Origin of the sequence: Isoptericola sp. NPDC057559, from assembly GCF_042801555.1 — a bacterium.
Taxonomy (GTDB): domain Bacteria; phylum Actinomycetota; class Actinomycetes; order Actinomycetales; family Cellulomonadaceae; genus Isoptericola.
The window spans coordinates 1-57,671 of the sequence record NZ_JBHVFQ010000011.1; the positions used below are offsets into that span (position 1 = coordinate 1).

Genomic DNA, 57,671 nt, shown 5'->3' on the forward strand with positions numbered 1-57,671 from the left:
TCCGCCGCCAGCCCGTCCGGCCCGGACACCTGGTCCGCGGGCCACCCGACACGCGAGGCGATCTCCGTCTCGATCACGTTGCGGTACCGCTGCGGGTGGTCCGCCGCCAGACCCACGTACTCGTCGAGCATGAAGCCCCGCGCCCGCGCGAACGACAGCCCCTCCTCGCGGTGGCGGCGCGCCAGCTCGTCGTACACCTTCAACGGGCTCGACCCGGTCGCCAGCCCCAGCACCGTGGCCGGGTCGCGGCGCAACAGGGTCTCGATCGCGTCGGCCGCCAGCACGGCCAGCTCCTCGGCGGGGGCGACGACCACCTCCATCAGGCCACCTCCCCGACCGGGCGGGCGGTCACGGGCACGACGTCCCCCGTGGCGACGGAGCGGTAGGCGGCGTCGGTCACCGCGAGGGACTCCCGCGCCTCGGCGATCCCGTAGTCGGGTCGCCCTCCCGCGAGGATCGCGTCGACCACGTGCCGCAGGTAGGCCGCCGCGGCGACCTGGCCGGCGTCCGGGGCGATCGTGGTGCGCCCGTGGGCGCCGAAGTGCGCGACCGCGGGGGCGTCGTCGTCCGCGACCGCGTGGCCGTGGGAGCCGAGCAGCCGGACGGACGACGTGGTCGGGGTGCCGCCGGGCGCGAACGGGACGCGCCCCAGCGTGACCGTCACCGTGACCCCGCGCTCGAGCCCGACGGTCACGACCGCGGTGTCCTCGACGCCCGCCGCGCGGTGCGGCTCGAGGAACAGCGACCCCGTGAAGGCGTGCACCTCCAGGGCGCGCAGCCCGGTCAGGTAGGCCGCCGCGTCGGTGCAGTACCCCAGGAAGTTGAGCAGCTCGCCGCCCCCGGAGAGCTCGCGGTCCACGACGAGCTCCGGCCGCTCGACCGAGGTCGCGAAGTGGGCCCCGGAGGCCAGGAGCTCGAGGTCCAGGTGGCGGGGGAGGCCGACGTGGCCCGCGTCGACCCACTCCCGCAGCCGCCGGAGGGCGGGCGCGTGGGTCCGGTTCATCACCGCGCACACGCGGCCGGCGCGGGCGGCGGCCGCCGCGACCCGGTCGGCGTCCGCGGACGTGGTCGCGACGGGCTTGTCGACGAGCACGTCGAGGCCCGCGTCGAGGAGGGCGACGGCGAGGCGCGCGTGCCGGGTCGGCTCGGCGCACACGACGACGAGGTCCGGCGGGTCGCCCAGCGGGCCGCCGCCGGCCAGCGCGGCGACGTCGTCGACCTCAGCGAAGGCGACCCCGGCGCGCTCGGCCGCGGACCGCGAGTCCTCGCGGACCCAGTCCGGCGCCGACGCCTCCTCCACCACGCCGACGAGCTCGACGCGGTCGTCGTCGGACAGGAGGCGCAGGTAGTCGGACGCGTGCCGCACGGCCGAGGCGAACGCGACGCGCAGCCGGCGGGCGCTCATGCGGCCACCGCCGGGAGGTAGCCGGGGACGTCCGCGACGCGCTCGCGCCGCCCGGACACGAGGGACCGCTGCGCGGCGAGCGCCGTCGCGAGCGCGGCCCGGACCTGAGGCGTCGTGACCACCGGCGCCGCGGTGCCGCGCACCACGTCGAGCCAGTGCGCCAGCTGGAGGCGCAGCGCGCCGTCGACGGACGCGGGGGCGGCGGCCAGGGCGTCGGTGTGGAGCCCGTCCTCCTCGGCGGTGGAGTGCGCGAGGGTGCCCTCGGTGCCGACGAGCACCACGCGTCGCAGCAGCTCGCCGCGACGGCGCAGCGCGTAGCAGAGCTCCAGCGTCGCCAGGGCGCCGGACGCGGTGCGCAGCTGGACGTGGAACGAGTCGGGCGAGTCCATGTCGGGGGAGAAGGTGCGGAAGCCGCGCGCGAAGACCTCGACGGGGTCGTCGCCGAGCAGCCACGTCGCCGCGTCCATGATGTGGGTGCCGTTGTGCACCGGGTGGCCGCCGGAGAGCTCGGGGTCGAGCTGCCAGCCGCGCCAGCCGCCCGGCCAGGAGTGGGCGGTGTACCAGGAGATGTGGGCCAGCCGCGGGGTGCCGATCCGGCCGGCGTGCGCGGCCGCGGCGAGCGCCGTCACGGCGGGCTGGAACCGGACCGTCTGGCCGACGACCAGGGTGGTGCCCCGCCCCTCGGTCGCGTCGACCATCGCGTCGAGCCCGGCGAGCGAGAGCGCCGCCGGCTTCTCGACCTGGACGTGCTTGCCCGCCTCGCCGGCCGCGATCGTGTCGCGCTCGTGCGTGGGGGTCGCGGTGACGACGTCGACGGCCGCCACCCCGGGGTCCGCGAGGGCCTCGTCGAGGCGGGTGGTCGCGCGCGCCCCGGGGACCAGGGCGGCGAGGGTGCGGGTCCGCGCGAGGTCGTGCCCGACGACCCACCGGACGTCGGCGCCGGGCAGGGCGGCCAGGGTCGTGAGGTGCTCGTGGGCGAAGGACCCGATGCCCACGACGGCCACGCCGACCCGGCGCCCCCCGTCGTGCGGCGGGGCGGCGGGCTGGGCGGTCTCGGTCACGCCGTCGTCACCTCGAGGGCCCTGTCGATGGGGTCGTAGTGCGAGACGACCGCGGCGCGGAAGCCCTCGACGTCGCCGGCCTCGGCGGCGTCGAGCATGAGGCCGTGCGCCTGGGCCGTCTGCTCGAGGTCGGACGCGACCGAGATCCCGAGCTTCGGCACGACGGCGGTGTGGACGTCCCAGAACGCGGCCACGAGCTGACCCACGAGGGAGTTGTCGAGGCGGGCGAGCAGCCCGGTGTGGAAGGCGCGGTCCTGCTTGGGGAAGGTGCGGCCGTCGGCGGCGGCGGCGACCATCTCGTCCACCAGGGCGTGCAGGTCGGGGTTGGCGGTGCCGGCGAGGCTGGCGACGATGCGCTCCGCCATCGCCAGGTCGAGGGCGCGGCGGATCTCGACGACGTCGCGCAGGGCCCGCAGGTCGTCGCCAGGACTCAGGACGCCGCGGAACACGAGCGCCTCCACGAGGGCGTCGAGCGACATGTTGCCGACGAAGGTGCCGTGCCCGTGGCGCACCTCGACGATGTCGAGCGTCGACAGGGTGCGGACGGCCTCGCGGACGCTCGAGCGCGAGACGCCGAGGCGCTCGCACAGCTCCGCCTCGGTGGGCAGCGGGTCCCCGGGGCGGAGGCCCTCGCCGAGGATGAAGTCCTTGATCCGGTCCGCCGTGGTCGTCCGCCGCGGCGGGCTCCCGTGCGTCGTCACCGGACTGATCGTGCTGAACCACCGATCCTGCTCCACCATCTTGACCCTCCTCGTTGCTCGTCCTAGTGTCAGGCTACACAACATCAGACATCTGATGTCGGCTGACGTGGTCGTCTGCCGACCTCACCGTCAGGAGAACCAATGAAGCTTCGCGATAGCTCTTCGTCCGGACGGCGGCGGCTCGCCGCCGTCGCCGCGGGCGTCGTCGTCGCCCTCGGGCTCGCCGCGTGCTCCGGTGGCGCGGGCGCCACCGGCAGCGGCTCCGGACAGGCCGGGGCGGCGCAGGGCGACGTCGACAAGGACGCCGTCCTCAAGGCAGGGATCTCGTACGACCTCGGGGGCGGCTTCGACCCCATGACCACGACGGGCGCGGTCACGGTCGCGGCCAACTGGCACGTCATGGAAGGTCTCACCGAGATCGATCCGGCCACGCGCGAAGTGTACGCAGCGCTCGGCGCCGATCTGCCGAAACAGGTGGACGACACCCACTACGAGGTCACGCTCCGCGACGGCGCGGTGTTCCACAACGGCGACCCGGTGACCACCGACGACGTCGTCTACAGCTTCGAGCGGGTGCTCGACCCCAAGAACGAGTCCCTGTACGCGGACTTCATCGACTTCGTCGACTCGGTGAAGGCGGTCGACGACTCGACCGTCTCGATCACCACCAAGTACCCCTTCACCCTGGTGGCCGAGCGGCTCGCGACCGTGAAGATCGTGCCGAGGTCCGTCGTCGAGTCCGACTACGACGCCTTCAACGCCCTGCCCGTCGGCACCGGCCCCTACCAGCTCACCGCGGCGACCCCCGGCGACAAGATCACGTTCGACCGGTTCGACGACTACACCGGACCGCGCCCCGCCCAGGCCGCCGGGATGCAGTGGGACCTGCTCTCCGACCCCGCCGCGCGCGTCACCGCCCAGAGCTCCGGCACCGTCCAGGCGATCGAGGACGTGCCGTACATCGACATCCCGACGCTCGAGGGCGCCTCGTCGGTCGAGTCGGTCCAGTCCTTCGGCCTGCTCTTCATGATGTTCAACACGGACGAGAAGCCCTTCGACGACCCCCGGGTGCGGCAGGCGTTCTTCTACGCCCTGGACATGGACAAGATCATCGCGACCGGCATGCTCGGCAACGCGGAGGCGGCGACGAGCTTCCTGCCCGCGAACCACCCGAACTACCACGAGGCGTCGACGGTCTACAGCCACGACCCGGAGAAGGCGAAGCAGCTCCTCGCGGACGCCGGCGTCGAGAACCTCTCGATCGACCTGACCACCACCGACACCGCGTGGGTGGGCGACGTGGCGCCGCTCATCAAGGAGGACCTCGAGGCGATCGGCGTGAAGACCCGCCTCGACGTCGGCCAGTCGGCCGGGCAGTACGCCAAGGTCGACGACGGCGGCTTCGACGTCATGGTCGCCCCCGGCGACCCGTCGGTCTTCGGCAACGACCCCGACCTGCTCATGCGGTGGTGGTACGGGGACAACGTCTGGTCGAAGTCGCGCTACCGCTGGAACGACGACCCCGAGTTCGCCGAGCTGCAGAAGCTGCTCGATCAGGCCGTGCAGGCCAGCGGGGACGAGCAGCAGGAGCTGTGGAACCAGGCGTTCGACCTGATCTCCGACCAGGTGCCGCTGTACCCGCTGTTCCACCGCAAGCTGCCGACCGCCTGGAACGGGGAGCAGCTGGCCGGTTTCAAGCCGCTGCCCGTGACCGGCCTGTCGTTCCTCGACGTCGGGTCGACCGCGAGCTGACCCCCTCGGTCCTGCCGGGCCCGGCACCGACGCCGGGCCCGGCAGGACGGCCGTGGCCGCGCCCCCGCGGCCCCTCCCACGCGACCCGAACGGAACCGCCGATGACTCCGACCAGCACCGCGACGCGGGCGCCCCGCGCCCCCGGAGCCGCGCCATGAGCAACGTGCTGCGGCTGATCGCCCGCCGCCTCCTCCAGCTTCCGGTGATGATCCTCGGCATCACCTTCCTCGTCTTCTTCGTCATGTCGTTCTCGCCGGTCGACCCGGCGTTCCTCGCCCTGGGCGAGGGGTCCTCGCCCGAGGCCCGGGCGGCCTACAACGAGGCCAACGGCTACGACGCGCCGCTGCTCGCCCAGTACGTCCGCTACCTCGGCGGGCTGCTGCACGGCGACCTCGGGACCTACACCGCGCGGCACCTGTCCGTGTCCGACGCGATCTCCCAGGCGCTGCCCATCACCCTGGCGCTGACGTTCATGGGCCTCGCCATCGCGATCGTCTTCGCCTTCGGCCTCGGCATCCTGGGCGCGCTGTACCGCGACCGGTGGCCCGACCAGGCCGTGCGGGTCCTCTCGGTGGTCTCGCTCGGGACGCCGTCCTTCTGGCTCGCCGTGCTGTTCATCCAGCTCTTCACGCTGCAGCTGGGCTGGCTGCCCGGCAGCGGCCCGCTGCCGGCCTTCGCCGACGACCCCGCCGGGTACCTCGCGCGCATGGCGCTGCCCGCCGTCGCCCTCGCCGTCCCCGTGATCGGCCAGATGACCCGCGTCGTGCGCACCTCCATGGTCGAGGAGCTCGACAAGGACTACGTCCGCACGGCGATCGGGGCGGGGCTGCCCCGCACCGTCGTGGTCGGCCGCAACGTGCTGCGCAACGCGCTCATCACCCCGATCACCGTGCTCGGGCTGCGGGTCGGCTACCTCATCGGCGGCGCCGTGGTCATCGAGGTCATCTTCGCGCTGCCCGGCATGGGCACGCTGATCCTCGAGGGGATCACCTCCAACCAGGCCAACCTGGTGCAGGGCGTGACGCTCACCGTCGCCCTGGCCTTCGTGGTCATCAACATCGTGGTCGACCTGCTGTACGTGCTCGTCAACCCGCGGATCAGGACGGTGTGACGTGCGACGCAACCTCACGGACCGGCTCTCCGGCCCCGCGCTGCGGCTGCGCGCCCTGCCGCTCCCCTCGAAGATCGCCCTGGTCGTCGTCGCCGTGGTGGCGCTCGCCGCGGTCTTCGCCCCGCTCGTGACGGTCCACGACCCGCTGGCCTCCGGCACCCCCGTGCAGCCGCCGAGCAGCGAGCACTGGTTCGGCACCGACCGCCAGGGGCGCGACATCTTCTCCCGCCTCGTCTACGGCGGGCGGTACTCGCTGGTGATCGGCATCGGGGCCACCGGGGTCGCGCTGGTCGCGGCCTGCATCCTCGGCGCGATCACGGCCACCGCCACCAAGGCCGTCTCCGAGACCCTGATGCGGGTCCTCGACGTCGTCATGTCCTTCCCGGGCATCGCGCTCGCCGCGGTGTTCGTCACCGTCTTCGGCCGGTCCCTGCCCGTGCTGGTGCTCACCATCGCGTTCCTCTACACGCCCCAGCTCACCCGGGTGGTCCGGGCCAACATCCTCGACCAGTACGGCGAGGACTACGTCTCCGCCAGCCGGGTGATGGGCGCGCGCACCTCCTGGATCCTCGCCCGGCACGTGCTGCGCAACTGCATGGCGCCCGTGCTGGTCTTCACCACGGTGCTCGTCGCGGACGCCATCGTGCTCGAGGCGTCGCTGTCGTTCATCCAGGCCGGCGTGGCGCCGCCGCAGCCGTCCTGGGGCAACGTGATCTCCGACGGCCGCGCGCTCGTCATGGGCGGCTACTGGTGGGCGACGTTCTTCCCCGGGCTCCTCATCATGGTGACGACCCTGGCGCTCAACGTCCTCGCCGAGGGCATGACCGACGCGATGGTCGCGGCGCCGCGTGCCGCCGCCCGCCCGGCCGCCGTCCAGGACGAGGAGGCCGCCGAGGCCCAGCCGTCCGCCGCGGGCGCCGCCGACGCCGCGGACGGGCCGACGACGCTCGACGACGTCGACACGCCCCTGGCGGAGCACGAGGCCGCCGTCCCGCTCGACGAGCGGCTGGCCGCGCTGCGGGCGGCGGAGCTCGTCCGCACCGACCGGCGGACCTTCACGGGTGCCGACGAGCCCCTGCTCGAGGTGCGCCACCTGTCCATCCGGTTCCCGGAGCGGCACGGCGACGTCGCCGTCGTCGACGACGTGTCGTTCGCCGTGCGGCCCGGCGAGGTCATGGGCCTCGTCGGCGAGTCCGGCTGCGGCAAGTCGATCACCTCGCTGGCGATCATGGGCCTGCTCGACCCCTCGGCGCAGATCAGCGGCGAGATCCTCTACCAGGGCCGCGACCTGCTGGCGATGAAGGACCGCGAGCGCGCCGCGCTGCGGGGCACCGACGTCGCGATGATCTACCAGGACGCGCTGAGCTCGCTCAACCCGTCCATGCTGATCCGCGCGCAGATGAAGCAGCTCACCCGCCGGGGCGGGACGCGCACCGCCGAGGAGCTGCTCGAGCTCGTCGGCCTCGAGCCCGAGCGCACGCTCCGCAGCTACCCGCACGAGCTCTCCGGCGGGCAGCGCCAGCGCGTGCTCATCGCCATGGCGCTCACCCGCGACCCGCGGCTGGTGATCGCCGACGAGCCGACCACGGCCCTCGACGTCACCGTGCAGGCCCAGGTGGTCGAGCTCCTGGACGAGCTGCGGCAGAAGCTCGGCTTCGCGATGGTCTTCGTCAGCCACGACCTCGCCCTCGTCGCCCAGATCGTGCACCGCATCACCGTGATGTACGCCGGCCAGGTGGTCGAGCAGGCCGCGACGCGCGACCTGCTCCTCGACCCCCGGCACGAGTACACGCGCGGGCTGCTCGGGTCCGTCCTGTCCATCGAGTCGCGCGCCACCCGGCTGCACCAGATCCCCGGGACCGTGCCGTCGCCGCGGGACTTCCCCGCCGGCGACCGGTTCGCCCCCCGGTCCTCGCGTCCCGCCGACGGCCTCGACACGCGCCCCGTGCTGCGGGGGGTGCCGGACCAGGACGAGCACCTGGTCGCCGTGCCGCCGGCGGCGCCCGAGCTCGCCGTGGCCGGCGCCGGCCACCGACCGACGAACGGAGACGCGCGATGACCGCCTCGACCGCCACGACCACCACGGACGGCACCGCCGCCGCCGACGCCCCCGTCATCGAGCTGCGCCGGGTGCACGTCGTCTTCCGCTCGCGGGCCGGGTCGCTCTTCCGGGCCCAGGAGGTGCACGCCGTCGACGACGTCTCGATCCGGGTGCGCCGCGGCCAGACCATCGGCATCGTCGGCGAGTCGGGGTCCGGCAAGTCGACGATGGCGAAGGTGCTCGTGGGCCTGCAGGCCCCGACGGAGGGCGAGATCAGGTTCCGCGGCGACGTCGTCACGCGCTACACGCACGCGGTGCGCCGCCAGGTGGGACGCGTGGTGTCCGTGGTCTTCCAGGACCCGGCGACCGCGCTGAACGCCCGGATGACCGTGCGGGACACGTTGCGCGACCCGCTCGACGTGCACCGCGTCGGCACGCCCGCCACCCGCGACGCGCGGGTGCGCGAGCTCGTGCACCTGGTGGGCCTCCCGCCGTCCGCGCTGGACGCGCTGCCCGGCCAGATGTCCGGCGGGCAGCGGCAGCGCGTGGCGATCGCCCGCGCCCTGGCCCTGGAGCCCGACGTGATCGTGGCCGACGAGCCGACCTCCGCCCTCGACGTGTCCGTCCGCGCCCAGGTGCTCAACCTGCTCGACGACCTCAAGGCGGAGCTCGGCCTCGGGATGGTCTTCATCTCCCACGACATCCAGACCGTGCGGCACGTGTCCGACGAGATCGTCGTCATGCGGCACGGCCGGGTCGTCGAGTCGGGGCCCGCCGCGCGGGTCCTGGACGACCCCCAGGAGGAGTACACGCGCACGCTCCTCGGCGCCGCGCCCGCCCTCCTGTGACCCCCGGGTCCCCGACCCCCGCGAACCAGCCCCACCACCAGCAACCCCAGTACGGAGCAATCGTGACCCAGCACCGCTTCCACGGCATCGTGCCGCCCGTCCTCACGCCCCTCACGGCGGAGGGCGAGGTCGACGTCGCCTCCCTCGAGCGGCTCACCCGCCACCTCGTCGACTCCGGCGTGCACGGTGTGTTCGTCCTCGGCTCGACCGGAGAGGTCGCCTACCTGACCGACGCGCAGCGCGACCTCGTGGTGCGCACCGTGGTCGGCGCCGTCGACGGGCGCGTCCCGGTGCTCGCCGGGGCGATCGACCTCACCACCGAGCGCGTCGTGGCCCAGGCGCGGCGTCTCGTCGAGGCCGGGGCCGACGCCGTCGTGGCGACCGCCCCCGTGTACGCGCTCAACGACGAGGCCGAGATCGAGGCGTCCCTGCGCAGGATCGCGGCCTCGGTCGACGTCCCCCTGCTCGCCTACGACATCCCGGTGCGGGTCCACGTCAAGCTGTCGGCCGAGCTGCTCGTCCGGCTCGGCGCGGAGGGGGTGCTCGCGGGGGTGAAGGACTCCTCGGGCAACGACGTCGCGTTCCGGCGCCTGGTCGCCGCCAACCGGGCCGCCGGCTCCCCGCTCGCCCTGTTCACCGGGCACGAGGTGGTCGTCGACGGCATGCTGCTGCTCGGCGCCGACGGGGTGGTGCCCGGGCTCGGGAACGTCGACGCGGCCGGCTACGTGCGGCTGTGGGACCTGGCGCGGGAGGGCCGGTGGGACGAGGCCCGCGAGGAGCAGGACCGGCTCGCCGCGCTGTTCGAGATCGTGTTCCAGGCGCAGGGCCGCTCCGCGGACGTCTCCGGCGTCGGGGCCTTCAAGATCGCCGCGCGCCAGCAGGGCCTGATCGACACCGACGTCATGTCCTTCCCGCTGGAGTCCCTCGGCGAGGACGTCGCGCGCCGCGTCGGGTCGATCACCCGCGCCGCCGGCCTCCTCGCCGGCTGAGACGCCGCCGATGATCCCGCAGGAGCCGGCCGGCGTCGTCGTCGGCGTCGACCTCGGCGGCACCAAGACCGCCGCGGCGCTGGTGGGTCCCGGGGGAGACGCCGGACCGGTGCGGGCGGTGCCCACCCCCGCCCTGGACGGGCCGGACGCCGTGCTCGACGCCGTCGCGGCGCTCGTGACCGACGTCGTCCGCGCGGCCGGCGCCCCGCTGCGCGCGGTGGGCGTGGGCGCGGCCGGCGTGATCGACGCCGGCCGCGGCACGGTCGTCTCCGCCACCCGGACGTTCGCCGGCTGGCCCGGCACGGACGTCGCGGGCGGGCTGCGGCGCCGCCTCGCCCCGCTCGCCGGGGCCGGCGGGCCCGTCGTCACGGTGGAGAACGACGTCGACGCGCACGCGGCGGGCGAGGTCTGGCGCGGCGCCGCCGCCGGCGCCGGGAGCGCCCTGCTCGTGGCCGTGGGCACCGGCGTGGGCGGCTCCGTCGTCCTGGACGGGCGGCCGCTGCGCGGGGCGCACCACGTGGCCGGCGAGATGGGGCACATGCCCGTCCCCGGCGCCGAGGGCCTGCGCTGCGCCTGCGGCCGCACCGGCCACCTCGAGGCGATCGGCGCCGGGCCCGCGATCCACCGGCGCTACCGCGGGCTCGGCGGCGACGCCGCCAGCCCCGACGCCCGCGACGTCGTCGCGCGCGCGGTCGCCGGCGACGACCTCGCCGTGCGGGTCGTGCGTGCCGCGGGCGAGGCGGTCGGCCGCGCCGTCGCCGGCGTCATGACCGTCCTCGACCCCGAGGTCGTCGTCGTCGGCGGCGGGGTCGCCGCGGCCGGCGACCTGTGGTGGTCGGCCCTCGTCGGCGCGCTGCGGGCGGAGGTGGTCGACGTGCTCGGCGACGTGCCGGTCCTCCCCGCCGCCCTGGGCGCCGACGCCGCCGTCGTCGGGGCGGCGCGCGGCGCCTGGCGCGCCTCCGCCGCGGTGCCGCCCCTCGTCCCGTCCGTGCCGACCGCCCCCGGAGCCGCCCCGTGACCCGCACCCCGACCCGCTCTCGCGACGACGTCCTCGACGCCATGCGGGGCCGCCTCACCGTCTCCTGCCAGGCCTACCCCGGCGAGCCCCTGCGCGACCCGCGCACCACCGCCCAGATGGCGCGGGCCGTCGTCGCCGGCGGCGCGGCGGCGGTGCGTGCGCAGGGGGTCGAGGACGTGGCGGCCGTCGTCGCCGCGGTCGACGTCCCCGTCGTCGGGCTGTGGAAGGACGGGGCCTCGGGCGTCTTCATCACGCCCACGCTCGACCACGCGCTCGCCGTCGCCCGCGCCGGGGCGCACGTGGTCGCCCTGGACGGGACGCGGCGGCCGCGCCCCGACGGGCGCACGCTGGCGCAGACCGTCGCGGGGCTCCGCGCCGAGGCGGACGTGCTGGTCATGGCCGACTGCGGCTCCCTCGACGACGCCGTCGCGGCGCAGGAGGCGGGCGCGGACCTGCTCGGCACCACCCTCTCCGGCTACACCGGCGAGCGGCCGCGGACCGACGGGCCCGACCTCGACCTGCTGGACGAGCTGCTGGCGGCGTGCCGGCTCCCCGTGGTCGTCGAGGGGCGCGTCCACACGCCCGGGCAGGCTGCGGCGGCGCTGCGCCGCGGGGCGTTCAGCGTCTGCGTGGGCACCGCGATCACGCACCCGACGACCATCACCGGCTGGTTCGTCGACGCGATGTCCTGACCGGGGCGCCGCGCGCCCGCGAGCTCAGCGCAGGCGCGCGAGGACGGCGTCGGCGAGGCGCGCGACGTCGTCGACCCGTGCGACGGCGCCGGCCCGCTCCAGCTCGCCGGGCGCGGCGTACCCCCAGGTGACGCCGAGGCAGCCGATGCCGTGCTCGGCGGCGCCGTGCACGTCGTGCTCGCGGTCGCCGACCATGAGCACGGGGCCGTCGGCCGGGTCCACGGGGGAGGTGCGGCCGAGCGCGGCGAGGGCCTTGGCGATGACGTCCGCCTTGGTCGACGTGCCCTCGTCCAGCGGCGCGCCGAACACGCCGTCCACCAGCTCCGTGAGCCCGAAGCGGTCGCAGATGGGCTTGGCGTAGACCTCCGGCTTGGAGGTCGCGACGGCCAGCGTGCAGCCGGCCGCCCGCAGCGCGCGCAGCTCCCCGGGGATCCCGTCGAACACCCGGTTGTCGTACATGCCGCCCCCCGCGAAGACGTCGCGGTACGCGCGCACGGCCTCGTCGACCCGGTCGGCGGGGACGCCGTGCGCGAGGAACGACGCGGTGATCGGCGGGCCGACGAACGAGCGCAGCGTGGCGTCGTCCGGCACCGGCAGCCCGAGGGCGCCGTACGCGTGCCGGATGCCCGCGACGATGCCGGGCGCGGAGTCGGTGAGCGTGCCGTCGAGGTCGAGCAGGACGAGCGGGGCGGGGGAGCGGGTCACCTCGGCAGGGTACGTGGCCGCGTCCCCGGCCCGCCCCGGCCGGCCGGGCCGGCCGGGCCGGCCGGGCGTCGACCGGCCGTCGACCGGCCGTCGACCGGCCGTCGACCGGCCGTCGACCGGCCGTCGACCGGCCGTCGACCGGCCGTCGACGGGGCGTCAGACGGCGCGCGCGTGGGCCACGAGCCGGTCGAACGCGGCGTCCAGGGCGTCGTCGACGCGCCGGGCGTCCGGGTGGGCGTCCAGCCACGCGACCTGCTCGACGGCGGCCTGGTCGTAGGTGATCGTCGTGCCGAACTCGGGGACCAGGGCCCGCACCTTGGCGCAGTCGAACAGCATCGTGTGCGCCTTGTCGCCGAGCAGGCCGGGCCCGGCGTCGGGGAGCACGCGGGCGATCGTCTCGGACGCGACGTGCACCAGCTCGGGCTCGGGGACGCCGGCCGCGGCGGCGAGCCACCGGTAGACCTGGTCCCACGTCGGGGCGTGCGAGCCCATGATCTGGAACGTGTCGCCGACCGCGCCCGGGTGGCCGAGCAGGCCCACGAAGCCGACGGCGAAGTCCTCGGTGTGCGTGAGCGTCCACAGCGACGTGCCGTCGCCGTGCACCACCACGGGCCTGCCGGCGCGCATCCGCGCGACGTCGGTCCAGCCGCCCAGGGTCGGCAGGAGCGTGCGGTCGTAGGTGTGCGACGGGCGCACGACCGTCGCCGGGAAGCCGTGGTCCCGCCACGCGCGCACGAGCACGTCCTCGCACGCGATCTTGTCGCGCGAGTACTGCCAGAACGGGTTGCGCAGGGGGGTGGACTCCGTGACCGGGAGCCGCTCGGGCGGCGTCTGGTACGCCGAGGCCGAGGAGATGAAGACGTACTGCCCGGTGTGCCCGGCGAAGCGCTCCACGTCGTGCGCCACGTGCCCGGCGCCGAACGCCAGGAACTGCGCGACGACGTCGAAGTCGCGGCCCGCGAGCGCGGCGTCGACGGCGGCGTCGTCGCGCACGTCCGCCACGAGGGTCTCGACCTCCGGCGGCAGCGGGCGCGCGGTCGACGTGCCGCGGTTGAGGACCGTGACCCGGTGCCCCAGCCGGACGGCGCGGTCGACGCTCGCGGCGCTGATCACGCCGGAGCCGCCGATGAACAGGATGTCGCGAGGGGTGCGCAGGCTCATGACGCCATCGTGCCCGCGCCGGCCGGCCGGCCCGGGCACCGGTCGCGGGCGCGGCGCAGGAACGGTCAGCCCGGCAGGCTGAGAGCGGCCGCCGGCGCCAGCGAGGCGGCGCCGAGCGCGACGGCGTCGCGGCCCAGCGACGACGGCCGCGCGCGCACGGCGGCGCCGGAGACCGGGGGCTCGCGGAGCACGCTCTCGGCCACCCCGGGACCCAGCAGGTCCCACGCCGCCGCGACACCCCCGCCCACCACGACGTCGGTGACGTCGAGCAGGCTGGCGACGAGCACCGCCGCGCGGCCGACGGCGTCCGCCGCCGCGGCGAACGCGTCCCGGGCGTGCGGGTCGCCGGCCCGGGCGAGGTCGGCGACCTCGCGCGCCCCGGCCACCGCGGTGCCCGCGGCCCGCTGGTAGGCGCGCGCGACGGCGCGCCCGGAGGCGAGGGTCTCGAGGTGGCCCCGGCCGCCGCAGGTGCACGGCAGGTCGCCGAACCCCCTCACGTGGCCGATCTCGCCGGCCGCCCCGCGCGGGCCGCGGTACAGCTCGCCGCCGAGCACGAACGCCCCGCCGACGCCGGTGCCGAGCGTGACCGCGAGGACGTCGTCGAGCCCCCGGGCGGCGCCGAGCCGGGACTCGCCGAGGGCGAAGGCGTTGACGTCGTTCTCGACGCGGACCGGCACCCCGAGCGCGGCCCCGAGCTCCGCCCCGAGCGGGAAGCCCGCCCAGTCCCGGAACGAGTCCGACGCGGCCACGACCGTCCCGGAGGCGGCGTCGACCACCCCCGCCGCGCCGACGCCCGCGCCGACCAGCCGCGCGCCGGGCGTCGCGCCCAGGGCGGACCGCACGAGGCCGGCCGCCGTGGCGGCCATGGCCGCCCCGCCGTCCCGTGCCGGGGTGGGGGCGTGCTCGCGGGCGACGACCCGCTCGCCGTCCAGCAGGACGACGGACGTGCCCGTGCCACCGATGTCCAGGCCGGCGACCACGTCCCGCGCGCCGTCGGGCGCGCCGTGGTCCCTGCCCACTCAGCGACCCCCGAGGCCGGCGGTGGCGATGCCCTTGACCAGGTGCTTCTGGAGGGCGATGACGATGATCGTCGTCGGGACCATCGAGATGATCGACGCCGCCATCTGCAGGTCCCACCGGGTGCCGTTCTGGCCGGAGAACGTCGCCAGCCCGATGGGCAGCGTGCCGTGCGACTGGTAGTCGACCACGGTGATCAGCGGCCACAGGTAGCTGTTCCAGAACGCCATGAACGTGAAGACGGCGAGCACGGCGACGGCCGACGTGGCCAGCGGCAGGATGATCCGCCAGAACGTGCGGAACGGGCCCGCGCCGTCGACCCGGGCGGCCTCGTCCAGCTCGAACGGGATGCCCCGGAAGAACTGCCGCATGAGGAACGTGCCGAACGCCGTGAAGGCGAACGGGAAGATCAGCGACTGGTACGAGTCCACCCAGCCGAACCACTGCATGACGATGAACATCGGCACCACCAGGACCTCCTGGGGCACCATCAGCGTCACGAGGAAGAGGACGAAGACGAGGTCGCGGCCCTTCCAGCGCAGCCGGCCGAACGCGTAGCCGGCGGTGGTCGAGACGGCGAGCACCACGAGCGTGCCGGCCACGGCCACCAGGAACGAGTTGCCGATGTACGTGGCGAACGGGCCGTACGTGAAGACGTCGACGAAGTTGCTCCACCGCACCTCGGAGCCCACGAGCCGCGGGGGCATCGAGAAGATCTCGGTGTTCGGCTTGAGCGCCGAGAAGAAGGCGTACACCAGCGGGAGCGCGAACAGCGCGGCGGCCAGGACGACGCCGACGTGCGCGAGCACGAGGCGGACCCGGCCGGTGCCGGAGGTGCTGCCGCGCCGCGGGCGGGGCCCGGCGGCGGGGACGGGGTCGGCGGCCGCCGCCGGCGGCGGCGCCATGAGGACCTCGGTGCGGTCAGTGCTCATAGTGCACCCACCTCTTCTGCGCCCGGAACTGGAACGCGGTCAGCCCGATGATGAGCACGAACAGGACCCAGGCCGCGGCCGCGGCGAGGCCGAGGTCCTGGAACTTGAAGCCCTGGTTGTAGATGAACTGCACCAGGGGGAGGGTCGAGTTGCCCGGCCCGCCGCCGGTGAGCAGCTGGGGCTGGGCGAAGACCTGGAGCGCCGTGATGACGGTCATCACCGTGGCGAAGAAGATCGCCGGCGACAGCATCGGCAGCACCACGCTGCGCAGCATGCGCCACCCCTGGGCGCCGTCGATCCGCGCCGCCTCGACGACGGGGGCCGGCAGCTGCTCCAGCGCGGCCGAGAAGATGAGCATGTTGTAGCCCATGCCCTGCCAGACCGACATGACGACGACCATGACCATCGCCCAGTGCTGGTCGGCGAGGAAGTTCGGCAGCTCGACGCCGAGCACGGACACGGAGATGCCGTTGAACAGGCCCTGCGGCTGCAGGAGCATCTTCCACACGAGCGCGTTCGCCACGATCGGCGTGACGACGGGGATGAAGAACAGCACCCGGAACGCGCCCCGGCCGCGGATGCGCGGGCCGAGGGCGAGCGCGAGCGACAGCGCCACCACGAGGTTGAGCGGCACGTACAGCAGCGCGAAGACGGCGGAGTTGCGCAGCGCCGGCCAGAAGTCGGGGTTCTGGGTGAACAGGGCGACGTAGTTGCCGAGCCCGGCGAAGCTGCGCTCGCCGAACGCGGGCCAGTGGAACAGGCTCATCACGATCGAGAGCCCGACGGGGACGATGGTGAACAGGGCGAGGCCCACCAGGGCCGGGCTCATGAAGCCCAGCGCCTGGCGGGACTCGACCCGGCTCAGCCGGGAGCGGCTGGCGCGCCGCGTCCCGGCCGTGCTGGTCGTGGTCATCGGTGGGAGACCCCTCTCGCGCGGCTCACTGGCCGAACTGCTGCTGCGTCTGCCCGAGGACGTCCGTCATCGAGGCCTGGCCGTTGTAGACGCTGACGAGGTTGGGCTGCAGCGCGGTGTTGACCTGGTCCCAGTTCTTGGTGGAACGCTGGCCCTCGACGTCGGCGAACGCGGCGTCGAACGCGGCCTTGACGTCGTCGCGGACCGACGCGTCGAGGGACTCGAAGTACAGCGGCTGCGACTCGGTGCGCGCGGGGTAGCTGCGGCCGGAGGTCGCCATCGCGTCCTGCGCGTCCTTGCCGACGAGGGAGCCGAGCACCTTCAGGGCGGCCTCCTTGTCGTCGCAGCCCTTCGCGATGCCGTACCCCGAGCCGAGGACGAGGCTCGTGGAGCCGTTCTCGCCGGTGGGCAGGTCGACCATGCCGGCCTCGAACCCGGCGTCGTTGGTCAGGTAGGTCGCGGCGTTCCAGGTGCCGTCCACGGCCATCGCGGCGTTGCCGCCCGAGTACTGGTTCTCGCCCCAGCCGGTGTCGGACGCGGAGGCCGCGGGCAGCGCGACCTTCTGGTCGGTGACGAGGCCGGCGTACCACTCCGAGGCGTCGACGAACGCCGGGTCCGTGAGCGCGAGCGCGCCGTCCTCGCCCACCGGCTGCTTGCCGGACTGCGCGATCGGCAGCGCCATCCACTGGAACTCGCCCAGCCCGACGGCGAAGCCCGCGTCGGAGTCCGTCGTGGCGCCCTTCGCGGTCGCCTCGAAGTCGTCGAACGACCACCCGATCGCCGGTTCCGGGGCACCCGCCGCGTCGATGAGGTCCTTGTTGTAGTAGACGAGCATCGTCGCGACGTCGTAGGGCACCCCGAGGAGCTTCCCGTCGTAGGTCATGATGTCGAGCGCGCCGGGGGCGAAGTCGTCCTTGCTGAGGCCGGCGGTCTCGAGGTCGGCGTCCGTGAGCGGCTCGAACGCGTCGGCGTACGTGGACAGGCGCTGGCCGTTCATCGACGTGATGCAGGCCAGGTTGCCCGACGACAGGTTGGTCGTGAGCTTCGTGAAGTAGTCGTTCCACGGGGCCGTCTGGAGTCGGACCTCGACGTCCGGGTTCTCCTTCTTGACGATCTCGAGCGTCTCGTTGAGCGCGTCCGTGTCGGACTGGCTGCCGGACCACATGTCCCAGACGATCGTGCCGCCGTCGGAGCCGGAGCCGCCGGATCCGGAGCCGGAGCCGCACGCCGCGAGGCCGAGGGTCGCGAGGACCGCGGTGCCGGCGAGGAGGGGGGTGCGCATGCGCATGGGAGTTCCTCTCTGGTGGGTGCTGTGCGGGGCGCGGCGTCGGTGCCGTGCGCCCTGGAGCGAGGTGGGGGGCTGGGGAGACGGAGCCGCGGGGTGCCGACCGTCGTCGGCGGGCGTCCGCGGTGTCGTCATGGCGTCGTCTTCTCCTCGTCGAGATCCGTCCGGCGCCGTCCGTGGCCCGGGGGTCGACCGAGGGGTGCTGTCTTCGTTCGGTCGAACGTGCGCCCATCACACCATACGAATCAAAGTTTGCGAACTTAGTTCGGTAATCTCGTCCAATATTCGGGCCGATCGCGCGATCGGCTGGTCCTGACGCCGCTCGTGAGCCACGATGGGGCGTGTCAACTTTGTTCGATCGCGAAGGAACCTCGATGGTCGTCGACCCCGCTCCCGCCCAGGCAGCCGCCGACGCGCCCGTGACGTCGCAGATCGTCGCGCTGGTCTCCGCCGGCGTCGCGACGTCGCGCGCCGACCTCGCCCGCGAGCTGGGCGTGGCCCCCTCCACGGTCTCCGCCCGCGTCACCGAGCTCATCGACGCCGGCGTCCTCGACGAGGGTGGCGCGGGCGAGTCGCGGGGCGGTCGCCGCCCGCGGCTGCTGCGGCTGCGCCCCGAGGGCGGCCACGTGCTCGCCGCCGACCTCGGGGGCACGCACGCCCGCCTCGGGGTCATGAGCCTCACCGGCCGCCTCGGGGCCGTCCGCGAGGTGCCCGTCGAGATCGCGGCCGGGCCGGAGGCCGCGCTCGCCGCCGTCCTCGCCGAGGGGACGGACCTGGCCGCGCCGTTCGCGCCCGCGTCGGTGCTCCGGGGGCTCGCGGTGGGCCTGCCCGGCCCGGTCGACGTCGAGACCGGCCGCGTGGAGTCGCCTGCGCGCATGCCCGGCTGGAACGGCTTCCCCGTGCGGGAGTGGCTGGCCGAGCGCGCCGGGGTGCCGGTGCTGGTGGACAACGACGTCAACCTCATGGCGCTGGGCGAGCACTTCTCCTACGGGCGCCGGGTGCAGCACTCCGTGACCGTGAAGGCCGGCTCCGGGATCGGCAGCGGCCTCATCGCCTCGGGCCGCCTGCACCGCGGGGCGACGGGGGCGGCCGGCGACATCACGCACTCCCGCGTGAGCGCCGCCGGGGAGATCCCCTGCTCGTGCGGCAAGCTCGGCTGCCTCGAGACGATCGCCTCCGGCGCCGCGATCGTGCGGCAGCTGCGCGCCCGGGGCGTGGACGTCGCCACGACGGCGGACGTCGTGCGTCGCGCGCGCGACGCCGAGCCCGACGCGACGACCCTCGTCCGGGAGGCGGGGCGCCACCTCGGCGAGGTGCTGTGCACCGTCGTGAACTTCGTGAACCCCGACGCGGTGTTCCTGGGGGGCGCCCTGTCCACGCTGGAGCCGTTCGTGGCGAGCGTGCGGTCCCAGCTCTACGAGGGCTGCCACCCGCTCGTGACGAAGAACCTCGTCATCACGCGCGCCACGACCGGCCCCGAGGCGGGCGTGATCGGCGCCGGGCGGCTCGTCGTGCAGCACGTCCTCGCCGATCCCGGCGCCTACCTGCTCCACGACTGACCGCGGGCCCCCGCAGGGGCCCGCGGCGGGTCACCGGCGCACGCGCAGCACCGCGACGTGCGCGTCGCGGAGCCCGTCCGGCACGACGACGTCCCGCGTGGGGTCGCCCTCGGCGCCCGCGGCGCCCGCGGTGCCCGCGCGGTCGGCGGGCGCGCCGGAGAGCCAGGCGACGTCGGCCGCCCCCGCGAGCTCGGGCGCCAGCGCGACCAGGCCCCTGCCGGGCTCCAGGACGTGCACGAACACCTCGTCGCCGCGGCTCGTGTACGCGACCGGGCTGCGCCGCGGGTCGGGCCGCCCGGTCACCGGGTCGGACGGGACGTCGCCGCTGCGCACCCACGGCCGCGTGCCGTAGATCGCGTCGCCGTACGCCCCGAGCCAGCGCCCGAGAGCGGCGAGGCGGTCGCGCTGCAGGTCCGGGATCGACCCGTCCGCGCGGGGGCCGACGTTGAGCAGCAGGTTGCCGTTCTTGCTCACGACGTCGACGAGCAGGTGGATCAGCTCGCGCTCGCCGATGGTGTGCTCCGGCCCCTCGGCCTCGTTGTAGCCGAACGACCACCCGAGGCCCCGGGTCGCCTCCCACGGGTGCGGCAGGGTCTCCGGCACGTGGGAGTACTCGCGGGTCCAGAACCCGTGGAACGGCACGCCCCACCGGTCGTTGACGACGCCGCCGGGCACGGCCTCGAGGTACTCGCGCAGCACCGCGGCCAGCCCGTGCGGCGCGGTCGTCTTGCCGGCGTCGGGCCAGTCGATGTCGTTCCACAGCACGTCGGGGGAGAAGCGGTCCACGAGCTCGCGCAGCTGCGCCGCGGCGTACCGGGCGAAGACGTCGTCGTTGCGGCGCAGCCGGAACAGGTCCGTCGACGACTCGATCGGGGGGTATTCGCTGGTGTGCCAGTCGAGCGCGCCGGAGTAGTACAGGCCGAGGCGGGCACCGGCCTCGCGGGTCGCGCGGGCGATCTCCGCGACCAGGTCGCGGCCGGGGCCGCGACGGACGGCGTTGAACGGCGTGGTCCCGGTGTCCCACAGGCAGAAGCCGTCGTGGTGCTTCGTGGTCGGCACGACGTAGCGTCCGCCGGCCGCGACGAGGTCGCCCACGAGCGCGTCGGCGTCGAAGCCCGTGACGTCCCAGAGGTCGGCCAGGTCCTCGTACGACGTGCCCGCGCCGTACCGCTCCTCGTGCCGGCGGCGCGTGGGGCTGCCGTCGATGCGCACCGTGTTGGCGTACCACTCGGCGTACTGGTGGTGGGCGTAGGCGTCCTCGTCGGGCACCGAGCCCTCGGCGTGCGGGGTGCCCCACGCGGGCACGGAGTACACGCCCCAGTGGACGAAGAAGCCCAGCTTGGCGTCGCGGTACCACGCGGGCACGACGGCGTCGGGGTAGGTGGGGGCGTCGGCGCCCAGGTCGGGCCCGGTGCGCTCCTCGAAGTTCAGCACGGTCGGCTCCTCGGTGGTGGGGTCGGCGTGGTCGTGGTGGTGGGTGGGCTCGCGGGCGGGCCGCGGTCAGCCGCGTCGCTCGGGCTCGCCGCGGCGGCGCAGCACCGGGCGCAGGTCGGGGTCGGGCATGTCCGGGTCGAAGGGGAACATCGGGCGCTCGATCCGGTGGTGCCCCAGGCGCAGCAGGTCCTGGTCCACGCCGCCGGGCGTGAGCGCGAGGCGCCAGTCGGCGGCCAGGTCGTACAGCTCGGGCTCGAGGTAGCCGATCTTCACGACGACGACGTCCGCGCGGTGCGGGTCCAGGCCGAGCCGCGTGAAGTCCTGCACGTGGTGGTAGGGCTTGCGGCGCTCGGTGACGATCGCGTGCACGCCGCCGCGCCGCACCACGACCACGGTGCCGGCGTCGGCGTCGCCCGGCGTGACCGAGAAGACCTCGCCGTCGAGCCGCACCGGGCCCCGGGCCCGGCCGTCGACGTGGCCCCCGACCTCGACGTCGACCCGGCCCCCGACGCCCGCGCGCACCGCGGCCTGGACCGCCGCGGGGTCGAACACCGACGCGTGGATCACGGTGGGGCCGTCGGCGGCGGCGAACCGGGCGTCGTCGAGCAGGTCGCCGAGCGACCAGGAGACGTCGCCGGCGCCGCCCGCCGTGGGGTTGTCGCCGGAGTCGGAGACGACGAACGGGCGCGGGGCGTCGTGCGGCCGCGCGAGCGCGAGGTCCAGGCACTCGCCGAACGTGCCGGTGGGCGCGACGAACTCGAAGCCGTCCCGCGCGGCCCAGAACGCCTCCGCGAGCGTGCGCGCCTCGGCGGCGGCGAGGTCCGGGTCGTCGCCGGTGACGACGACGGCGGCCTGGCAGCGGGGCTCGTCGGCCCAGGCGTAGCCGATCCAGATCGCCGCGTCGAGGACGCCGTCCTTCGCCTCGACCGCCGGCAGCCGGTCGTAGAGGCCGAGGGCCGGCTCGAGCCGCGTGCTCGTCTTCTCGCCGGGCAGCAGGACGGGCACCTGCACCCACGCCTGCCACGGCCGGCGGGCGGCGGGGTCGGAGCCGTGCGGGCCGCGGAGCCGCTCGAGCAGGTGGTGCACGGCGCGCTCACGGGTGTTCGCCTCGTCCTCGTGCGGGGCCATGCGGTAGCAGGTGAGGAGGTCGACCGCGCGCGACAGCGCGGCGGAGACGTTGCCGTGCAGGTCCATCGACGCGGACACGAGCGTGTCGGGGCCGAGCGCCTCCCGCACGGCGGTGGCCAGGTCGCCCTCGGCGTCGGTGGCGCCGACCACGCTCATCGCGCCGTGGAGGTCGAGGTAGAGGCCGTCGAGCGGGCCGTGCGCCGCGACCTCGGCGCGGACCCGCTCGACGATCTCGTCGCGCATGGCGGCGTACACCTCGGGGTCGACCGCGCCGCCGGGCAGGGACCGGCCGTGCAGGAAGGGCAGCCACTCCGCGGCGTCGCCGCGCTCCGTGCCGGCCGCGAGGAACGGGTAGCGGGCGCGCAGCTCGTCGCCCCGGCGGAGGGTGAACGCCTCCCAGCCGCTGACGTGCGGGGAGAACGTGGAGGACTCGATGGAGATGCCCGCGATGCCGATGCGGGGGCGGGGCAGGCCGCCCGGCGCGCGAGGGCTGAGCGGGGGCGACCAGACGGCGGAGGCGAGAGGCGGCACGGCGGTGTGGGCTCCTGTCGGGCAGAGTGATCTGATGTATCGACGGTCGCAGCGAGGGTAGCTGCGAAGCGCGGATGACGGACTGTGTCGATCGGCGTGCTGACGAGAAATACGTCAGATGATTATGGCCCGCTCGGCGGCAGGGTCAACCCGGCGGGCAGGGTGCGGCCCAGCACCTCCCGCAGGGCGCGGGTCCGCTCGGCCCCGGCCGTGCCGCTCATCCGCTCGGCGGGCGCGGTGATGCTGACCGCCGCCACCGGGCGCCCGCCGCGCAGCAGCGCGACGGCCACGCACGCGATGCCGGGCTCGTTCTCCTCGGTCTCGGTGGCGTACCCGCGGCCGCGGGCGTCGTCGAGGGCGGCGCGCAGGCGCTCGGCCGGCTCCCGGTCGGCGGCGTACCGCTCGATCTCCGCCCTGTCCGCCGGGGCGGCGGCGAGCAGCGCCCGTCCGAGGGCGCTCGTCGCGGCGGGGATGCGCCGGCCGACGGCGGACCACACGCGCAGCGGGCGCTGCGGCTCCACCTTGTCGAGGTAGACCACCTCCTGGCCGGCGAGGGTGCCGAGGTGCACGAGCTCGTCGACCTCGTCGCGCAGGGCCTCCAGGGCCGGGCGCAGCAGGCCCGGCAGGTTGTCCTCGGCGAGGTAGGCGGCGCCGAGGGAGAGGACGGCCGGGCCCAGCGTGTACGCGCCGTCGGGGCCCTGGTCGGCGTAGCCGCGGTGCCGCAGGGCGGCGAGCGTGCGGTGCAGCGTCGACTTGTTGGCGCCCACCTCGGCGGCGAGGTCGGCGAGGGCGACGCCGCCGGCGCCGGCGCGCGCGAGCGCGTCGAGCGTGAGGAGCGCCTTGTCGACGCTGCCGAGCGGGCTGGGGGGTTGGGTCATCGCGAACGGTCCTCTATGGTGTTCCGTAGTGAACAACGTACGTTCACCATAGCGAAACGGAGCCAGGATGTCCTCCCCCTCGATCCAGGCCGGCGACGTCGTCGCCGCGCTCGGCGCCCACCGCCTCGTGCCCGTCGTCGTGGTCGACGGCGCCGACGAGGGCGCGCGCCTCGCCGACGCGCTCGTCGCCGGCGGCCTCCCCGTCGCCGAGATCACCCTGCGCACCGCAGGCGGCATCGACGCGATCCGCGCGGTCGCGCGCACCCAGCCCGACGTCGTCGTCGGGGCGGGGACGGTCACCACCGTCGAGCAGGTCGACGCGGTCGTCGACGCCGGCGCGCGCTACATCGTGTCGCCCGGGCTGTCGGCGGCCGTCGTGCGCCGGGCCCAGGACCACGGCGTCCCGGTGCTGCCCGGCGTCGCCACGCCCAGCGAGATCATGGCCGCGCTCGACCTCGGCGTCGACGTGGTCAAGCTGTTCCCCGCGTCCGTCGTGGGCGGCCCCGCCGCCATCAAGGCGTTCTCCGCGCCGTTCCCCGGCCTGCGCTTCGTCCCCACCGGCGGCGTGGGCGCCGCCAACCTCGGCGAGTACCTCGGCCTCGCCCCGGTCCTCGCCGTCGGCGGGTCCTGGATGGTCGAGAAGTCGCTCGTCGTCGCCGGCGACTGGGCCGAGATCACCCGCCGCACCGCCGAGGCCGTCGCCCTCGCGCAGACCGCCTGAGCACGCCGAGCCCGCAAGGAGTCCTGATGCCGAACCCGTCCCTGACCACCCGCCCCGCGGCCGAGTGCCGCTACGACGTCGTCGCGCTCGGCGAGGTCATGCTGCGCCTCGACCCGGGCGACCGCCGCGTGCGCACCACCCGCTCGTTCGACGTCTGGGAGGGCGGCGGCGAGTACAACGTGGCCCGCGGCCTGCGCCGCGCGTTCGGGCTCCGCGGCGCGATCGTCACCGCCCTGGCCGACAACGAGGTGGGCCGCCTCGTCGAGGACTTCATGCTCACCGGCGGCCTCGACACCTCCTGGGTGCAGTGGCGCGACTACGACGGCATCGGCCGCAGCGTCCGCAACGGCCTCAACTTCACCGAGCGCGGCTTCGGCGTGCGGGGCGCGGTCGGCGTGAGCGACCGCGGCAACACCGCCGTCTCGCAGATGAAGCCCGAGGACGTGGACTGGGACGAGCTGTTCGGCTCCGGCGTGCGTTGGCTGCACACCGGCGGCATCTTCGCCGCGCTGTCCGAGTCGGCCGCCGACGTCGCCGAGGCCGCGATGACCGCGGCGAAGAAGCACGGGACGATCGTGTCCTACGACCTCAACTTCCGCCCGTCCCTGTGGAAGGGCATCGGCGGGGTCGAGCGCGCCCGCGAGGTCAACCGCCGCCTGGCGCACCACGTCGACGTGATGATCGGCAACGAGGAGGACTTCACCGCGTCCCTCGGCTTCGAGGTCGAGGGCGTGGACGAGAACCTCACCGACCTCGACACGGGCGCCTTCCGCACCATGATCGGCACGGCCGCCGAGGCCTACCCGAACTTCCAGGTCATCGCGACCACGCTGCGCGGCGTGAAGTCGGCCTCCGTGAACGACTGGGGCGCCATCGCCTGGTCGCGCGCCGAGGGCTTCGTCGAGGCCACGCACCGCGCCGACCTGGAGATCTTCGACCGCGTCGGCGGCGGCGACTCCTTCGCCTCCGGTCTGGCGTACGGCCTCCTGGAGCTCGGCTCCCTGCAGGAGGCCGTGGAGTACGGCGCCGCGCACGGCGCCCTCGCCATGACCACCCCCGGCGACACGACGACGGCCACCCTCGCCGAGGTCGCCAAGCTCGCCGGCGGAGGCAGCGCGCGCGTCCAGCGCTGACCCGTCCGGCGCTGACCCGTCCGGTGCATCGAGCGTGCTGACCTGATCCTCATACGGCCGGTATGAGGATCAGGTCAGCACGCTCGATGCCGTCCGGGGGCGCGCCCCCTCAGGGAGCGAGGGGAGCGGTGGACTCCCGCACGACGAGCTCCGTGGAGAGGTTGACCCGGCGCACGAGGGGCGCCTCGCCGCGGGCGAGGGCGAGGAGCGTGCGGGTCGCGGTGCTGGCCATCTCGAGCAGGGGCTGGCGCACGGTGGTCAGGGCCGGGGCGGTCCAGGTCGCGAGCGGCAGGTCGTCGTACCCGACGACGGACAGGTCGCGGGGCACGGACAGGCCGCGCTCCTGGGCGCCGCGGAGCAGCCCGATGGCCTGCATGTCCGAGCCGGCGAAGACGGCGGTGGGGCGGTCGGGCAGGTCGAGCAGCTCGCTGCCGGACCGGTACCCGGACTCCACCTCGAAGTTCCCCGACCGCACGAGGGCGGGGTCGAAGGCGACGCCCGCCTCCTCGAGCGCGGTCCGGTAGCCGTCCAGGCGGGCCCGGCTGCACAGCATGTCGCCGGGGCCGGAGATGGCCGCGATGCGGCGGTGCCCGAGCTCCAGCAGGTGGCGGGTGGCGACGAGGCCGCCGTTCCAGTTGTCCGACCCGACGGTGGGGACGTCGGGCGGCGGCTCGCCGTCCGTGTCGATGACGACGAACGGGATCGACCGGGTGGTGAGCTGCCGGCGCTGCGCGGCGCTGAGGCTGGCGGCCACCAGCAGCACGCCCAGCGGCGGGCGCGACAGGGTGGTCTCGAGCCACGCGCCCGGCGGCCGGTGCTCGCCGCCCAGCTCGGTGAGGATGACGCTCAGGCCGGCGGCCGCGGCGGCGTCCTCTACGCCGCGGATGATCTCGGTCGACCAGGCCGACCCGACCCGGTGGAAGACGAGGTCGACGAGGCCCGCGCCGACCGGCGGGGTCGCGGCGCGACGCCGGCGGTAGCGGTGCTTCTCGAGGGCGGCCTCGACGCGGGCGCGCGTCGCGGGGGCGACGTCCGCCTTGCCGTTCAGCACCTTGGACACGGTGGGCGGGGACACGCCGAGCTCCCGGGCGATCTCGGCGATCGTCGGGGCCTGGCCGCGGGGGGTGGGGGCGTTCATGGTCCGTCCTGTCGGGGCCGCGACGGCGGCGCCAGTTCCGCGCCGATCGACGCAACTTTCGGCTCGACCGTACACGATGCACGCGCCGCTCGAGGCCCGTCGTGGCGGGTTCACCCGCACCCGTCGGGGTCGCTTCGGTCGCTGGCGGTCGTGGCGTCGTCGTGCGCTCCCCGATGACGAGAACTCCCGGAATTCCAGGCCGCAGAGGCATCCCGCGGCGGCCGGCCGAGGCGCCGTGACCAGACCGTGACCCGCGGGGTGCTTGACCGCCGTCGCGCCGCGCCCCTAATCTCGGCCGCGAATAGAGAACGTTTTCGAAGCCGAAACTTTCGACCGAGGCGCGCTGTCGCGCTGACAGGGACGCACGACGACGTGACGGGCTGGGGATCCATGGCGCAGAGCGCAGGAACGGTGGCGGCCGAGCCGCTGAGCGACGACGTACCGCCGTCGCCGGCACCGCCGGGCGACCGGCCGCGGCGGGTGCGCCGCGCGCGCACCACGTGGCGGCAGGCGCTGCGCAAGGACTGGCGGCTCTACACCTTCGTGGCGCTGCCGCTGCTCTTCTTCCTCGTCTTCAAGTACCTGCCGATGGTGGGCAACGTGATCGCCTTCCGGCGGTTCCGGCCCGGCGGCAGCGTCTTCGGGGACGAGTGGGTGGGCTTCTACTACTTCGAGATGTTCATCCACAACCAGCAGTTCTGGCAGGTGTTCTGGAACACCGTGGTCCTGGGCCTGCTGACGCTGGCGATCTGCTTCCCGCTGCCGATCGTCCTGGCGCTCATGCTGAACGAGCTGCGCTCGCGCCGGTTCAAGAAGGCCGTGCAGACGATCTCCTACCTGCCGCACTTCATGTCGATCGTCATCGTGGCGGGCCTGGTGCTGCAGCTGACGTCGGTCTCGGGCACGGTCAACCAGCTCGTCGAGGCGTTCGGCGGCAACGCGATCACGTTCATGCAGCAGCCGGAGTGGTTCCGCACGATCTACGTGAGCTCCGAGGTCTGGCAGACCGTCGGCTGGGGCACGATCCTCTACCTCGCCGCCCTCACGACCGTGGACGACCAGCTCTACGAGGCCGCCCGGATCGACGGCGCGAACCGCTGGCAGCAGACGTGGCACGTCACCCTCCCGGGCATCCGCCCCACGATGATGGTGCTGCTCATCCTCAACATCGGCTCCTTCATGGCGGTCGGGTTCGAGAAAGTCCTGCTGCTGCAGAACCCGCTGGTCTACGCGACCGGCGACGTCATCTCGACGTACCTGTACCGCGTGGGCATCCAGTCGGCGCAGTTCTCCTACGGTGCCGCGATCGGCCTCTTCGAGGCGCTCATCGGCCTGGTCCTCGTGCTGTCCGCGAACTACGCGTCGCGCCGTCTGGTGGGAGCTTCCCTGTGGTGATCGAGACGTCCGCCCCCGACCTCGCCGCCGTCCGCAGCGAGGCGACGACCGTCCGCGACACCGCGGGCTACCGCGTCTTCAAGGTCGCGAACGCCGTCGTCCTCCTCGTGGTGTGCGCGGTGACGCTGTACCCGTTCGTCAACCTCGTCGCGAAGGCGTTCTCGTCCGAGGGGCACATCGCCGCCGGCGAGGTGAACCTGCTGCCGCGGGGCTTCAACGTCCAGACCTTCGAGGTCGTCATGGGCGACTCGCTGTTCTGGACGAACTACGGCAACACGGTGCTCTACACCGTGCTGGGCACGGTCATCTCGATGGCGCTCACCACGACGTTCGCCTACGCGCTGAGCCGGCGGGAGCTCAAGGGCCGCTCGTTCTTCATCGGCGTCGCGGTCTTCACGATGTTCTTCAGCGGCGGCCTGATCCCGAACTACATCCTCGTGGCCGACACGCTGAACATGCGGAACACGGTCTGGGCGATCGTCGTCCCGAACGCCATCTCGGTGTTCAACCTCCTGGTCATGAAGTCGTTCTTCGAGAACTTCCCGGCCGAGCTGGAGGAGGCCGCGGCGATCGACGGGCTGACGACCTACGGGGTCTTCTTCCGCATCGTGCTGCCGCTGTCCAAGGCGGTGCTGGCCACCATGACGCTGTTCTACGCCGTGAGCATGTGGAACTCGTGGTTCAGCGCCTTCCTGTACCTGGACCAGAAGGAGCTGTTCCCGGTCACGGTCTACCTGCGCAACCTCATCGCGGCGGCGTCCAACCCCGCCGCGGGGATCACCGGGCAGGAGGCCGTGCAGATCGGGGCCAACATCCAGTCCGTGACGATGCTGCTCACGGTGCTCCCGATCATCTGCTTCTACCCCTTCATCCAGAGGTACTTCGTCTCGGGCGTGATGCTCGGGTCCGTCAAGGGCTGACGGACCGCGCCACGCCGCGACCTCGCACCACCTGCCGCACCACCCGGTGCACCACCCCACCCCGCAGAAGAGCGACGACGCTCGTCACCCGAGGAGAACCATGACAACCACCAGGATGCGATCGGCCGTCGCGGCCGTCTCCCTGACCGCGCTCGCGCTGGGGCTCAGCGCCTGCGGCAGCGGCGGGGACGACGACGGCGGGGGCTCCGGCGAGACGGCGGCCGGCGGCGTCACCATCGACGAGGCGCACAGCGTCGGGGCGATGGCCGACTTCGGCGTCGGGACGTCGTTCAAGGCGACCGAGCCGGTGGACCTCGGGCTGATGTACCGCGACCACCCGAACTACCCGGTCAAGGACGACTGGTCGATCTTCCAGCACCTCGAGGACGACCACGGCGTGACCTTCGACCGCACCGACGTGCCGCTCGCCGACTGGGACAACAAGAAGTCCCTGCTGATCGGCTCGGGCGAGGCGCCGGAGCTCATCCCGGTGACGTACCCGGGCCAGGAGACCCAGTTCGTCTCCGGCGGCGCGATCCTCCCGGTGTCCGACTACCTCGAGTACATGCCGAACTTCCAGGACAAGGTCGAGAAGTGGGGCCTGCAGGAGGAGCTGGACACCCACCGGCAGGACGACGGCAAGCTCTACATCCTGCCGGGCCTGCGGGAGATCCCGGACGTGCAGTACTCGGTGGTCATCCGCGACGACCTGTGGAAGAAGGCGGGCGTCACCGAGGACCCGGCCACCTGGGACGAGTTCCGGGAGGACCTGAAGAAGGTCCAGGAGGCCAACCCGGACCTCGACTACGCGTTCACCGACCGCTGGACCGACACCCAGCCGCTCGGCGCGATGCTGCAGTACATGGGCCCGAACTTCGGTGCGACCGGCGGCTGGGGCTACGACAACACCTGGTTCGACGCCGACGCCGGGAAGTTCACGTTCAACGGCACCAGCGACGGGTACAAGCAGATGCTCGAGACCGTGCACGGCATGGTCGAGGACAAGACGTTCGACCCGGAGATCACCCAGTCGGACGACCAGGCGAAGCAGAAGTTCGTCTCCGGCAAGGCGGCGGCGATCTCGGGCAACACGCAGGAGATCACGGTGTACCGGCAGGCGTTCGAGGACGCCGGCAAGGACGCCCCGCTGCGGATGCTCACGCTGCCCGCCGGCCCGGCGGGCAGCAACCTCATGCCGAGCCAGCTCTCCTCCGGCCTGATGATCTCCAGCAAGGCGGCCGAGGACCCGCACTTCAAGGCGCTGCTGCAGTACGTGGACTGGCAGTACTTCTCCGACGAGGGCATGGAGTTCGCCCAGTGGGGCGTGGACGGGGAGACGTTCAGCAAGGGCGGCGACGGCGTGCGCACCCTGAACGACGACATCGGCTGGAACGCCATCAACCCGGGCGCCCCGAAGATGCTCAACACCGACTTCGGGTACAGCAACGGGGTGTTCCTGCTCGCGAACGGGTCCTCGCAGGACCTGCTCGAGTCCGTGATGACGGACGAGGTCAAGGAGTGGACGCGCGCCGTCCTGGACACCAAGGAGGTGCTGCCGGTCAAGCCGGCCGCGGGCCTCGACGAGATGGAGCTCGAGCAGGTCTCCCTGCTGGACACCCAGCTCAAGGACGCGGTGATGGCCGCGACCGCCGGGTTCGTCACCGGCCAGCGCTCGTTCGACGACTGGGACGCGTACGTCGCGGAGATCGACGGTCTCGGCGCCACGCAGCTGGTCGACACGTTCAACACCGCGCTGGCACGCAAGGAGGGCTGAGACCTGACCCCCGTCGTCGTCCCCGACGCGCCCGCCGCCACGCTCTCCGACGCGTGGCGGCGGTGCGTCGGCACCGGCCGGCTCAACCTCGCGCTGCGCCGGGACTACCAGGACTCGCTCGCGCTCGTGCAGTCGGAGATCGGGTTCCGCTACCTCCGCGGCCACGGGTTGCTGTCGGACGACGTGGGGATCCACCGCCCGTACGACGCGGCCGGCCACCGCGGCACGCGGTACTCGTTCACGTACGCCGACCAGATCGTCGACTCGTGGCTCGGCCTGGGGATCAAGCCCTTCGTGGAGCTCGGCTTCATGCCGTCCGGCCTCGCGTCGGGCGACCAGACGGTGTTCTGGTGGAAGGGCAACGTGACCCCGCCCCGCGACCACCGGGAGTGGGCGGCGCTGGTGGGCGCGGTGGTGCGCCACGCCGTCGACCGGTACGGGCTCGAGGAGGTGCGCACCTGGCCGTTCGAGGTGTGGAACGAGCCGAACCTCGTGCACTTCTGGGAGGGCGCGTCGCAGGAGGCGTACTTCCGGCTGTACGAGGTGACGGCCGCGGCGGTCAAGGAGGTCGACGCGTCGCTGCAGGTGGGCGGCCCGGCGATCTCCCCGGGCGCCGAAGAATGGTGGGAGCCGTTCACCCGGTTCGTCGAGGCGCGCGACGTGCCCGTCGACTTCCTGTCGTTCCACGCCTACACGACGGGTCCGGCGCAGCCGGTGCCCTTCGGCACCTACCAGACGCTGCGCCGGCCGCAGTCCCTGCTGGACCAGTTCGCGGCGCCCGCCAAGCTCGTGGCGGGCACGCGGCTGGAGGGGCTGCCCACGCACGTCACGGAGTTCAGCACCAGCTACCGGCCCGACAACCCGGTGCACGACACCGCCTACCAGGCGGCGTCGGTCGCCCCGGTCCTCGCGGCCGGCGGCGACCACGTCGACTCCTTCTCGTACTGGACGTTCTGCGACGTCTTCGAGGAGGAGAACATCCCGACGTCGGTGTTCCACGGCGGCTTCGGGATGCTCGGCCACCGGCAGCTGCGCAAGCCCGTGTTCCACCTGTACGCGTTCATGGCGCGGATGGGTGGCGACGTGCTGCACCGCGGCGAGGACCACCTCGTGACGCGCGACGGCGCGGGGCGCGTCACCGTGCTGGCCTGGCAGCCGGTGGGCGGCACGGACGACGGCGACGAGCCGGACCGGCACGAGCTGCGCCTCAGCGTGCCCGTCGGCGGCGGCGCGACCACGGCCTACGTGCACCGCTCGCGGGTGGGGGAGCACGACGGCAACGCGTTCTCGGCCTGGCGGGAGCTGGGCCGGCCCGCGTCGCCGACCGCGCGCCAGCTCGACCTGCTGCACGAGGCGTCCGCCCCCGCCCGGGAGCACGCCTCCGTGCCGGTCACGCAGGGGCGCGCCGACCTGCGGCTGAGCCTGGGCCGGCACGAGGTCACCCTGGTGGAGATCGACCCCGTGCGCGACGAGACGCCCGCGTGGCTCGACGACGCCCGCATCGTCGGCCGGACGGCGGAGGCCGCGGGATGAGCGCGGCCTCCGCCGGCCGCGGGGCGGGCGCGGCGACCGGGGCAGCGTCCGGGCGGGTGCGCGAGCTCGGCGACGGGCCGCTCGGGCGCCTCACCGCCCGGGTGTACTGGTACCTCGTGGTGGGCGTGCTCGTCGCGCTCGGGACCGTGCCGACGCTCGTCGCGCTGATGCTGCTCGACCGGTCGTCGGGCAACGCCCTGATCGTCCCGCTGTGCCTGCTCCCCGCGGCGCCCGGCCTGGTCGCCGGGCTGTTCGCCCTCGACGCGCGGACCACGGAGGCCACCGCCGGGGCCCCGCCCGCGCCCGCCGCGGCCTTCGCCCGCGGCCTGCGGCTCGGCTGGCGGGACGCGCTGCTGCTCGCCGCGCCGGCGCTCGTCGTGCTGGGGATGGTCGCGACGAGCGTCGTGCACCGCGAGGCCGCCGGCGTCTCCGCCGGCTACGCCGTCGTCCTCCTCGTGATCGGTGCCGCCGTGCTCGTCTGGGCGCTCGCGGCCCTCACGGTCGTGGCGCTGTTCCGCCTCCGGACCCGCGACGTCGCGCGCGTCGCCCTCGACGGGCTCGCCCGCCGGCCGGCGGTCGCCGCCGGGCTGCTCGCGCTCGTCGTCGTCGCGGCGGGCGCGGTGTGGCTGGTCGGCGAGGCCGTCGCCGCGCTGCTCCTCGTCGTCTGGCTGGCGTTCCTGCTCCGCACCGCCCGGCCGCTGCTGCGCGACGTCGCGCGGCGGTTCACGGCCTGACCCCCGCTCGACCCGTACCCACCGCCCGCGACCCCGACCCTGGAGCCCCGCGATGCCCGACCCCCGCGCCCCCAAGATCCGCTACGGCGGCGACTACAACCCCGAGCAGTGGCCGCGGGAGGTGTGGGAGGCCGACTACGCCGCGTTCGACCTGGCGTCGATCGACACGGTGACGCTCAACGTCTTCTCGTGGGCGACGCTGCAGCCGGACGAGGACACCTACGACTTCGCGCTGCTCGACGAGGTCGTCGCGCGCGCCGTGGCGGGCGGGCGCGACGTCGTGCTCGCGACGGCGACCGGCGCGCTGCCGCCGTGGCTCGCGCACCGGCACCCCGAGGTGGAGCGCACCGACTTCCAGGGCCGCCGGCACGTGTACGGGCAGCGGCACAACGCCTGCCCGAGCTCGCCGGTGTACCGGCGCCTGTCCGCCGAGCTCGCCGGCCGGATCGCCGAGCGGTACGCGGGCACGCCGGGGCTCGTGGCCTGGCACGTCGGCAACGAGTACGGCGGGTTCGACGGCGGCTGCTGGTGCGACCTCTGCGCCGCCGGCTTCCGGGACTGGCTGCGCGCCCGCTACGGCACGCTCGAGCGGCTCAACGAGGCGTGGAACGCGGCGTTCTGGTCGCACACGTTCAGCGACTGGGAGCAGATCGTGCCGCCCAACATGCTCAGCGAGCACTGGCGCGGGCCCGACCACACGGCCTTCCAGGGCATCACGCTCGACTACCGGCGGTTCATGTCCGACGCGATGCTCGCCAACTTCCGCGACGAGAAGGCCCGCATCCGGGAGCACGACGCCACGACCCCCGTGACCACCAACTTCATGGGGATGTTCCGGCCGGTCGACTACCACCGGTGGGCCGCAGACCTCGACTTCGCCTCCTGGGACAACTACCCGCCCGGCCAGCGCGAGCACGCGCGCATGGCGCTGGCCCACGACGTCATGCGCGGGCTCAAGGACGGCGCGCCGTTCTGGGTCATGGAGCAGACGCCCACCATCACCGCGTCGCGCGACGTCAACCCGGTGAAGCGGCCGGGCGTGCTGCGGCTGTGGTCGTGGCAGGCCGTCGCGCACGGCGCCGACGCCGTCCTGTACTTCCAGATGCGGCAGTCGAAGGGCGCGTGCGAGAAGTACCACGGCGCCGTCCTCGACCACGCCGGCCGCACCGACACGCGCGCCTTCCGCGAGGTCGCCGCGCTGGGCGCCGAGCTCGACGCGCTGGGCGACGCCGTCCTCGGCGCGCGCACGCCCGCCCGCGTCGCGCTGCTCTTCGACTGGGACTCCTGGTGGGCGGCCGAGATGACGGACGGCTTCAACCGGCACGCGCGGTACGTCGACACCGTGCTGGCCTACTACCGCGCGCTGTGGCAGGCGGGCGCGCAGGTGGACGTCGTGCCGGTGACGGCGGACCTGACGCCGTACGACGTCGTGCTCGCCCCGATGCTGCACGTGCTCAAGGGCGACGTCGCCGCGCGGCTGGAGGGCGTCGTCGCGCGCGGCGGCTCGGTGCTCGCGTCGTACTGGTCCGGCCGGGCCGACGAGGACGCCAACGCCTTCCTCATGGACGCGCCCGGCCCGCTGGGCCCGCTGTTCGGCCTGCGCGTCGAGGAGACCGACTCCGCCGAGCCCGGCGTCACCAACCCCGTCACCCTCAAGGACGGCACGGGCGACGACGCCGTCGCGGACGGCTCCCTCGTCTTCGAGGTCGTGGTGCCCGGGGGCGCGGAGGTCGTCGGTACCTACGGCGCGGAGTTCTACGCCGGGACGCCCGCCGTCACGCGGCACCGCCCTGGCGGGGAGGGGGCCGGCGAGGCCTGGTACGTCGCGACGGCGCTCGACGACGTCGGCACCGGCTGGGTGGTGCGCCGCGTGCTCGACCGGCACGGCCTGGTCGGCCCGTACGCCGACGCCGACGACGTGGAGCTCGCCGTGCGCGCCGGCGCCGACGGGGCCCGGACCGCGTTCGTGCTCAACCACGCCGTCGCCGCCGTCGACGTCGCCGCCCACGCGTCCGGCACGGACCTGCTCACCGGTCGCCGCGTCGAGGCGGGGGAGACGCTGCACCTGGAGCCGACCGACGTCGTCGTCCTCCGCGAGGACCCGCCGAGTTAGTCACCGGTCAGACGACCCGGCGGTAGACGAGGACGGCGGCGGAGCCGAAGACGAGGAGGAACGCGCCGCTCCACAGCAGGGTGGCGGTCACGGCCCCGGCGACCGGCCCGCCGAGCAGCAGGCCCTGGCCGGCCTCGATCGCGCGGCTCACGGGGTTCACCGCGGCCCACGACTGCAGCCAGCCCGGCATCGTCTCGACCGGGGCGGCCATGCCGGTGCCGAACACGAGCGGGAAGGGCAGCAGGAAGCCGACCGTGGAGACCATGACCTCGTCGCGCAGCAGCACGGCGACGAGCACGGTGAGCCAGCTCAGCGAGAAGCCCAGCACGATCGCGAGGCCGCACGCGGCCAGCGTGGGCAGCAGCCCCGTCTCGACGCGGAAGCCGAGCGCGTACCCGACGCCGAACAGCACGGCGAGGGCGATGACGTAGCGGACGGCGTCGGCCAGCACCGACCCCAGCAGCATGGAGGCGCGCGGCACCGGCATGCTGCGGAACCGGTCGAAGACGCCCTTCTTCATGTCCTGCACGATGCTCAGCCCGGTCGCGACCTGCCCCGTGAGCACCGTCGTGAGCACGAGGATCCCGGGGAACAGGTACTGCAGGTACGCGTGCGTCGACCCGGCGACGGCGCCGCCGAACAGGTAGACGAACAGCACGAGGAAGACGACGGGCAGGATCACCGCGTCGACGAGCTCGCCCGGGTTGCGCCGCGTCTTGACCAGGTTGCGGCGGGCCAGCGCGAGGCTGTGGCGCACGAGCGGCCACCGGCGGGGGCGGTCGCCCGCGGCGGCGCTCCGGATGCCGGGTGCGGTCGTCGCGACCGTGGCGGTGCTGGTCATGAGTCCTCCTTCGGGGTGGTGCGTCGCCCGGCGGTCAGGGCGAAGAAGACCTCGTCGAGGCTGGGCAGCCGCAGCGCCACCTCGGTGACGGCGACCCCGGCGTCCTCGAGGCCGCGGACGACGGCGGCGAACGTGCGCTCGTCGTCCACGGACGTCGTGACGACGCCGCCGCGGGGGCGTGCGGGCGGGGTGCCGGTGGCGCGCGCGACGACGTCCGCCGCCGCGCCGGCGAGGGCCGGGTCGCGCGGCCGCACGACCACGGTCTGCCCGCCCACCTGCTGCTTCAGCCCCGCGGGGGTGTCGTGCGCGATGACGCGGCCCTCGTCGATCACGGTGATCTCGTCGGCCAGCGCGTCGGCCTCCTCGAGGTACTGCGTGGTGAGCAGCACGGTGGTGCCGTCGTCGGCCAGCGACCGGATGGTCTGCCACAGCTCCTCGCGCTTGCCGGGGTCGAGGCCGGTGGTGGGCTCGTCGAGGAACAGGATGCTCGGGGAGCCCACGAGGCTCGCGGCCAGGTCGAGGCGGCGGCGCATCCCGCCCGAGTAGGTGGACGCGCGCCGCCCGCCGGCGTCGGCGAGGCCGAACCGGTCCAGCAGCCGCGCGGCGCGGGCGCGGGCCTCGGCCGTGGGCAGGTCGAGCAGCCGGCCGAACAGGACGAGGTTCTCGGCGCCCGTGAGGTCCTCGTCCACGGTGGCGTACTGGCCGGTCAGGCCGATGCGGCGGCGCACGGCCACCGGGTCGCGGGCCACGTCGAGGCCGTCGACGACCGCGCGGCCGGCGTCGGCCCGCAGCAGCGTGGCGAGCACGCGGATGGCGGTGGTCTTCCCGGCGCCGTTGGGGCCCAGCACGCCGAGCACCGTGCCGCGCTCGGCGCGCAGGTCGACGCCGTCGAGCGCCGTCGTCGTGCCGAACGTCTTGACGAGCCCCTCGGCCTCGAACGCGGCGCTCACGACGACGCCTCCCCGCCGGTCACGGGGGCCACGGGGGCCACGTTGAGGTTGCGCGCGAACAGGTTGCCGGGGTCGTAGGCGCGCTTGACGGCCCGCAGCCGGGCGAGCGTGGCGGGCGGGTAGGCCGCGTGCAGGTCGGCCTCCGTGGCGGTGCCCTGGAAGTTCACGTAGGCGCCGGTGCCGTGGGCGGCGACGCCGCGCCACCCGGTGAGCGCCTCCTCGACGGCGGCGTCCGGGGCGTCCGCGGGCACCACGACCCCGCCCACCACCAGCACCTCGGCGTCGCGGTGGGCGAACGCGGTCTCGTCGGGCAGCACCCGCGAGAAGGCGCCGCCCAGGGCACGCAGGCCGAGCGCGGTGGGATGGTCACCCTCGAACGCGGCGACGACGGCCGCCACTGCGGCGTCGTCGAGCCGCGGCACCAGCGCGTTGCGCCCGACCAGGCGCGCGCCCGCCGGGTGGTGCCCGCCCCGGGCGAGGACGGCGGCGTACGGCACGGTCGCGACGTCGTCGGCCAGCAGGGTGCCCAGGCGCCGCAGCGGCTCGATCGACCGGTCGGCGGCCGTGGGGTCGTCGTGGGACGCGCAGACCAGCGCCGTCACCGCGGCGGGGCGCCCGCCCGTCGCGGGGGAGAGCACGAGCGTGCTGCTCAGCTCCTCGTCGGCGGCGCGCAGGGCGTCGCGCCAGCCCGTGACGAGGCGGGCCGGGTCGTCGGGCGCGAACGCGAGCGACCCGAACCGGACGTCGCCCACGCGCGCCGCGACGAGGTCGAGGCTCGTCACCACCCCGAAGTTGCCGCCGCCGCCGCGCAGCGCCCAGAAGAGGCCGGCGTGCCGGTCCGGGCCCACGACCAGCGTGCGCCCGTCGGCGAGGACGACCCGCGCGGCGACCATGGCGTCCACCGCCAGGCCGTGCCGGCGCACCATCCACCCGACGCCGCCGCCGAGCGCGAGGCCGCCGACGCCGACGCCGGCCGTGTCGCCGGCGGTGACGCCGAGGCCGTGCGGGGCGAGCGCCGCGGCGACCTTGCCCCAGGTGGCTCCGGCGCCCACCCGCACCACGTGCCGGTGCGGGTCCACCACCTCGACCGCGTCCAGGTGGCGCAGGTCCACCACCATCCCGCCGTCGTTCGTGGCGCGGCCGGTGAGGCCGTGCCCGCCCGAGCGGACGGACAGGGCCAGCCCCTCGCGGGCGGCGTACGCCAGTGCGGCGGCCACCTCGGCCTCCCCGCGGGGCCGCACCACCAGGGCGGGGGTGCCGGTGGCGAAGACGGTGCGTCGTGCGTCGTCGTACCCCTCGTCACCGGGGACGAGGACGTCGCCCAGCCCGGTGCCGACAGCGGTGGGGGCGGGGGTGCGGCGGGGTGCCTGGATGCTCATGGCGGTGCTCCTCGGGGTCGGTCGTGCGTCGTCGTCGTGCGTCGATCCGTGGTCCCGATCCTTCGCGGCCGGGCACCCCCGGCGCGTCCGCCCGTCGGCGACACCTGCGGCTACCCGGGAGGGCGGCCGGGCGGCGTCCGGCTACTGCGCAGGGAGCAGGCGGGAACGCCTCCCCGCGCCGGATGCGGCGGCCGACGCGGCACACCTACGCTGCCGGGATGGGAACGGGACGGGCACGGGAGCGGATCCTCGCGGCGGGCTGGCTGGTCTCCCTCGGCGTCGCCGGGGTGGCGGTGCTCCAGTGGCGGGCGTACGTGCGCGAGGTCGAGCAGCGGGCCGAGGACGCCGAGCGCACGCGGGACGAGGTGGCCCGGCGCCGCGCCGTGGAGGAGCGGCTGCGCATCGCGCGCGAGCTGCACGACTCCCTGACCCACAGCATCTCCGTGATCAAGGTGCAGGCGGGCGTCGCCGCGCACCTGGCCCGCAAGCGGGGCGAGGAGCCGCCGCCCGCGCTGCTCGCGATCCAGGAGGCGAGCACGGACGCCGCCCGCGAACTGCGCTCGACGCTCGACGTGCTGCGGCGCGACGGCGAGCCCAACGGGAACGGCATCGACCGGCTCGAGGCCCTCGTCGACCGGGCCGAGGGCGCGGGCGTGCCCACCACCGTGCGGGTGGTCGGCGACCGGCGCACCGTGCCGGCCGAGACCGACCAGGCCGCCTACCGGGTGGTGCAGGAGGCGCTCACGAACGTCGCCCGGCACGGCGGGCCCGCGGCCGCCGCGACCGTGCGCGTGGCGTTCGCGGACCGGGAGCTCACCCTCCAGGTCGACGACGACGGCCGCGGCTCGCCCGGGGACCCGGAGCCCGGGCACGGGCTGACCGGCATGCGCGAGCGCGTCGTCGCCCTCGGGGGCACCCTGCGCGCCGGGCCCGGGGCCGACGGCGGGTTCTCGGTGCGTGTCACCCTCCCGCTGCCCGCGCCGCCCGCACGGCCCGCGGCCGCACCGGCGGCGGCGCCCGCGACCGGCGAGCCGGCGGCCCGCGCGTGATCCGCGTCGGCCTCGTCGACGACCAGGCCCTCATCCGCTCCGGCATCCGCGCGCTGCTCGACGCGGAGGACGACGTCGAGGTGGTCGCCGAGGGTGCCGACGGGCGCGACGGCGTGCGGCTGGCGCGCGAGCTGCGGCCCGACGTCGTCCTCATGGACGTGCAGATGCCCGGGCTCGACGGCATCGCCGCCACCCGCGAGATCGCCGCCGACGACGCGCTGACCGGCGTGCACGTGGTGATGCTGACCAACTACGGCGTCGACGAGTACGTGTTCGAGGCGCTGCGGGCGGGGGCGTGCGGGTTCGTCGTGAAGGACACGGAGCCCGCCGACCTGCTGGAGGCCGTGCGCGCCGCCGTGCGGGGCGACGCCCTGCTCTCCCCGGCGATCACGCGCCGGCTGATCAGCGAGTTCGTCGCCCGCCCGCCGGACGCCGTCGGCGCCGACGGGCTCGGGCTCCTCACGCCCCGCGAGCGGGAGGTCGTGGCCCTCGTCGCCCACGGGCTGTCCAACGACGAGATCGCCGGGCGCATGGTGCTCAGCCCCCTGACGGCGAAGACGCACGTCAGCCGGGCCATGACCAAGCTCGGCGCGCGCGACCGCGCCCAGCTCGTGGTGTTCGCCTACGAGTCCGGGATCGTCTCGCCGCGCTCGCGCGGGGCCGACGCGAGGTAGCCGCGCGCCGCGCCGCTGGTCAGCGCGGCAGCCCCCGTGCCGTCGCGCCCGGGACGACGAGCGTCGACAGCGCCGGCCGCCACAGCGGCGTCGTCGTCCACGCGAGGTCGAGGCGCTGCCCGCCGCCGTCCGGGGCCGGCGCGGGCCCGCGCGCCACCAGGCGGTGCGGCGACGTCGGGATCACGACGTCGAGCTGCACGGTGCTGTCGGGCTGCACCGTGCTGTCGGGCTGCACCGTGCTTTCGGGCTGCACCGTGCTTTCGGGCTGCCCAGCGCCGTCGTCGCCGGCCCGCGCCCGCACCGCGAGGACGAGCACCGGGTCGGGGACGGGGTCGTGCTCGGCTCCAGGCCGCGCGTCAGCGCTGCCGTCGGGCCACGGCACGACGTGCGTGGTCCAGCCCCGGTCGGTCGCCGTGAGGACGTGCCCGCCGACGTCGACGCGCCACGTGCCGGGCTCCCCGTCCGCGGGGAGCAGCGTCCACGGGACCGGGGAGATCCGCTCCGCCGGCGTGGGCTCCGGGTCGGGGTCGACCCGTCCGGGCCACGTGTCGAGGGTCGCGAGGCGGGCCCGCAACCGGGCGGCCGCGGCCTCCTCGGGCGCGAGCGGGCCGTCCTCCAGGCGGTCGGCGAACCGCCAGAACGCCGCGAGCACGCGGTCCGTGGTCCGGGTGGCGCCGAGGTACCCGATCGCGAGGCCGAGCTCCGGCACGGCGAGGCCGAACTGCCCGTACGCGCCGTCGGCGCGGAAGCCGTGGCGGCTGCGCCACACCTGGTAGCCGTACCCGCGCGCCCAGTCGTGGTCGGCGCCGGGCTCCTCCGCGTTGTCCGACCAGGGCTGCCGCATCTCGGCCAGCCAGGCGGCGGGCACCACCTGCGCGCCGTCGTACCGGCCGCCGTCGGCCAGCGCCACCGCCAGCCGCGCGACGTCCTCCACCGTGACGTGCAGGCCCGAGAACCCCTGGTCGATGTCGAGCGCGCCGTCGCGGTGCCCGACCCACCAGGAGCCGCGGATGCCGAGCGGGTCCAGCACGCGCGGGCGGAGGTAGTCGGTGAGGCGCTCGCCGGTGAGCGTCGTGACCACCGAGGACAGCGCCATCGACGCCGGCGAGTTGTAGACGAAGTGCGTGCCGGGGGCGTGCGCGGGCGGGGTGGCGAGCAGCCGGGCGGAGTCGAAGCCGATCTCCGCGACCTGCTCCGCCGTGTGCCCCGTGTTCATGGTGAGCAGGTGCCGCACCGTGATCCCGGAGTCCGTGGGCCGGCCCAGCAGCGACCCGGCCAGGTCGTCGGGCGAGAGCGCGCCCTCGGCCACCAGGTGCCCCACCGCGATCGCCGTGAACGTCTTCGACACCGAGTAGACGAGCCCCGGCAGGTCGGCGCGGTACGGCGCCCACGTGCCGCGGGCCACGGGGGCGCCGTGCCGCGCGACCACCAGGGCGTGCGGGTCCAGGCCCGGCGCCTCCAGGTCGTCGAGCAGGTCGAGGACGGCGGCCGGGGAGATCCCGAGGGACTCCGGCGTCGGGGTGGTCATGCGGGCGTGCTCCCTCGGAGTGGTGCGGTGCGGTGGTGGTCGGGGCTCAGTAGATCGTGCGGCCGCGGGCGTCGGGAACCCCCGACTTGCGCAGGAAGTACGTGCTGACCTGGTCGCGCCACTCGACGGCCGAGCGCAGCTGCTCGGCGAGGCGCTCGCGGACCCGCGCGTCGACGTCCGCGGGGACGGCGTCCGGCACGAGGTCGGCGAGCGACTCCCAGGCCGCGACGGCACCGCGCACCCGCTCCACGCCCTCGGACCGGGAGTCGTAGACGTGCTGGATCACGGTGACCCCGCTGTGCAGCACGTGCGAGTACGGCACGTGGTGGAAGAAGAGCAGGAGCTCGTCGGGACAGGTCGCGACGTCCTCGTACACGTCGCGCCACGGCGCCGGGTACTGGCCGGTGAACCCCGTGCCGGTGGCGCGGGTGCGGTCCACGCCGACCCCGTCGCGGTCCGCGAAGTGGTACGTGCCCCACGGCGTGTACTCGTACCCGTCGACGTCGGGGCCGTAGTGGTGCCCGGGCCGCACCATGAAGCCCACGCCGAGCGGCGCCGTGTACGACTCGTAGGTGCGCCACGAGTCGTCGAGCACCGCGTGCAGCACCTCGCGGACCCGCGGCTCGACCGTCCCGTCCGGGCGCGCGAACGTCAGGGAGACCCACTCGTCGAGCAGCGCCGACGGGTCGAGCGTCGGGTCCCACGCCAGCCGCCCGAAGGCGTAGAGGTTCGCCTGCGCCAGCGGGTGCCCCGTCCAGAACCGGTCGTCGCCCACGTTCGACACGGCCGCGACGCCGCCGGACGCGACGAGGTCGCGCACCGCGGGGCCGCCCTCGTCGCCCTCGCCCCACGGCCGGAAGGCGAGGCTCTCGCGCCACCAGGGCGCGAGGTAGACCGCGTGCCGCTGCTGGCCGGTGTACTCCTGCGTGACCTGCAGCTCGAGCGCCACCCGGGTGCCCGGCATCGCGGCGAGCACGGGGGAGACGGGCTCGCGGGTCTGGAAGTCCATCGGCCCGTGCTTGACCTGCAGCACGACGTTGTCGGCGAACCGGCCGTCCAGCGGCGCGAAGTGGTCGTAGGCGGCCCGGGCGCGGTCGGTGGAGCGGTCGCGCCAGTCCTGCCTGTGGTCGTAGACGAACGCCCGCCAGTGCACGACGCCGCCGTGCGGGGCCACGGCCTCGGCCAGCGCGTTCGCGCCGTCGGCGTGGTCCCGCCCGTAGGCGAACGGGCCGGGCTGGCCCTCCGAGTCGGCCTTGACGACGAAGCCGCCGAAGTCCGGGACCGCCGCCCAGACGCGGTCCGCCGCCGCGCGCCACCAGGCGCCCACGTCCGCGTCGAGGGGGTCGGACGTCGGCAGCCCGCCGAGCGTCATCGGCGCGGCGAAGCTCACCGCGAGGTGGGTGCGCACGCCGTACGGCCGCAGCGCGGCGGCGATCCGGGCCACCTCGGGCAGGTCGTCGGTGAGCAGCCGCGCCTCGCGGGCGTGCACGTTGACGTTGTTGACGCAGACCCGGTCGATCCCGGTCGCGGCGAGCAGGCGCGCGTAGGTCGTGACGCGGGACAGGTCCGCGCGGACCCGGCCGTCGTCGTAGAAGACCGACCCGCCGGAGTACCCCCGCTCCACCTGCCCCATGACCGGGTGCACGTCCACGTTGTCCCAGTGGTCCAGCACGCGCAGCGCGAAGGCGGGGGCGTGGTGCTCGTCGGCGTCGGGCCCCGCGAACGCCGCCTCCCCGAGCCGCACCGCGTGGAACCACCCGTGCAGCAGCGCCGTCGGCGTGGCAGCGGTGACCGTGACCCGGCCGGCCGAGCGCACGAACCGGAACCCGGCCGCCCCCGCCTCGGCATCGAGCGTGCTGACATGATCCTCGTTCCGGCCGTTCGAGGACGAAGTCAGCACGCTCGATGCCGCGAGCGCGAGCACGAGGTCGGGGGAGCCGCCCGGGTCGACGACGGCCCCGCCGTGCGCCGTCGTCGCGCGGTCCAGCTCCGCGCGCAGCGTGGCCACCACCTCCGGCGAGCCGTCGGGACGAGGGTGGGGACCACCGTGCGCGGGGCCTGGCAGGTCCGGGGTGCGGAGCGTGAGGCGGCGGCGTCCGACGGCGGCCAGCGCGCCGTCGGGCAGCCAGGCCGGGTGCGGCGCGGCGTCGACAACGTTTTCGGAATTCACCGTCGGTCTCCTCGGTGCGGTGCGTGCGGGCTCGGTGTGCGGTGCGGGCTCAGGCGCCGGCGTCGGGCGCGGTGTAGCGGAACGCGTCCCACGCGCCGAGCAGGTACTGGATGCCGAGCGCGCGGTCGTACAGGCCGTAGCCGGGGCGCGGCTTGTTGGTGGTGTTCTCGTCCCACAGGTGGCGGCCGTGGTCGGGCCGCACGTACCCGGTGTAGCCGGCCTCGGCGTACGCCTTCATGATCCCGGTCGTGTCGACGTCGCCCTCGCACGCCCGGTGGGCCACCTCGGAGAAGTCGCCGTTCGGGAAGTGCTTGATGTTGCGCACGTGGGTGAAGTGGATGCGGTCCATGAAGCGGCGCACGGTGGCCGCGGCCAGCGGGGCCTGGGCGGGGTTCGCCGAGAAGCTCCCGAGGCACAGGGTGAGGCCGTGGTGCGGGCTCGGGTGCAGGTCCAGCACGCGCTGCAGGTCCTCCGGCGTGGACACGACGCGCGGCCAGCCGAAGACGTCGAACGGCGGGTCGTCCGGGTGCACGCCCAGCCTGACCCCGGCCTCCTCGGCGGCCGGGACCACGGCGTCGAGGAAGTACCGGTAGTTCGCGTACATGTCCTCGTGCGTGACGCCCTCGTAGGCCGCGTTGAGCTCCGTGAAGCCCGCGAGGCGCTCGGGCTCCCAGCCGGGCAGCGTCAGGCCGTGGGACCCGGCGGCCATGTCGGCGATGAGGCCCTCGGGCGTCATCCCGTCCACGACGGCCCGCTCGAAGAACAGGGCGGTGGAGCCGTCGGGCAGCGGGTGCCACAGGTCGGTGCGCAGCCAGTCGAAGACGGGCATGAAGTTATAGCAGACCACCTTCACGCCGGCCTTCCCCAGCCGCCGGATCGTGGTCACGTAGTTCTCGATCGCCTCGTCGCGGCCGAGCCCCAGCACCGTGCGGCCCAGCTTGATCGACTCGTGCACGTTGACCGACTCGACGACCTCCGCGTCCAGGGTGCGGGTCACGCCGCGGGCGCGCGCCTCGGCGGAGAGCCCGGTGATGCGCGCGATCTCCGCGTCGATCTCCTCCTGCTCCCACACCTCGCCGGCCTGCTTCTGGTGCAGGCTCCACACCACCGTCTCCACGCCAGGGATCTGGCGGATGTGGTCCAGCGTGACCGTGTCGTTGCCCTCGCCGTACCAGCGGAAACCCATCTTCACCGTGCTGCTCCTCGTGCTCGTCGTTCGTCGCCCACCGGCAAGGATCAGGGGCGGGCGTAGGCCGCCTGGGGCAGGCGGTAGGCGAGGTCGACGGCGACGTCGAGGGCCTCGTCCAGGTCCAGGCGGTGCTCCGCCACGAGGCGCGCCAGGTAGCCGGCGTCGATGCGGCGGGCCAGGTCGTGCCGCGCCGGGATGGAGCAGAAGGCGCGCGTGTCGTCGACGAAGCCGCTCATGTTGCTGAAGCCGGCGGTCTCCGTGGCCGACTCGCGGAACCGCCGCATGGCGTCCGGGGCGTCGAGGAACCACCACGGCGCGCCGAGGCGCAGGGCCGGGTAGACGCCCGCCAGCGGCGCGAGCTCGCGCGAGTACACGTCCTCGTCCACGGTGAACGCGATGAGCCGCAGGCCCGGGTGGTGGCCGAACGCGTCGAGCACCGGGCGCAGGGAGCGCGTGAACTCCGTGACGACGGGGATGTCGTAGCCCTTGTCCGGGCCGAACGCGGCGAACGGGGCGTCGGCGTGGTCGCGCAGCACGCCCGGGTGCAGCTGCATGACCAGGCCGTCCTCCGCCGACATCGCGGCCATCTGGAACAGCATGTGCCCGCTGAACGCCTGCGCCTCGGCGGCGGTGACCGTGCCGGCGAGCGCCTTGTCGAGGATGCGCCGCGCGTCGGCGTCGTCCAGGGGCGTGGTGTCGGCGGAGAGGTGGCCGTGGTCCGTGGCGCGCGCGCCCGCCGCGACGAAGCGCTCGCGCTGGGCGCGCAGGGCCTCGAGGTAGCGGTCGTAGGACGTGACGTCGACGCCGGCCGCCTCGCCCAGGCGGGCGACGTCCTCCCGCCACGTGGCGCGGTCGAGGTGCAGCAGCGGGTCGGGGCGAAACGTCGGCAGGACGCGCTCGCCGTAGCCGTCCGCGGCGAGCTTGGCGTGCGCGTCGAGGGTGGCCCAGGCGGGGTCGGTCGTGGCGATGACCTCGATGTCGAACGCGTCCAGCAGGGCGCGGGGCCGGAAGCCCGGGTCGGCGATCCGCGCCGCCACCTGGTCGTAGAGCGCGTCGGCGGTCTCGGCCGACGGCCGCTGCGTGACGCCGAGGATCTCGACGAGCACGTGCTCCAGCCAGTAGCGCGTGGGCGTGCCGCGGAAGTGCTTCCAGCCGGCGCAGAAGCGGCGCCAGATCTCGCGCGGGTCGGCCTCGGCGTCCTCGTCGGCGGTAGACCCGACGCCGAGGCGGGGGAGCGTCTCGCCCTGGGAGACGAGCATGCGCGTGAGGTAGTGGTCGGGCACCACGACGAGCTGCGCGGGGTCGCCGAACGACGCGTCGTCGGCGAACCACTCGACGGGCACGTGGCCGTGCATCGAGACGATCGGCAGGTCCTGCACCGCGGCGTAGATCTCGCGGGCCAGCGGCCGCGCGACGGGGTCGGCGGGCAGCGCCCGGTCGGGGTGCAGGGTCCAGCGCTCGGTCACCGGGGGCTCCTCGTCGTCGAGATCGTGCGAACGTTTGCATCGTAACGGGTGTCGCGCGTCGTCGCGGATTCACCTCGATGCGTGAGACGGGGGAGACGGCGCGCGGCGGGGTGTGGGACGATCTGGCAAACGTTCGCACCCGCACCGGCCCGCCGTCGTCGGTCGTCCGGAGGTCCGTCGAAGGGAGGTGGTCGCCGTGGTCACGGTGCACGACGTCGCACGGGCGGCCGGCGTCTCGATCTCGACGGTGTCGCGGGCGCTCGCGGCGCCGGAGCGGGTCGCGCCGTCGACGCGCGACCGCGTCACCGCCGCGGCCCGCGAGCTCGGGTACCGGCCCAACCGCGCCGCGAGCGTGCTGCGCGCCGGCCGCACCGGCGCCCTCGGGCTCGTCGTGCCGGACCTCGCCAACCCCTACTTCGCCGCGATCGCGAAGGGCGCGCAGGCGCGGGCGCGGGAACGCGGCCTGGGCCTGTTCGTCGTGGACTCCGACGAGGACCCGGACCTCGAGACGGAGGCCGTCGCCGGGCTCGCGCCCCAGACGGACGGCCTCGTCCTGTGCTCCCCCCGCTCCGTCGAGCGGTCCGTCGCCGCGCTCGGCGGTCGCCCCGTCGTCCTCGTCAACCACGAGGTCGACGGCGTCCCCTCGGTGGTCGCCGACCACGGCACGGGCATGTTCCGGGCGCTCGAGCACCTCCGGGCGCTGGGCCACCGGAAGGTCGCGTACGTCGGCGGGCCCGAGAGCTCCTGGTCCGACGGGCGGCGTCGGGACGGGCTCCGGGCCGCGGCCGCGCGGCTGCACGACGTCGACCTGGTCGAGCTGGGGCCGCACCGCCCGCAGGTGGCCGGGGGGCACGCCGCCGCCGACCTGGTCCTCGCGTCCGGCGCGACCGCGGTGGTGACCTTCAACGACCTCGTGGCGGTGGGCCTCGTCGAGCGCGTCCGGGTCCGGGGCCTTGAGGTGCCGGGCGACCTGTCGGTCGTGGGGTGCGACGACGCGTACGTCGCCGAGCTGACGTCGCCCCCGCTGACCACGCTGCGCACCGACCTGCGCGGCGCGGGCAGGGCCGCCGTCGACCGCCTGGCGGCCCGCGCGGACGACGGCGGCGACGTCGTGGCGACGCTCCCCGTGGAGCTCGTCGTGCGGGGCTCGACCGCCCCGCCCCCGGCGGCCCCGCCCGCCGCGGGCACCTGACCGAGAAGAACGACGACCCGGCGACGCCGCCGGCCCGACGGAGGACCCATGACCGACCGACTCCACCGTTCCGCCCTCCCCGCGCACCTCGACGCGCCGGTGACCCCCGAGCAGGTGGGCATCGTGCACCTGGGGATCGGGGCGTTCCACCGGGCCCACCAGGCGGTGTTCACGGAGCTCGCCGCGCGGGCCACGGGCGACCGCCGCTGGGGGATCCTCGGCGTGACGCAGCGCTCGGCGTCGGTGCGCGACCAGCTGCGCCCGCAGGGCGGGGTGTACGGGGTCCTCACGGCGGGCACGCACGAGAGCCGGCTCGACCTCGTGGGGTCCGTGCTCGACGTCGCGTGGCCCGCCGAGGAGACGGCGCGGGTGCTGGCGGCGCTCGCGGCGCCCACGACCCACGTCGTGACGCTCACCGTCACCGAGAAGGGGTACGCCCGCGACGCGGACGGCGGCCTCGACGTCGAGCGCGTGCGCGCGGACCTCGACGCGCTCGCCGCCGAGCCGTCCGCCGACCGGGTGGTCCCGGGGGCGACGGCGGTCGGCCTGCTCGTGCGCGGGCTCGCGGCCCGCTGGCGGGCGGCGCAGGCGGCAGGGGAGCGGCGCCCGGTCACGGTGCTGACCTGCGACAACATGGTGGACAACGGGCGGGTGCTCGAGCGGCTGGTGGGCGCGGCGGTGGACGCCGCGCTGCCAGGGCCCGACGGGGACGGGCTGCGGTCGTGGCTCGCGACGGACGTCGCCTTCCCGTGCTCGATGGTGGACCGGATCGTGCCCGCCACCACCCCGGCGCAGCGCGACGCGGTGGAGCGCGAGCTGGGCGCCCGCGACGAGGGCCTGGTGGTGGGCGAGCCGTTCCGCCAGTGGGTGATCGAGGACCGGTTCGCCGGCCCGCGGCCGGAGTGGGAGCGGGCGGGCGCCACCCTCACCGCGGACGTCGCGCCGTGGGAGCAGGCCAAGCTGCGGATGCTCAACGGCACCCACTCGCTGCTCGCGTACGCCGGGCGGCTGGCCGGGCACGCCACGCTCGCCGAGGCCGTCACCGACCCGGCGCTGCGCGAGCGGGCGCGCGCGTTCATGCTCGACGACGCGCTGTCCACGCTGGCCCCGCCCGACGGCGCGGACCTGCGCGCGTACGGCGAGTCCCTGCTGGAGCGGTTCGCGAACCCGGCCACGGGGCACACCACGCTCCAGGTGTCGATGGACGGCACGCAGAAGATCCCGATCCGGTGGGGCGGCGTCGTGGCCGACCGGCTCGCCGCCGGCGTCGTGCCGGCGGGTGCGGCGTTCGGGCTGGCCGCGTGGAGCGAGGTGGTGCGCCGCGAGGCCGCCGCCGGGCGGCTGGTCGACGACCCGCGCGCCGACGAGCTCGCCGGCGTCGTGGCCCGCGCGGGCGCCGGCGACCCCGCCGCGGCGACGCCGGCGGACGTCGCCCGTGCGCTGCTCGCGCTGCCCGGGCTGCTGCCCGCCGGGGCCGGGACGGACGAGCGCCTCGTGGCTGCCGTCGTGGCCGAGGTGCCCGCGCTCGCCGCGGCCTGACGGCGGGCCCCGGCGTCGCGGCCCGGCGTCGCGGCGCGCCCCGTCCTCGGGCGTGCCGGCCGGGCCGGGACGGGCCGGGGGCCTGCCTGGGGGTTCGTCCCCCGGCGCGGGGGCGTCGTATGCTCGCCCGCGGTGTGAGCGTTCACACAGGCCGGCGGGCATTCGGGCGGGACGGTGCCGACCCCGGGTCGCCGGCTCGTTGTCGGATCGTGATGCGACCGGCTGTCCCCCGGGGCTGGACAACGCTTACCGAGTCGTGTTTTATCGATTCAGTCACCAGCGGGCGAGGAGTCAACGGGGCGTCCTCGCCGGCGACGATCGTGGACGATCGACGAGCGAGGAGGCTCACATGAGGATCACGCGCAAGGCCGCCGGCGCGGCAGCGGCGATGCTGACCGTCGCCCTCACCCTCACCGCCTGCGGCGGGGGGACCGAGGCCGCGGATCCGGGGTCCGCCGAGAAGGTCAGCACCGACGAGGACATCACCATCTCGATGGCCTGGTGGGGCGAGCCCGCCCGCGCCGAGATGTACGAGAAGGCCGTGGACCTCTTCGAGAAGGACCACCCCAACATCACCGTGCAGACCCAGTTCCAGGACTGGGACGCGTACTGGACCGCCCGGGCCACCGAGGCCGCCGGCGGCGCCCTGCCCGACGTGATCCAGATGGACCTGTCCTACCTGCGCCAGTACGGCGCCACCGGGCAGCTCCTCGACCTCACCGGGCAGGAGGGCGTCAACCTCGACGTCGACGGCGTGGACGACTCGCTCCTGGGGTCGGGACAGATCGAGGGCAGCCAGTTCGGCGTGCCCACGAGCACCAACACGCTCGCGCTGTTCTACAACGCCGACGTGCTGAAGAAGATCGGCGTCGAGCCCCCGGCCGAGGGCTACACGTGGGACGACCTCAACGACTGGATGAGCGAGGTCTCGAAGGCCGGCGCCGGCGAGGACCCCGTCGTCTACAGCGGTGCCGACTACACGGGCACGTTCTGGTTCTTCCTGCAGTGGCTGATCCAGCAGGGCGTCGAGCCGTTCACCGACGACGGCCAGCTGAACTTCGACGAGGCGCAGATGACCGAGTGGCTCGACCAGGGCCAGGGCCTGCGCGACGAGAGCGCGTTCTTCCCGATCAAGAAGGCCAAGCAGCTCGAGCCGCTCGGGGGGTTCCACGTGAACCAGTCCGCGTCCGAGATGAGCTGGGACAACTTCCTCGCGGGCTACGCGGCGGAGTCCGGCGAGGACCTCGAGATGCTGCCCATGCCGTCCGGCGACGACGGCCCGCAGCAGTTCTGGAAGCCGTCGATGCTGCTGTCCGCCTCGGCGCAGACCAAGCAGCCCGAGGCCGCCGCCGCGCTGATCGACTTCCTCGTCAACGACCCGCAGGTCGGCGAGATCTTCGGCACCTCCAAGGGTGTGCCGGCCGTCCAGGCGCAGATCGACGCGATGAAGCTCGAGAAGGGCTCCGTCGACGAGAAGGTCGTGCAGTACGAGAAGGACGTGGCCGACGTCGTGACCGAGTCCGCGCCCGTGCCGGTCGAGGGCTTCGGCGAGATCGAGGCCGAGTACAAGCGTCTCGGCGAGGAGCTCATGTACGGCAACATCACCGTGGACGAGTTCGTCACGCAGTGGTTCTCCTTCGCGGACGGCGCGGTGAAGCAGTCGTGACCGTCTCGACGAGCACGACGCTCGACACCGCTCGGGGGGCGCAGGACGCGTCCCCCGAGCGGGGGCGCGCCCGACGCCGCCGCGAGGCGGGCGCGGGGTTCGCGTTCCTGTCGCCGTGGCTGGTGGGGTTCGTGGTGCTGACGGCGTTCCCGATGGTGGCGTCGCTGTACCTGGCCTTCACCGACTACGACCTGTTCCGGCCGCCGTCCTGGGTGGGCATCGAGAACTTCACGAAGCTCTTCCACGACCCGCGGTTCTGGACGTCGGCGAAGGTGACGGCGATCTACGTGCTCGTCGGCACGCCGATCAAGCTGGCGGCGGCGCTGCTGGTCGCGATGGTGCTCAACATGAAGCACCGCGGCCAGGGCGCGTACCGGTCGATCTTCTACGCCCCGTCGCTGATCGGCGCCTCGGTGTCGATCGCGATCGTGTGGAAGGCGATGTTCATCGACGACGGCATCGTCGACCGCATCCAGCAGCTGTTCGGCCTGCCGGCCGGCGGCTGGGTGGGCGACCCGTCCAAGACGATGCCGATGTTCGTGCTGCTCGCGGTGTGGACGTTCGGCGCCCCCATGGTCATCTTCCTGGCCGGCCTCAAGCAGATCCCCGCCGAGCTCTACGAGGCGTCCGCCGTCGACGGCGCGGGCCCGGTGCGCAAGTTCTGGCGCATCACCATCCCGATGCTGAGCCCGGTGCTGTTCTTCAACCTGCTGCTGGAGACCATCGGCGCGTTCCAGGTCTTCGGGTCCGCGTTCATCATCTCCGGCGGCACGGGCGGCCCGGCCGACTCGACGCTGTTCTACACGCTGTACCTCTACATCAAGGGCTTCGCGCAGTTCGACATGGGGTACGCCTCGGCGATGGCGTGGGTCCTGGTGGTCGTGGTCGGCGTCATCACCACGATCCTGTTCAAGACCTCGAACGCCTGGGTCCACTACTCGGGAGACAACCGATGAGCGACATCACGCACGTCGTCACCCCACCTGTGTCCCTGTCGAACCAGGCCGCGGCCGCGGGCCTCCCCGGCTCGCCGAACGGCCCCGCCATCGACACGTCCCTGCGTCAGGCGGCCCGGCGTCGCAAGGGTGCCCGGTCGGTCGGCTTCCACGCGTTCATGATTCTGTGCACGATCGTGGTGCTCTACCCGGCCGCGTGGATGCTGATGAGCTCGTTCAAGCCGTCGAACGAGATCATCGGGAACATCAGCCTCTGGTCCGACCACCTGTCGCTGCACAACTTCGCGACGGCGCTGTCCGGCATCGGCGGCGTCGGGTTCTGGACCTTCTTCGGCAACTCCATGATCCTGGCCGTCGCGTCGGTGGTCGGGGTGGTGCTGTCCTCCACCGTGGCGGCGTACGCGTTCGCGCGGATCGACTTCCCGGGCCGGGGGCTGTTCTTCGCGATCATGATCGGCACGCTGCTGCTGCCGTTCCACGTGGTGATCATCCCGCAATACATCATGTTCAACGAGATGGGGCTGGTGAACACGTTCATCCCCCTGCTCGCGCCGAAGTTCCTGGCCGGCGAGGCGTTCTTCGTCTTCCTCATGGTGCAGTTCATGCGCAACCTGCCCCGGGAGCTCGACGAGGCCGCGCGCATCGACGGAGCCGGCCACGGCCGCATCTTCACAGCGATCATGCTGCCGCTGATGCGACCGGCGATCATCACCAGCTCGATCTTCGCGTTCATCTGGTCGTGGAACGACTTCCTCGGCCCGCTGCTGTACCTGAAGAAGCCCGACATGTACCCGCTGCCGATCGCGCTGCGCCTGTACGTCGACCAGACGTCCGTCTCCGACTACGGCGCGCAGATGGCGATGGCGGTCCTGGCGCTGCTGCCCGTGATGATCTTCTTCATCCTGTTCCAGCGCTACATCGTCGACGGCGTCGCCACCCAGGGCCTCAAGGGCTGACGATGGGTCGCGGCACGACGAACCAGGGGGCGGTCATGGCGGCACGGCGCGAGCGCGGGCGTGGCGGGCGCAAGCGCCCCGCCGGGGGCGGCGAGACCCGCACCGGCGCGGCCCTGGGGCTGTTCGCCGAGGTGGTGCTCGCCGGCGTGCTGGTCGCGCTCGGCAGCCTCCTGGTGGTCACCGCGGTGCCGTCCCTGGCGGCGGGCGTGGCGCACGTCCGCCGCCAGGTGACCGGCCGCGACGTGGGCCTGGCCCGCTTCGCCCGCGACTGGTGGGCGGCCGTGACGGCCCTGTGGCCGCTGGGCCTCGCCGCCGTCGGCGTCGCCCTGCTGCTCGCGCTGGACTGGCGGCTCGCGCGGGCGGACGTGCTGCCCGGCGCGGGCGTGGTGGCGGTGGTGGTCGCGGTCGCCGCGGCCGTCGTCGTCGCCGTGCTGGCCCGCGCGGCCGGGGCCTGGTCGGAGCCGGGGGACGGGGCCGACGCCGGCCGCCGCACCGCCCGCGAGGCCCTCGCCGAGGGCGTGCGGCGCACGCAGGACGACCTGTCCGGGTCCGTGCTGCTGGCCGCCGCCGCCGCCCTGTGCGTCGTCTTCGTGTGGATGCTGCCGCCGCTCGTGCTGGTGGTGGGCGGTCTCCTCTCCCTCGCCGTGGTGGGCGTCGACGCCCGCCACGGCCGCACCGACGCCTGACCCGCTCGCGCGCGTCCCCGGCGGCACCCCCGAGGTGCCGCCGTCCCCGAACGACCGTGTCCGATCCCGAGTTGCGACGATGCAGAGAGGAACGTGCCATGCGAACGACCAGACGCGCCGTGGGGGCCGTCGCCGCGCTGACGGCGGGCGTGCTCGCCGTCGGCGGCCTGCCCGCCACCGCGCAGCCCGCCCACCCAGGAGGGGCCGGGGGCGGCGGAGGAGTGCAGTTGGAGCACCTCGACCGGGGGCTCGTCGCCGCGAGCACCAGCGAGGGCGTCTTCCTCTCCTGGCGCCTGCTGGGCGACGAGGTCACCGGGCACACCGCCACCGGGATGGCAGGCCCCGACTTCGCCGTCTACCGCGACGGCAGGCGGATCGCGACCGTCAGCGACTCCACCAACTACCTGGACACGAAGGCGGCCGGCGGCACCGCGACCTCCCGCTACGCCGTCGCGCCCGTCACCGAGGACAAGCGCGGCCGCGAGAAGGTGGGCAAGCGCAGCCCGGCGGTCACCGCGTGGTCGGACGACTTCCTCGACGTCCCGCTCAACAAGCCGGCCGACGACGTGACCCCGCTGGGCGAGCCGGTCACGTACTCGGCGAACGACGCGTCGGTGGCCGACCTGGACGGCGACGGTGCGCTGGAGATCGTCGTCAAGTGGTACCCGTCGCGGGCCAAGGACGTCTCCCAGAAGGGGTACACGGGCAACACGTACGTCGACGCCTACGAGCTCGACGGCACCCAGCTGTGGCGCGTCGACATGGGCGTGAACGTCCGCTCCGGCGCCCACTACACGCAGTTCCCGGTGTACGACTTCGACGGCGACGGCACCGCCGAGGTCATGATGAAGACGGCGCCCGGCACCAAGGTCACGACGTACCGCCACGGCAAGCCCGCGAACGCGCGGTACGTGCCGATCTCGAAGGCGGACAAGAAGGCCGGCGTCACGGACGACTCCGACTTCCGCTGGAGCGCGGCGGACTACGCCGACCACCTGGTGGAGCTGTTCCAGGGCTGGACCGACGAGCCCGAGGTCCGCAGCGGGCAGTGGCCGGCCACGCTGGAGGACGCGTTCGGCATCGAGCAGCGGTACGCGTACCCGCTGTCCGCGGCCGACGCGCGCGAGCTCGTGGACTACTACGTCGACGAGTGGGCGCCCGCCCGCTCGGACCGCAACGACCTGCGCACCTTCGACGGCTTCGTCCTCACGGGGCCGGAGTACCTGACCGTCTTCGACGGCCGCTCCGGCAGGCCGCTGGACACCGTGGATTACGAGCCCGGGCGCACGGACGACGGGCTGCGCTGGGGCGACTACGAGTGGACGCGCGTCGAGCCGGGGAACCGGGTCGACCGGTTCCTGTCGGGCGTCGCGTACCTGGACGGCCGGCACCCGTCGGCGATCTTCGCCCGCGGGTACTACACGCGGGCCGCGATCGTCGCCTACGACTGGGACGGCCGGCACCTGTCGACGCGCTGGACCGCGGACTCCGGGTTCAAGCCGATGAACAACCCGTTCCTGGACGCCGACAACAAGGGCGTGCAGCCGGACCCCGGCAACGAGCTCACGCAGCTGTGGGGGCAGGGCTTCCACTCGCTGTCCGCGGCGGACGTGGACGGCGACGGCAGGCAGGAGATCGTCTACGGGGCGGCGACGCTCGACGACGACGGCACGCTGCTGTACTCGTCGTCCGACACCCTGCCCGAGGGGTCGTCGAACCACGGCGCGACGGCGAACCTCGGCCACGGGGACGCCATGCACGTCACCGACGTCGACCCGTCCCGACCGGGCCTGGAGATCTGGACCTGCCACGAGGGCGGCGCCGGCGTGCCGTACGGCTCCGTGCTGCGCGACGCCGCGACCGGCGAGGCCCTCTTCGGGGCGTTCTCGGGCAAGGACACGGGCCGCTGCCTCATCGGCGACGTCGACCCGACGCCCGGCATCGAGGTCTGGGCGTCCATGCCCGACGGCACGGACGCCTCGGGCCTGCTGAGCGCCACGGGCACGCAGCTCCGCGCGACCACCCCGGGCACCAACCAGTCGGTGCGGTGGGCCGCGGACGGCACCACGCAGATCGTCACGGGCTCGCGCGACGAGACCCCGAGGATCGTGGACGGCGACGGCACCGTGCGCCGCACGCTCGACGGCACCAGGGCGAACAACGACACCAAGGGCAACCCGTCGCTCGTCGCCGACGTGCTGGGCGACTGGCGCGAGGAGGTGCTGGTCCCCACGACGGACTCCTCCGCGCTGCGGGTGTACACGTCCACCGAGGTGAGCGGCACCAAGATGTACACCCTCCTGCACGACCCGCAGTACCGGGCCGAGGTGGCCCGGCAGCAGACCACCTACAACCAGCCGTCGTACCCGGGGTTCTACCTCGCGTCCGACACCGACTGGTCGCAGGTCCCCGTCCCGCGGCTCAGCACCCGCTGACCGTCCAGATCGTCGGTCGGGCCTGCCCGGGCCAGGTCCCGCACGGGCCCGGCCGACGTCCCCTCCCCAGGAGTGCACCCGTGCGTGTCCCCACCCGTCGTCGCCGGCTCGTCGCCGTCGTCGCCCCCGCAGCCGTCGTCGCGCTGCTCGCTTCGTCGTGCTCTGCCGGCGACACGCCCTCGGGCGTGGCCGAGACCCTCGACCCCGACGAGAAGGTCACGCTGAGCGTGGCCTGGTGGGGCGACGACGACCGCGCCGCCCGCTACACGGAGGCGCTGGACCTCTTCGAGGAGCAGCACCCGAACATCACGATCCAGAGCTCGTTCGTCACGTTCGACGACTACTGGACCGCGCGCGCCACGGAGGCGGCGGGCAGCTCCCTGCCGGACGTCATGCAGTTCGACTCGTCGTTCCTGCGCCAGTACGCCGGCACCGGCCAGCTGCTCGACGTGACCCCGTACCTGGGCGACGGCGGCGACGCGGCGATCGACACCACCGGCCTCGCGCCCGAGCTCGTCGACTCCGGCCGGATCGACGACGCCGTGTACGCCGTGCCGACCGCCACGAACACCTGGGCCGCGTTCTACAACCCGTCCGTGGTGAAGAAGCTCGGCCTCGAGCCGCCGGCGGAGGACTTCACCTGGGACGAGCTCGCCGCCTGGACCGCGGAGGCCAGCGCGGCCGGCGCGGGCGAGGACCCGGCGCTGTACGGGGCCAACGACTACACGGGCGTGTTCTGGGCGTTCCTGCAGCACCTCGTGCAGGAGGGCGTCACGCCCTTCACGGACGACGGCGAGCTCGGCTTCACCCGCGACGACATGGCCGCGTGGCTGCACTCCGGCGACGACCTGCGCGCGGACGGGGCGGTCTTCCCGGTCAAGCGCGCGCAGCAGCTCGCGCCGGAGTCCGGGTTCACCGTGAACGAGCAGGCGCTCGAGATGAGCTGGGACAACTTCCTCGCCGGGTACGTCGCCGGCTCCGGGCAGGACGACATCACGATGCTGCCCGCGCCCTCCGGCTCGGACGGCGAGAAGCACATGTTCGCGCGCACCTTCCAGATGGCGGGCTCCGCGCATACCGAGCACCCCGCCGCCGTCGCCGCGCTGCTCGACTTCTTCGTCAACGAGCCCGAGGTCGGGCGCATCTTCGGCACGTCCAAGGGCGTGCCCGCGACCCAGGCGCAGCGCGACGCGATGGACCTCGAGCCGGGGTCCGTGGACGAGCGCGTGGTGCAGTACGAGGAGGACCACGCCGACGACATCACCGAGCCGGCTCCCATCCCGGTGGAGGGCTTCGGCGCGCTCGAGGCGGAGTTCAAGCGCCTGGGCGAGGAGCTCGCGTACGGCAACGTCACCGTCGACGGCTTCGTCGACCAGTGGTTCACGATGGCGGACTCGCAGCTCGACTGACCGGTACGACCGCACCGACGAAGGAGCACCCATGAAGGTCACGATCCTGGGCGCCGGCGCGATCGCCGGCGCCCACGCCGAGGCGGTCCGCGCGCTGGCGGCGCACGGCGGGCCGGAGGGGGTCGAGCTGACGCACGTCGTCGACCTCGACGAAGGCCGCGCGGCCGTGTTCGCCGCCGAGCACGACGTGCCGCACCACGGCACGGACCTCCAGGCGCTGCTCGACGCCGGCGAGGTGGACGCGGTCCACATCTGCACGCCGCCGTCGGTGCACCTGGAGGCCGCCCTGGCGGCCCTGCGCGCGGGGGCGCACGTCGTCGTCGAGAAGCCGGCCGTGCTGTCGCTGGCCGAGGCCGACGCCCTGGCGGCGGCGGAGCGGCAGGCGGTCGACGCGGGCCTGCCCGGCCGGTTCACGCAGATCGTGCAGCACCGGTTCGGCGCGGGGATCCGGCGGCTGCGCCGGCTCCTCGACGACGGCACGCTCGGCCCCGCGTACGTGGCCCAGTGCGACACGCTCTGGTTCCGCACCCCGGAGTACTTCGACGTGCCGTGGCGCGGCCGGTTCGACACCGAGGGCGGCGGCACGACGATGGGGCACGGCATCCACCAGTTCGACCTGCTCCTGGCCGTGCTCGGACCGTGGACCGAGGTGCGGGCGATGGCCGGGCGGCTCGCGCGGCACACGGACACCGAGGACGTCTCGACGGCGCTGGTGCGGTTCGCGGGCGGCACGCTGGCGACGATCACGAGCTCCGCGATCTCCCCGCGCCAGACGTCGCGCCTGCGGTTCGACACCGAGGCCGCCACCGTCGAGCTGGAGCACCTGTACGGGTACGACGACTCGAGCTGGACCGTCACGCCCGTGGCGGGCCGCCAGGACGTCGCCGAGGCGTGGGCCGCCGACGAGGCGCGGTCCGTGGACGGCGGCGCGAGCGGCCACCTGGCGCAGCTCGTGCCCACCTAC

At 74.3% G+C, this 57,671-nt stretch carries 47 protein-coding genes and 1 pseudogene (1 of these 48 running past the window's edge); 27 read left to right on the plus strand and 21 right to left on the minus strand.

The features are described from left to right. The 4 genes and pseudogenes from ACFU5J_RS12140 to ACFU5J_RS12155 form a co-directional block, all read right to left on the minus strand. A pseudogene (locus ACFU5J_RS12140) lies at positions 1–320 on the minus strand (glucosamine-6-phosphate deaminase); the annotation flags it as partial. Next, on the minus strand, positions 320–1,405 hold the full coding sequence (locus tag ACFU5J_RS12145) for a Gfo/Idh/MocA family protein (RefSeq protein WP_430578868.1): 1,086 nt from the start codon (positions 1,403–1,405) through the stop codon (positions 320–322). The pseudogene ACFU5J_RS12140 and the gene ACFU5J_RS12145, both read right to left, overlap by 1 nt. Further along, positions 1,402–2,466, minus strand: a complete 1,065-nt coding sequence (locus ACFU5J_RS12150) for a Gfo/Idh/MocA family protein (protein ID WP_430574283.1) — start codon at positions 2,464–2,466, stop codon at positions 1,402–1,404. The genes ACFU5J_RS12145 and ACFU5J_RS12150 overlap by 4 nt, the downstream gene beginning before the upstream one ends. Continuing rightward, on the minus strand, positions 2,463–3,167 hold the full coding sequence (locus ACFU5J_RS12155) for a FadR/GntR family transcriptional regulator (RefSeq protein ID WP_430578869.1): 705 nt from the start codon (positions 3,165–3,167) through the stop codon (positions 2,463–2,465). Before ACFU5J_RS12155 ends, ACFU5J_RS12150 begins: the two co-directional genes overlap by 4 nt. Positions 3,168–3,308: 141 nt before the next feature. Here ACFU5J_RS12155 and ACFU5J_RS12160 point away from each other — a divergent pair, with 141 nt between their 5' ends. The 7 genes from ACFU5J_RS12160 (at position 3,309) to ACFU5J_RS12190 (ending at position 11,618) form a co-directional block, all read left to right on the plus strand. Then, complete coding sequence (locus tag ACFU5J_RS12160) at positions 3,309–4,919, plus strand: ABC transporter substrate-binding protein (RefSeq protein ID WP_430578870.1); 1,611 nt, start codon at positions 3,309–3,311, stop codon at positions 4,917–4,919. Between the two features lie 154 nt (positions 4,920–5,073). After that, the gene (locus ACFU5J_RS12165; protein WP_430574286.1) at positions 5,074–6,030 is read left to right on the plus strand and encodes an ABC transporter permease; all 957 of its coding nucleotides are present in this window, start codon (positions 5,074–5,076) and stop codon (positions 6,028–6,030) included. Position 6,031: 1 nt separating this feature from the next. Continuing rightward, entirely contained in the window at positions 6,032–8,089 is a 2,058-nt protein-coding gene (locus ACFU5J_RS12170) for a dipeptide/oligopeptide/nickel ABC transporter permease/ATP-binding protein (protein ID WP_430578871.1), read from the plus strand. Further along, positions 8,086–8,919 carry an ABC transporter ATP-binding protein gene (locus ACFU5J_RS12175; protein ID WP_430578872.1) on the plus strand — a complete coding sequence of 278 codons (834 nt, stop codon included), beginning with the start codon at positions 8,086–8,088 and terminating at the stop codon, positions 8,917–8,919. The genes ACFU5J_RS12170 and ACFU5J_RS12175 overlap by 4 nt, the downstream gene beginning before the upstream one ends. A 62-nt stretch (positions 8,920–8,981) precedes the next feature. Beyond that, positions 8,982–9,908, plus strand: coding sequence for a dihydrodipicolinate synthase family protein (locus ACFU5J_RS12180; protein WP_430574289.1), 927 nt, complete (start codon positions 8,982–8,984; stop codon positions 9,906–9,908). A 10-nt stretch (positions 9,909–9,918) separates the two neighbouring features. Beyond that, positions 9,919–10,926 (plus strand): ROK family protein, encoded by a 1,008-nt coding sequence (locus tag ACFU5J_RS12185; protein ID WP_430578873.1) that lies wholly within the window; start codon positions 9,919–9,921, stop codon positions 10,924–10,926. Next, on the plus strand, positions 10,923–11,618 hold the full coding sequence (locus tag ACFU5J_RS12190; protein WP_430578874.1) for an N-acetylmannosamine-6-phosphate 2-epimerase: 696 nt from the start codon (positions 10,923–10,925) through the stop codon (positions 11,616–11,618). The genes ACFU5J_RS12185 and ACFU5J_RS12190 overlap by 4 nt, the downstream gene beginning before the upstream one ends. A 24-nt stretch (positions 11,619–11,642) precedes the next feature. On the opposite strand, the gene ACFU5J_RS12195 is transcribed toward ACFU5J_RS12190, so the two are convergent. From ACFU5J_RS12195 to ACFU5J_RS12220, 6 genes are all read right to left on the minus strand, one after another. Further along, entirely contained in the window at positions 11,643–12,323 is a 681-nt protein-coding gene (locus tag ACFU5J_RS12195) for an HAD hydrolase-like protein (RefSeq protein WP_430574292.1), read from the minus strand. Positions 12,324–12,479: 156 nt separating this feature from the next. Next, positions 12,480–13,484, minus strand: a complete 1,005-nt coding sequence (locus ACFU5J_RS12200) for an NAD-dependent epimerase/dehydratase family protein (protein WP_430578875.1) — start codon at positions 13,482–13,484, stop codon at positions 12,480–12,482. 65 nt (positions 13,485–13,549) lie between these two features. After that, positions 13,550–14,503, minus strand: a complete 954-nt coding sequence (locus tag ACFU5J_RS12205; RefSeq protein WP_430578876.1) for an ROK family protein — start codon at positions 14,501–14,503, stop codon at positions 13,550–13,552. Continuing rightward, positions 14,504–15,433 carry a carbohydrate ABC transporter permease gene (locus tag ACFU5J_RS12210; protein ID WP_430574295.1) on the minus strand — a complete coding sequence of 310 codons (930 nt, stop codon included), beginning with the start codon at positions 15,431–15,433 and terminating at the stop codon, positions 14,504–14,506. Next, entirely contained in the window at positions 15,423–16,346 is a 924-nt protein-coding gene (locus ACFU5J_RS12215) for a carbohydrate ABC transporter permease (RefSeq protein ID WP_430574296.1), read from the minus strand. Before ACFU5J_RS12215 ends, ACFU5J_RS12210 begins: the two co-directional genes overlap by 11 nt. A gap of 25 nt (positions 16,347–16,371) precedes the next feature. After that, positions 16,372–17,628, minus strand: a complete 1,257-nt coding sequence (locus ACFU5J_RS12220) for an ABC transporter substrate-binding protein (RefSeq protein WP_430574297.1) — start codon at positions 17,626–17,628, stop codon at positions 16,372–16,374. A 377-nt stretch (positions 17,629–18,005) separates the two neighbouring features. Between ACFU5J_RS12220 and ACFU5J_RS12225 the strand changes: the two genes are divergently transcribed. Next, the gene (locus tag ACFU5J_RS12225; RefSeq protein WP_430578877.1) at positions 18,006–19,190 is read left to right on the plus strand and encodes an ROK family protein; all 1,185 of its coding nucleotides are present in this window, start codon (positions 18,006–18,008) and stop codon (positions 19,188–19,190) included. Positions 19,191–19,220: 30 nt separating this feature from the next. On the opposite strand, the gene ACFU5J_RS12230 is transcribed toward ACFU5J_RS12225, so the two are convergent. The 3 genes from ACFU5J_RS12230 to ACFU5J_RS12240 form a co-directional block, all read right to left on the minus strand. Continuing rightward, complete coding sequence (locus tag ACFU5J_RS12230) at positions 19,221–20,624, minus strand: alpha-L-fucosidase (RefSeq protein WP_430578878.1); 1,404 nt, start codon at positions 20,622–20,624, stop codon at positions 19,221–19,223. Between the two features lie 66 nt (positions 20,625–20,690). Then, positions 20,691–22,223 carry a M81 family metallopeptidase gene (locus ACFU5J_RS12235; protein ID WP_430578936.1) on the minus strand — a complete coding sequence of 511 codons (1,533 nt, stop codon included), beginning with the start codon at positions 22,221–22,223 and terminating at the stop codon, positions 20,691–20,693. Positions 22,224–22,405: 182 nt separating this feature from the next. Continuing rightward, positions 22,406–23,161 carry an IclR family transcriptional regulator gene (locus ACFU5J_RS12240; protein ID WP_430578879.1) on the minus strand — a complete coding sequence of 252 codons (756 nt, stop codon included), beginning with the start codon at positions 23,159–23,161 and terminating at the stop codon, positions 22,406–22,408. A gap of 67 nt (positions 23,162–23,228) precedes the next feature. Between ACFU5J_RS12240 and eda the strand changes: the two genes are divergently transcribed. Beyond that, entirely contained in the window at positions 23,229–23,882 is a 654-nt protein-coding gene (eda, locus tag ACFU5J_RS12245; protein WP_430574301.1) for a bifunctional 4-hydroxy-2-oxoglutarate aldolase/2-dehydro-3-deoxy-phosphogluconate aldolase, read from the plus strand. 26 nt (positions 23,883–23,908) lie between these two features. Beyond that, the gene (locus tag ACFU5J_RS12250; RefSeq protein WP_430574302.1) at positions 23,909–25,015 is read left to right on the plus strand and encodes a sugar kinase; all 1,107 of its coding nucleotides are present in this window, start codon (positions 23,909–23,911) and stop codon (positions 25,013–25,015) included. Positions 25,016–25,124: 109 nt separating this feature from the next. Here ACFU5J_RS12250 and ACFU5J_RS12255 read toward each other — a convergent pair whose 3' ends face one another. Next, positions 25,125–26,153 (minus strand): LacI family DNA-binding transcriptional regulator, encoded by a 1,029-nt coding sequence (locus ACFU5J_RS12255; protein ID WP_430574303.1) that lies wholly within the window; start codon positions 26,151–26,153, stop codon positions 25,125–25,127. A gap of 390 nt (positions 26,154–26,543) precedes the next feature. On the opposite strand from ACFU5J_RS12255, the gene ACFU5J_RS12260 reads away from it, so the two are divergent. The 6 genes from ACFU5J_RS12260 (at position 26,544) to ACFU5J_RS12285 (ending at position 34,622) form a co-directional block, all read left to right on the plus strand. Continuing rightward, positions 26,544–27,548, plus strand: a complete 1,005-nt coding sequence (locus ACFU5J_RS12260; protein WP_430574304.1) for an ABC transporter permease — start codon at positions 26,544–26,546, stop codon at positions 27,546–27,548. Beyond that, positions 27,542–28,468: a carbohydrate ABC transporter permease gene (locus ACFU5J_RS12265; RefSeq protein WP_430574305.1), complete on the plus strand. Its 927-nt coding sequence runs from the start codon at positions 27,542–27,544 to the stop codon at positions 28,466–28,468. Before ACFU5J_RS12260 ends, ACFU5J_RS12265 begins: the two co-directional genes overlap by 7 nt. A gap of 100 nt (positions 28,469–28,568) precedes the next feature. Beyond that, on the plus strand, positions 28,569–30,242 hold the full coding sequence (locus ACFU5J_RS12270; protein WP_430578880.1) for an extracellular solute-binding protein: 1,674 nt from the start codon (positions 28,569–28,571) through the stop codon (positions 30,240–30,242). Positions 30,243–30,245: 3 nt separating this feature from the next. Next, a complete protein-coding gene (locus tag ACFU5J_RS12275; RefSeq protein ID WP_430578937.1) occupies positions 30,246–31,775 on the plus strand; it encodes a xylan 1,4-beta-xylosidase in 1,530 nt (509 codons plus the stop codon). Further along, positions 31,772–32,509, plus strand: a complete 738-nt coding sequence (locus ACFU5J_RS12280; RefSeq protein ID WP_430578881.1) for a glycosyltransferase — start codon at positions 31,772–31,774, stop codon at positions 32,507–32,509. The genes ACFU5J_RS12275 and ACFU5J_RS12280 overlap by 4 nt, the downstream gene beginning before the upstream one ends. A 52-nt stretch (positions 32,510–32,561) precedes the next feature. Next, positions 32,562–34,622: a beta-galactosidase gene (locus ACFU5J_RS12285; RefSeq protein WP_430578882.1), complete on the plus strand. Its 2,061-nt coding sequence runs from the start codon at positions 32,562–32,564 to the stop codon at positions 34,620–34,622. Between the two features lie 7 nt (positions 34,623–34,629). On the opposite strand, the gene ACFU5J_RS12290 is transcribed toward ACFU5J_RS12285, so the two are convergent. From ACFU5J_RS12290 to ACFU5J_RS12300, 3 genes are read right to left on the minus strand one after another with little or no spacing between them, the layout of a single operon-like run. Further along, the gene (locus ACFU5J_RS12290) at positions 34,630–35,463 is read right to left on the minus strand and encodes an ABC transporter permease (protein WP_430578883.1); all 834 of its coding nucleotides are present in this window, start codon (positions 35,461–35,463) and stop codon (positions 34,630–34,632) included. Then, on the minus strand, positions 35,460–36,413 hold the full coding sequence (locus ACFU5J_RS12295) for an ATP-binding cassette domain-containing protein (RefSeq protein WP_430574310.1): 954 nt from the start codon (positions 36,411–36,413) through the stop codon (positions 35,460–35,462). Before ACFU5J_RS12295 ends, ACFU5J_RS12290 begins: the two co-directional genes overlap by 4 nt. Continuing rightward, the gene (locus tag ACFU5J_RS12300; protein ID WP_430578884.1) at positions 36,410–37,792 is read right to left on the minus strand and encodes an FAD-binding oxidoreductase; all 1,383 of its coding nucleotides are present in this window, start codon (positions 37,790–37,792) and stop codon (positions 36,410–36,412) included. The genes ACFU5J_RS12295 and ACFU5J_RS12300 overlap by 4 nt, the downstream gene beginning before the upstream one ends. Before the next feature lie 218 nt (positions 37,793–38,010). On the opposite strand from ACFU5J_RS12300, the gene ACFU5J_RS12305 reads away from it, so the two are divergent. Both ACFU5J_RS12305 and ACFU5J_RS12310 read left to right on the plus strand, forming a co-directional pair. Further along, positions 38,011–38,841 carry a sensor histidine kinase gene (locus ACFU5J_RS12305; protein WP_430578885.1) on the plus strand — a complete coding sequence of 277 codons (831 nt, stop codon included), beginning with the start codon at positions 38,011–38,013 and terminating at the stop codon, positions 38,839–38,841. Beyond that, positions 38,838–39,515 (plus strand): response regulator, encoded by a 678-nt coding sequence (locus tag ACFU5J_RS12310; protein WP_430574313.1) that lies wholly within the window; start codon positions 38,838–38,840, stop codon positions 39,513–39,515. The genes ACFU5J_RS12305 and ACFU5J_RS12310 overlap by 4 nt, the downstream gene beginning before the upstream one ends. 19 nt (positions 39,516–39,534) lie before the next feature. Here the strand turns inward: ACFU5J_RS12310 and ACFU5J_RS12315 are convergent, their stop codons facing one another. Genes ACFU5J_RS12315 through uxaC form a run of 4 tightly spaced genes read right to left on the minus strand, consistent with a single transcriptional unit; the run spans position 39,535 to position 45,868 of the window. After that, entirely contained in the window at positions 39,535–41,043 is a 1,509-nt protein-coding gene (locus tag ACFU5J_RS12315; RefSeq protein WP_430578886.1) for a serine hydrolase domain-containing protein, read from the minus strand. A gap of 46 nt (positions 41,044–41,089) precedes the next feature. Continuing rightward, on the minus strand, positions 41,090–43,213 hold the full coding sequence (locus tag ACFU5J_RS12320; RefSeq protein ID WP_430578887.1) for an alpha-glucuronidase: 2,124 nt from the start codon (positions 43,211–43,213) through the stop codon (positions 41,090–41,092). A 49-nt stretch (positions 43,214–43,262) separates the two neighbouring features. Continuing rightward, positions 43,263–44,399, minus strand: coding sequence for a mannonate dehydratase (locus ACFU5J_RS12325; protein ID WP_430575346.1), 1,137 nt, complete (start codon positions 44,397–44,399; stop codon positions 43,263–43,265). 50 nt (positions 44,400–44,449) lie between these two features. Then, on the minus strand, positions 44,450–45,868 hold the full coding sequence (gene uxaC / locus ACFU5J_RS12330; RefSeq protein WP_430578888.1) for a glucuronate isomerase: 1,419 nt from the start codon (positions 45,866–45,868) through the stop codon (positions 44,450–44,452). Positions 45,869–46,064: 196 nt separating this feature from the next. Between uxaC and ACFU5J_RS12335 the strand changes: the two genes are divergently transcribed. From ACFU5J_RS12335 to ACFU5J_RS12375, 9 genes are all read left to right on the plus strand, one after another. Further along, positions 46,065–47,060, plus strand: coding sequence for a LacI family DNA-binding transcriptional regulator (locus ACFU5J_RS12335; protein ID WP_430574317.1), 996 nt, complete (start codon positions 46,065–46,067; stop codon positions 47,058–47,060). 48 nt (positions 47,061–47,108) lie between these two features. Then, positions 47,109–48,599 carry a mannitol dehydrogenase family protein gene (locus ACFU5J_RS12340; RefSeq protein ID WP_430578889.1) on the plus strand — a complete coding sequence of 497 codons (1,491 nt, stop codon included), beginning with the start codon at positions 47,109–47,111 and terminating at the stop codon, positions 48,597–48,599. 349 nt (positions 48,600–48,948) lie between these two features. Then, on the plus strand, positions 48,949–50,265 hold the full coding sequence (locus ACFU5J_RS12345; protein ID WP_430574319.1) for an ABC transporter substrate-binding protein: 1,317 nt from the start codon (positions 48,949–48,951) through the stop codon (positions 50,263–50,265). Next, positions 50,262–51,221, plus strand: coding sequence for a carbohydrate ABC transporter permease (locus tag ACFU5J_RS12350; RefSeq protein WP_430578890.1), 960 nt, complete (start codon positions 50,262–50,264; stop codon positions 51,219–51,221). Before ACFU5J_RS12345 ends, ACFU5J_RS12350 begins: the two co-directional genes overlap by 4 nt. Continuing rightward, positions 51,218–52,177, plus strand: a complete 960-nt coding sequence (locus ACFU5J_RS12355; RefSeq protein WP_430574321.1) for a carbohydrate ABC transporter permease — start codon at positions 51,218–51,220, stop codon at positions 52,175–52,177. Before ACFU5J_RS12350 ends, ACFU5J_RS12355 begins: the two co-directional genes overlap by 4 nt. Before the next feature lie 2 nt (positions 52,178–52,179). After that, positions 52,180–52,863 (plus strand): hypothetical protein, encoded by a 684-nt coding sequence (locus tag ACFU5J_RS12360; protein WP_430574322.1) that lies wholly within the window; start codon positions 52,180–52,182, stop codon positions 52,861–52,863. Positions 52,864–52,961: 98 nt separating this feature from the next. After that, the gene (locus ACFU5J_RS12365; protein ID WP_430578891.1) at positions 52,962–55,298 is read left to right on the plus strand and encodes a rhamnogalacturonan lyase; all 2,337 of its coding nucleotides are present in this window, start codon (positions 52,962–52,964) and stop codon (positions 55,296–55,298) included. An 80-nt stretch (positions 55,299–55,378) separates the two neighbouring features. After that, entirely contained in the window at positions 55,379–56,707 is a 1,329-nt protein-coding gene (locus tag ACFU5J_RS12370) for an ABC transporter substrate-binding protein (protein ID WP_430574324.1), read from the plus strand. Positions 56,708–56,738: 31 nt separating this feature from the next. Then, positions 56,739–57,671, plus strand: the 5' portion of a protein-coding gene (locus ACFU5J_RS12375) for a Gfo/Idh/MocA family protein (RefSeq protein ID WP_430578892.1). The gene runs 201 nt beyond the window's last position; 933 of the gene's 1,134 nt are visible here — the first part of the coding sequence; the start codon lies at positions 56,739–56,741; its stop codon lies beyond the right edge, outside the window.

Bases quoted from the DNA above. Each gene is read 5' to 3' on its own strand.
- ACFU5J_RS12360 (WP_430574322.1), top strand. From the start codon at position 52,180: ATGGGTCGCGGCACGACGAACCAGGGGGCGGTCATGGCGGCACGGCGC.
- ACFU5J_RS12200 (WP_430578875.1), bottom strand. From the start codon at position 13,484: ATGAGCCTGCGCACCCCTCGCGACATCCTGTTCATCGGCGGCTCCGGC.
- ACFU5J_RS12365 (WP_430578891.1), top strand. From the start codon at position 52,962: ATGCGAACGACCAGACGCGCCGTGGGGGCCGTCGCCGCGCTGACGGCG.
- ACFU5J_RS12175 (WP_430578872.1), top strand. From the start codon at position 8,086: ATGACCGCCTCGACCGCCACGACCACCACGGACGGCACCGCCGCCGCC.
- ACFU5J_RS12280 (WP_430578881.1), top strand. From the start codon at position 31,772: ATGAGCGCGGCCTCCGCCGGCCGCGGGGCGGGCGCGGCGACCGGGGCA.
- ACFU5J_RS12315 (WP_430578886.1), bottom strand. From the start codon at position 41,043: ATGACCACCCCGACGCCGGAGTCCCTCGGGATCTCCCCGGCCGCCGTC.
- ACFU5J_RS12165 (WP_430574286.1), top strand. From the start codon at position 5,074: ATGAGCAACGTGCTGCGGCTGATCGCCCGCCGCCTCCTCCAGCTTCCG.
- ACFU5J_RS12300 (WP_430578884.1), bottom strand. From the start codon at position 37,792: ATGAGCATCCAGGCACCCCGCCGCACCCCCGCCCCCACCGCTGTCGGC.
- ACFU5J_RS12250 (WP_430574302.1), top strand. From the start codon at position 23,909: ATGCCGAACCCGTCCCTGACCACCCGCCCCGCGGCCGAGTGCCGCTAC.
- ACFU5J_RS12255 (WP_430574303.1), bottom strand. From the start codon at position 26,153: ATGAACGCCCCCACCCCCCGCGGCCAGGCCCCGACGATCGCCGAGATC.
- ACFU5J_RS12160 (WP_430578870.1), top strand. From the start codon at position 3,309: ATGAAGCTTCGCGATAGCTCTTCGTCCGGACGGCGGCGGCTCGCCGCC.
- ACFU5J_RS12325 (WP_430575346.1), bottom strand. From the start codon at position 44,399: ATGGGTTTCCGCTGGTACGGCGAGGGCAACGACACGGTCACGCTGGAC.
- ACFU5J_RS12305 (WP_430578885.1), top strand. From the start codon at position 38,011: ATGGGAACGGGACGGGCACGGGAGCGGATCCTCGCGGCGGGCTGGCTG.
- ACFU5J_RS12270 (WP_430578880.1), top strand. From the start codon at position 28,569: ATGACAACCACCAGGATGCGATCGGCCGTCGCGGCCGTCTCCCTGACC.
- ACFU5J_RS12210 (WP_430574295.1), bottom strand. From the start codon at position 15,433: ATGAGCACTGACCGCACCGAGGTCCTCATGGCGCCGCCGCCGGCGGCG.
- ACFU5J_RS12185 (WP_430578873.1), top strand. From the start codon at position 9,919: ATGATCCCGCAGGAGCCGGCCGGCGTCGTCGTCGGCGTCGACCTCGGC.
- ACFU5J_RS12220 (WP_430574297.1), bottom strand. From the start codon at position 17,628: ATGCGCACCCCCCTCCTCGCCGGCACCGCGGTCCTCGCGACCCTCGGC.
- ACFU5J_RS12345 (WP_430574319.1), top strand. From the start codon at position 48,949: ATGAGGATCACGCGCAAGGCCGCCGGCGCGGCAGCGGCGATGCTGACC.
- ACFU5J_RS12225 (WP_430578877.1), top strand. From the start codon at position 18,006: ATGGTCGTCGACCCCGCTCCCGCCCAGGCAGCCGCCGACGCGCCCGTG.
- ACFU5J_RS12290 (WP_430578883.1), bottom strand. From the start codon at position 35,463: ATGACCAGCACCGCCACGGTCGCGACGACCGCACCCGGCATCCGGAGC.
- ACFU5J_RS12285 (WP_430578882.1), top strand. From the start codon at position 32,562: ATGCCCGACCCCCGCGCCCCCAAGATCCGCTACGGCGGCGACTACAAC.
- ACFU5J_RS12355 (WP_430574321.1), top strand. From the start codon at position 51,218: ATGAGCGACATCACGCACGTCGTCACCCCACCTGTGTCCCTGTCGAAC.
- ACFU5J_RS12260 (WP_430574304.1), top strand. From the start codon at position 26,544: ATGGCGCAGAGCGCAGGAACGGTGGCGGCCGAGCCGCTGAGCGACGAC.
- ACFU5J_RS12215 (WP_430574296.1), bottom strand. From the start codon at position 16,346: ATGACCACGACCAGCACGGCCGGGACGCGGCGCGCCAGCCGCTCCCGG.
- ACFU5J_RS12240 (WP_430578879.1), bottom strand. From the start codon at position 23,161: ATGACCCAACCCCCCAGCCCGCTCGGCAGCGTCGACAAGGCGCTCCTC.
- ACFU5J_RS12145 (WP_430578868.1), bottom strand. From the start codon at position 1,405: ATGAGCGCCCGCCGGCTGCGCGTCGCGTTCGCCTCGGCCGTGCGGCAC.
- ACFU5J_RS12340 (WP_430578889.1), top strand. From the start codon at position 47,109: ATGACCGACCGACTCCACCGTTCCGCCCTCCCCGCGCACCTCGACGCG.
- eda (WP_430574301.1), top strand. From the start codon at position 23,229: ATGTCCTCCCCCTCGATCCAGGCCGGCGACGTCGTCGCCGCGCTCGGC.